Raw genomic sequence first — 53,053 nt, forward strand, 5'->3', positions numbered from 1 at the left:
ACCTTCTCGGCATAGGCCAGCATCGCGTCGAGCGTGGCGTGCACTTCGCGCAGCCTTGAGTTCTCGCGCATTGCGCGTGCCTTGCACACACGCGCAATCCCCTAGAGGTTTTTGCGCCGCGCGGTCTTGCATCACCCCTATGATTTGACCGAATGCGGCGCCTGAGCGTCGGTCGAATCGAAAACCCTTCATGGAGTTGCACGCGATGAAACCCGTCTCCGAACTGCTCAAGCGCCATGATTCCGCGGCATGGCGAACTTCCCCCGACACCAGCGTGTTCGACGCGCTCTCCATCCTGGCGCGCTTCGAGGTGGGCGCGCTGATGGTGATGGACGGCGACAGGCTGGTGGGTTTTCTCTCCGAGCGCGACTACACCCGCAAGGTCGCGCTGCAGGGCAAGAACTCCAAGGAAATGAAGGTGCGCGAGATCATGACGCCCGACGTGATGACCGTCACCCCGCAGACCCGCACCCGCGCCTGCATGGCGCTCATGAGCCAGCGCAAGTTCCGCCACCTGCCGGTGGTCGACGGCGACAAGGTGGTCGGCATGATCTCCATCCAGGACCTGATGGACGACATCATCTCGGACCAGGAAGCCACCATCGAGCAGCTGACCACCTACATCCAGAGCTGACCGCGTCCGCGCCATCGGCGACCCTGCCCGTCGCGCGGGTAGGAACCAGACCTACGGCCCGCCCGGCACCGCACGGTGCACAGTGGGCTTTCGTTCATCCATCCAGCGGGGATATTGCATGCAGATACAGGTCAACACGAGCAACGGCATCAGCAACAAGGACGCGCTGGAGCGCTGGGCCGACGCGGAGATCAAGCAGAACCTGAGCCGTTTCGTCGACGACGTGACGCGCGTCGAGATACACCTGAGCGACGAGAACCACGACAAGGCCGGCGGCGGCGACAAGTGCTGCGTGATGGAGGCGCGCCTGGCGCACCACCAGCCGCTGGCGGTGACGCAGCACGCGGCCAGCCTCGACGAGGCATTCCGGGGCGCGTCCGACAAGCTCAAGCGCCTGATCGAGAACACGCTGGGGCGGCTTCACAACCACCGGGACAGGGGTTCGATCCGCACCGACCCGAATTTCATCGCCGAGTAGCGCCTCTCTTGCGCTTCCCGGGCGAGGCCGAAGCCTCCGCGGCGATGAGCGGCGGGCGATGCCCGCTGGCCATCCACTCGTCGTAGAAGTCGATCTTGCGCTCGACCAGCGACAGCGCCCTCTTCCATTCGGAGATCGTCTCGTTCACGCGCTCGCGGTGCGCGGCGAGCATGTCGCGCCGCTCGCGCAGCGTGGTCTTGCCCTGCAGCGCCAGCGCGGTGTATTCGCGCATCTCGGCAATCGACATGCCGGTGCGGCGCAGCCGCTCCATCAGGTCGAGCCAGCCGACGTGCAACTCGACGTAAAGGCGCCGGCCGCCCTCGTCGCGCACCACACCGGGCACGAGGCCCTGCGTCTCGTACCAGCGGATGGCGTGCACCGTGCGGCCGGTGCGCGCGGCCAGCTCGCCGATGTGGAAGGGTGTTCCTCTTTCAGCCGGCATGGACGACGGCCGGAGGCTGCAGCGCCTCCTGCACCAGCGCGGTGTCGAAGTATTCGGTCAGCTCTTTCACCTTGCCTCCTTCGAGTCGGTAGACGTAGCAATAGCGGTTGTTGTAGCGCTTGCCGGCCTTGGTGGGCACGTCGCCGCTGAAGAGCACCACCACCCGGTCGCCCTCGGCGATGACTCGCTCGGTCTTGCTCCTGTAGGGCGCGGCGAACTGGGCGAAGAGCGGGTCCAGCAGCTCCTCTCGGATCGCCTTCTTGCCCTGGTAGGTGCGCGACCACGCGGTGCTGCCTTCGAGCTTCCAGCTCGCGTCGTCGGCGAGGCTCTCGACGAAGGGCTGGCCGTTGCCCTTGTCGAGCTCGTCGTGGATGTGCTGGACGATGGCCTTGTTCTCGATCGTGTTCATGGCTTGGTTTCCTTTGGTTGAATGCACCGGATGCCCGGTGGATTCATTGGAAATGCTCGAGTGCGCTCCAGGTCAAGCGCGCCATGAACACGTCGGCGGTGATCAGCCCCGCCTGGCGTTCGCCATGCCCTTGGCGACTTCGTTGGCGCCCTGGGCCGCACCGCTTTGCGGCACCGCCTCGCCTTCGCGGTCGGTCACTTCCGACAGGCGCGCCGCCAGCTGCTCGGGCGTGTCGGCCTCGATGCCCAGCCAGGCGCCCTGCGTCAGCGTGATGTGCGCGGCTTCGAAAGTGCCGGCGCCCGCGCAGAGGATGGTGCGGTTGGGCGCATCCTGCGCGGCCAGCACCAGCATCGCGGGCACCACGGCCTCGGGGCGGAAGGCCTCGAGCATTTCCTTGGGAAACAGGTCCTCGGTCATGCGGGTGGCGGCCGTGGGCGCCAGGCAGTTCACGCGAATGTCGTTCTTCGCGCCCTCGATGCTCAGCGTCTGCATCAGGCCCACCAGCGCGAGCTTGGCCGCGCCGTAGTTGCTCTGGCCGAAGTTGCCGTACAGGCCCGACGAAGAAGTGGTCATCACGATGCGGCCGTACTTCTGCTCGTTCATGAGCGCCCAGACGGCCTTGGTGCAGTTCACCGCGCCCATCAGGTGCACGTCGACCACCAGCCTGAAGTCGGCCAGGTCCATCTTGGCGAAGCTCTTGTCGCGCAGGATGCCGGCGTTGTTCACGAGGATGTCGACGCGGCCCCAGGCATCGACCGCCTGCTTGACCATGGCCTGCACTGCCTCGAAGTCGGTGACCGAGGCGCCGTTGGCAATCGCCTCGCCGCCGGCCGCCTTGATCTCGTCGACCACCGCCTGCGCGGCGCTCACCGAGCCGCCGGAGCCGTCGCGCGCGCCGCCCAGGTCGTTGACCACCACCTTCGCACCGCGCGCGGCCAGCGCCAGCGCATGCTGGCGGCCCAGGCCGCCGCCCGCGCCGGTCACGATGGCCACGCGGCCCTTGAAGTCGAGGTTGCTGCTGTTGCTGCTGCCGTTGCTCATGTCTCTGTGTCGCCTTCCATGGGAGTTGCCGTTGTTCGGTGCCGCGCCGGGCTTGCCTTGCCTTGCCCGGGCGGCAGCGTGGCGTTTTACCCCAGAAAGCGGCCGCGGGGCAGCTTCGGCGCGGCGAGCCCAGTCGCCAGCGTGTCAGCGGCGTTCAGGCGGCGACTGCCGTACGGCTGCGCGGCACGCCCAGGCGCGCGGGCGAGACGTACTGCTCGCGGTAGATCTCGAAGGGCATGGTGTCGGCCGCCTCGATGCGCTTCTGTTCCTGGATGGACTCGGCCGTCATCTGCTCGAACTCGGCCTGCTGCGCCGCCGAGAACGGCAGGCCCAGCAGCGTGGCGCGGGTCTGCTCGGAGCGGGCGCGCACGAAGCCGACGAAGGAGTTGGCATGCTCCTGCTCGATGGCCGCCAGCACGCGGGCCGAGGGCAGGCTGTCGGGGTTGCGCAGCGCAGCGCCGGCGGCACGCACCGCGTCGGCATGCGCTGTGCCGCTGCCCTGCGCCGCGTCGAGCGCGGCGGCGATGGGCAGGCACTGCTCGACCAGCTCCAGGCCCCAGTCGGCGAGCGTGACTTCGGCGCCGTTGCGCCGCAGCTTCAGGCCCGGTTCGCGGCCACGCGCGGCGGTGAGGTGCTGGTTCTGAGCAAGGTCGGCGATTTCCTGCGGTGTGTCGTCGGGGCTGTCGCTCAGCAGGCAGTGCAGCAGGAACACGTCGATGAAGCGCATGGTCTGCGCGTTGATGCCGATGGTCTCGAAGGGATCGAGGTCCATCAGGCGCACTTCGACGTATTCCACGCCGCGCTCGCGCAGCGCATGCAGCGGGCGCTCGCCGGGGTTGATGACGCGCTTGGGGCGGATGGTGCCGTAGAACTCGTTCTCGATCTGCAGCAGGCTGGTGCCGAGCTGGTTGTAGTCGCCGCCGAGATTGCGGATGCCGATGGCCTCGTAGGCCGGCCACGGGCGGGTGAGCGCGTCCTGCAGCGAGGCGCCGTAGCCTTCGAGGCTGTTGTAACTCACGGCCAGCGAGGCCTGCGCGTCGCTCTGGTAGCCCAGCCGGCCCATGCGCAGCGAGGTGCCGTGCGGCATGAACATGCTGCCGTCGCCCAGCGGCTGCAGCTCGTGCGGGCGGCCCGCCACGAAGCTCGAACACAGCGCCGGCGAGGCGCCGAACAGGTACAGCAGCAGGAAAGCCTGGCGACGGAAGTTGCGGATGAGCGCGAAATACTGTTCGCTCGAAACGTCGGGCAGCGACCAGTTGTAGTGGATGCCCGAGATGGTCTGCATGCGCCGGCCGTAGCGGTGGCTCAGGCCCATGCGGTAGACGCTCTTGGCGCGGCCCACGTTCGACGAGCCATAGCGGCCGATCGGAATGGTCTCGTCGGTCGGCAGGCCGCAGGGCATGCTCGACACCCACAGGCGCTCGTCGCCCAGTCCGTCGAGCACGCGGTAGGTGAACTGGTGCACCCGCGTGAGTTCTTCGATGGCCGAATCGACGTCCGCGTGCACGCCCGTGATGAGTTCGAGCTGCGATTCGCTGAAGTCGGTCGTGATGTGCGGATGCGTGAGCGCGGAGCCCAGTGCGAGCGGATGCGGCGTCAGCGCAAGCTTGCCGTCCGGCAGCGCACGCAGGCTTTCCTTCTCGATACCGCGTCGCATGCCCTTCAGTCGTGCGGCTGAAAGTGCACCCAACCTCTCCTGCAATCTGTTGCTCATATTGTTATGACCCATCAATCTTCTGAGGGGCTGGAAGGTAGCACGGGCAAGCGGGCACTGCTTGTGCAGGGAATCCCGGGGCTGGCTACCCTGTTGTGCGCTATGTTTTTGATAGCTGCCAGCGTTCCGGGCGCGATTCAGGCCTTGGAACGGCCCGCCGACAGGTCAATCTCTTCCGACCGGTAGACATGGATCTCCGGCGTGCCCTCCGCCATGGCCGAGAGCGCCTTGGCGAAGGCGCGCGATGCGTCCACGCGGAAGTGGGCCTGCAGCGCGTCCATGTCGCTCCAGCGCTCCACGAAGGTCAGGCGCAGCGGCTCCTGCACGTCGGTCGTGACTTCATGCGAGATGCAGCCGGGCTCGGCGCGCGAGCGCAGCACGTGCTCGGTGCTGATGGCGAGCATGGCCTGCAGGGTGTCGGGCTTGGCCAATGCGTGGCCGATGACGAGGATCATTTTTCGGCTCCTTCGTGCGAGCGTTGATCAGATTCAGCCGAGCACCCGCAGCAGGAAGCGGTTCAGGTCGGCGACTTCTTCCATGCACACCGAGTGCGCCATGGCGTATTCGTGCCATTCGACGGCGTAGCCCAGCGCGGAGAGCGCCTCGCGCGTGCGCACGGCTGCCGCGTAGGGCACCACCGGGTCCTGCCGGCCGTGGGCGAGGAACACCGGCGTCTCGTGGTTGGCCGCGTGGCGCTCGGCCGCGGTGGTGGCCGCGATCGGCAGGTAGCCCGAGAGGCCGACGATGCCGGCGAGCCGCTCGGTGTGGCGCAGTCCGGTCATCAGCGCCATCGCGCAGCCTTGGGAGAAGCCGGCCACCACGATGCGATCCGCAGCGATGCCACGGGCCTTCTCGCTGGCGATGATGGCCTCGATGGTCGCCTGCGAGCGGCGCAGGCCCGCTTCGTCCTCTCCCGAGGTCAGATCGGGCTGGGCGATGTCGTACCAGGCCGGCATCTGGTAGCCGCCGTTGATGGTCACCGGCATGACGGGCGCGTTGGGGAACACGAAGCGCACCGGCCCCACGGCCGAGAGGTCGAGTTCGCCGGCAATGGGCACGAAGTCGTTGCCGTCGGCACCGAGGCCGTGCATCAGGACCACCGTGGCGGTGGGGTTGGGGGCGGTTTCGATCTCGATGGGGGGACGGGACATGGTCGGGCGAAGGTATTCAGGAACGCGGATGCCCGGACCTTAGCGCATCCCGGCGCCGCCCGAGCCGCGGAAACGGCCGGTAGACCGACTTGCACAAGGTTTCGATGTAAAGCCCCGCCGTTACTTCCTTCGGCGGAACCTGGACAGGTCCGGCTATTCGGCCCTGATGCCCACGGCCTTCACGATCTGCGCATAGCGCTCCCGTCGACCGCCAGGATGCCGGCCGCGCCCACCGGTTGCGCAACACAGCCGGGCAGGTCATTTCCGCCGCCCTACCCTCGCCGCCCCGGGATGCAACACAATGGCGTTTCGCAAGAAGACCGCATGAAGACCCCGACCTCGCACCCGAAGCCCCCGCGCGCCGCCCCGTTCGACAGCGAAACGCTGCTGCGCGACAGCGGCCTGCGCGTGACGCGCGCCGCCCAGACCGTGCTCGAACTCCTGGAGCACAGCTCGCAGCCCCTGACGCACGAGGAAGTGGCTGCTGCCTACACCGCCGCCACCGGCGAGGCGCCCGACCGGGTCACGGTCTACCGCGTGCTCGACCGGCTGGTCGAGGCCGGCCTGTGCGACCGCCGCGTGGGCGCCGACCGGGTCAACCGCTTCTCGCGCCATGTGGAAGCCGAGTCGGGCAACACCTTCGAATGCGACCAGTGCCACAAGGTGCTGGCCCTGCCCTCCGACCCGGAGCTGCCGAAAGTGATGGGCCGGCTGGGGCGGGCGCTGCGCAAGCAGGGCATCGATACGCGCCACACGGCATTGACCCTCCACGGCACCTGCGGCGATTGCGCAAGATAAAGGCAAACCCCCAGGCTGCGCGCACTTCGTGTCGCTTCGCCAACCCCCTTGCAGGGGGCAATGCCTGCGGCCCGGCAAAGCCGGTTCCGCGGCATTTCCCGCGCAGACATCAGTTCACTGGTTCCAAGAGGGAAATGGGTCCGGGAAGTTCTGCCACCACGAGGCGCCGAAGCGCATCTCGTCCTCCGTGAGCAGGCAGGCGTCGAGCCGGGCGCGCAGCGCGTCTTCGTCCATGCCGATGCCGATCAGCACCAGCTCCTGGCGGGCATCGCCAGTGGCCGGGTCCCAGTTCCTGTGGATGAGTTCCAGCGCATCAGGGTCGGTCGGCCAGTGCTCGCGCGGCACCGCCGCCCACCAGAAACCCGCCGCGCCGTAGCGGCACGCGCCGCCGGCCTGCGACCACGAGCCCGCGCGCGTGGCGCGGCTGGCGAGCCAGAAGAAGCCCTTGGAGCGCACCACGCCCTCCCATTCGCTCTGCACCAGCTTCCAGAAACGCATCGGGTGGAACGGCAGCCGCGAGCGGTAGACGAAGCTGCGGATGCCGTACTCCTCGCTCTCCGGCACATGCTCGCCGCGCAGCTCGGCCAGCCAGCCGGGCGCCTGCTCGGCCTGCTCGAAGTCGAAGAGGCCGGTGTCGAGCACGCGGTCGAGCGCGACGCGGCCGAACTCCGACACCTCGATGCGCGCACGCGGGTTCAGGCTGCGCAATATCGCCATCAGCCGCTCGCGCTCCTCGGGCGTGACGAGGTCGGTCTTGTTGACCACCAGCACGTCGCAGAACTCGATCTGCTCGATCAGCAGGTCGACCACCGTGCGCGTGTCCTCGTCGCCCAGCGACTGCCCGCGCTGGCCCAGGCTGTCGGGCGAGCCGTAGTCGCGCAGGAAGTTGAAGGCGTCGACCACCGTCACCATGGTGTCGAGCCGCGCCACGTCCGAGAGGCTCTTGCCGTCCTCGCCCGCGAAGGTGAAGGTCTCGGCCACCGGCAGGGGCTCGGAGATGCCGGTGGACTCGATCACCAGCTGGTCGAAGCGCTTTTCCTTCGCCAGGCGCCGCACCTCCACCAGCAGGTCCTCGCGCAGGGTGCAGCAGATGCAGCCGTTGCTCATCTCCACCAGCTTCTCGTCGGTGCGCGAGAGCTCAGCGCCGCCGTCGCGCACCAGGGCCGCGTCGATGTTGACTTCGCTCATGTCGTTGACGATGACGGCGACGCGCCGGCCTTCGCGGTTGTGGAGGATGTGGTTCAGCAGCGTGGTCTTGCCGGCGCCGAGGAAGCCGGAGAGCACGGTGACAGGAAGGCGGTCGGCCATGGGAGTTGGCTCCATATATGCAACAGGATTGCATTATATGAATCCAATGCAACTGCGTTGCGTTTTATGCCGTGCCGGAGCCTTCGCCTACCATCGGCGCCATGACCGAAGTTTCCGCCCTGCCCCTGCAACTCGTCTGGCCCTCTCGGGAACATCTCCCCAGCTACATCGCGGCACTGGAGCGCGGCTGGTCGCCCAACAACCTCCGCCCCGAAGCCGGGCAGGAAGAACTGGCGCAGATCCGCATCGACCCCGCGCGCTTTCTCGCCAGCCTCGTCGACCCGCAAGCCAAGGGCCCGCCCGTCGCGCCGCCCGACGGCGGCACCGTGCCGCGCCTGCCGGGCTACCGGCGCTGGATGTGGGACGGCGAGTTCTGCGGCAGCATCCAGCTGCGCTGGCAGCCCGGCACCAACGACCTGCCCGTCTACTGCCTCGGCCACATCGGCTATGGCGTGGTGCCTTGGAAAGGTGGCCGGGGCTACGCCAAGGCCGCACTGCGCGCCCTGCTGCCCGAGGCGCGCGCCAGAGGCCTCGACCACGTGGAGATCACTACCGACCCGGGCAACATCGCCTCGCAACAGGTGATCCGCGCCAACGGCGGCGTGCTGGTGGAGGAGTTCGTCAAGCTGCCCGGGCTCGGCGGCACGCCGGAGCTGCGCTTCCGCATCGACGTGCGGGGTCTCGACGCCCGGTAACGGCTACATCTCGAAGGCCGCGACCTGACGGCCGTCGATGTCGGTGAAGCCGTATTCGCGCGCGAGGTCGGCCACCCGCAGCACCTCGCCGCTCTTGTCCATCACGCGCGCATCGGCAGCGAGCGCCGCTATCGCCCGCCCGAGGTAGCGCGGCGACTCGGTACGCGCAAGCTCGGGACGTTCCCGCCAGTGCGCCTCGTCGGTCTTGTGGCCGGCCAGTACGAACTCGGTGCGCATCCAGCCGGGCGACACCGCCACCGAGGCGACGCCGTGCGGCTTCAGCTCCTGCGCCATGCCGAAGGCCAGCCGCGTCATCGATGCCTTGGCGAGGTCGTAGAAGAGATTGCCGCGCAGATAGTGGCCTCGGTCCCAGAAGGTGGTGGTGGCGACCAGCCCCTTCTTCTGCCGCACCATCAGCGGCGCGGCGCAGCGGCTGGCCAGCAGGTGGTTGCGCACGCCGCGGTCGAACATCGAGTCCCAGTTCGACAGCGGATGCTCCCAGAACGGCGCCTCGAACACGCCGGTGAAGGTCTCGTGGCCGCCCCAGGCGTTGTTCACCAGCAGGTCGATGCGGCCGGCGTCGCGCTCCACGCGGGCGAAGAGCGCGGCCACGTCTTGCTCGCTGGTGTGGTCGCAGCGCACCGCGATGCCGCGCCCGCCCAGGCGCGTGACCTCGTCGGCGGTATCGTCGATGCTGCCCGGCAACGCGGCCAGGTCCGACAGGGCCATCAGCTGGCCGTAGGTGGCGGCAGGCTGCGCGCGCGTGCTGCGGCCGGTGACGTACACGGTGGCGCCGGCCGCGCCCAGCTCCACCGCAATGCCGCGCCCCGCGCCACGGCTCGCGCCGGTCACGACCGCCACGCAACCCTTCAGCGGATGGGCGGTCCTGTTTTCCTCGTTGTTCATCCTGATGGCTCCTTCGATCCGTTCTTTGCCTGAGAGAGCCGGCAAGATAGCCAGCGTTCAGCCCGGCGTCTTGGAAGAAACCGAAACCGCCCGGTCGAGGAATTCGGCGGGCGTGACGCCGCACAGCGCGCGGAACTCGTTGACCAGATGCGACTGGTCGTAGAAGCCCCCCTCCAGCGCCACCTCGGCCCAGGCCGGCGAGGGTTGCTGCCGCAGCGCGCGCAGGCAGCCGTGCATGCGCGCGAGCCGGCTCCAGGCGCGCGGTGAAAGCCCGACATGGACATGGAAGAGCTGCTGCAGCCGCCGTTCGCCGACGCCGACGGCGGCCGCCACCTCGCGCAGCGGGCGCCGCCCGTCCGATCCGGCGATGAGCCTCGCGGCATGTATCGCGATAGCGTTGCCGGCGTTGTCGCTGTCGCGAAGCCTGCGCTGCAGCACGGCCTGCAGCATCGCCACCCGCGCCGCGTCGTCCGGCGCTTCGGTCATTCGCTCGAGCAGCTCCATGCCTTCGCCGCGCCACAGCGCATCGAGGTGCACCGCAGTGCCGCCGATCTCGCCGGCCGGCAGACCCAGCAGCGCGGCTGCGGCACCGGGGCGCAAGGTGACGGACAGCCCCTCCACCTTGCGCCGCATGCGCACCACGACCGGCGCGGTCGATGCGCCGATGGCTTCCAGCGCCTGCCCTTGCTCGTCGCCGACGCAGGGCGCATCGCCGAAGTTGAAGACCAGCCGCACGGCGCCATCGGGCAGCACCCGTTCGCGCATCTCGTGGCCGTCGGCGAAGCTCTCGCGGTACAGCATGATGTGGGAGACATGCCCACGCAGCGCGGCATCGACCGCGAATGCGCTCAGCGTGCCGGCGGGCACGCCCGATTCCGGCCCGTGCAGCGGGTCGTCGTCGAGCCGGAGGAAGAGGCGTTCGCCCATGGGTCCCGATTGTCTGGAAAAAACCGGCCGTGGCATGTCCGAAAATCGGCCGCTTCGCCTGTCCGAATCGAATGCCTTCCGCCCTGCCTGTTCTCTACTCGTTCCGCCGCTGCCCTTACGCGATGCGCGCCCGCCTCGCGCTGGTCGCCAGTGGCCAGCAGTGCGAGCTGCGCGAGGTGGCGCTGAAGAACAAGCCGGCCGACATGCTCACGGCCTCGCCCAAGGGCACGGTGCCGGTGCTGGTCGCGGAAGACGGTACGGTGCTGGAACAGAGCATCGACGTGATGCTGTGGGCGCTGCGCCGCAGCGATCCGCAGGGCTGGCTCCAGCCCTCGACGGGCACGCTGCAGGACATGCTCGGGCTGGTCGCTGCCTGCGACGACGGCTTCAAGCCCCTGCTCGACCGCTACAAGTACCCCGACCGTCATTCGGACGGCGGCGAACCCGCGCGCGAGCGTGGCGCTGCCTTCCTGCGCGATCTGGAGGCCCGGCTGTCGGCCTCGCCGCAACTGGCCGGCAACCACGCGACGCTGGCCGACGCCGCCCTCATGCCCTTCGTGCGCCAGTTCGCCATGGTCGACACGGCATGGTTCGACGCACAGCCCTGGCCGCATCTGCAAGCCTGGCTCCGGAACTGGACCGCCTCTGAGCTCTTCGAGCGCGCCATGCACAAGTACGAGCCATGGAAGCCGGGCGAGGCCGGCGTGGACTTCCCTCCTGCACGCTAGGCAGCCACTGCCGCCGCCGAGGCCCGCTGGATGCATTCGACGAAGTGCTGCGCGGCCGGCGTCAGCAACTGCCCTCGCCGCTTGATGACGCTCACGCTGAGCATCGGCAGCTCTTCCTCGATCTCCACGCGGCGGATGCCGTGGCGCTTGAAGGTCAGCGTGGCCAGCGGCTCGACGAACAGGCCGACCAGGTCCATCTGCCCCACCAGCGCCAGCGCCACGGTGACCGACTGCCCCTGGATCACCCGGGCCGGCGGCGGCAGCCCCAGCGGCAGCAGCGGCGAGACGGCCTCGCGGCCGCTGAAGTGGTCGTCGCCCGGCAGGATCCACTCGGCCTTGTAGAGGTCGCGGATCGAGCGGCTCGCGCGCAGCGGGTGGCGCTCTCGCAGGCCCACCACCAGCTTCACCGGAAAGAGCTCCATCGCCTCGAACTGCGGATCGAGCCGGCCCGGCACCACGTGCGCCACCGCGAAGTCGAGCGAGCCTTCGCGCAGGCGCGCCAGCATCCAGGGCAGCACGGTTTCGCTGAACTGCACGTCGACGGCAGGCAGCCGCGCATGGAAGTCCTTGAAGGCCACCGGCAGCACCGTGAGCGCGAAGGAGGTGCTGACGGCCAGCGAAACCTTGCCGGTGAGCCCGTCGCGGATCTGCGCGATCTCGTCGCGGGCGCGCTGCATGTCGGCCAGCAGCAGCCGGGCGCGCGGCGCGAAGGCCTTGCCGAACTCGGTGAGCTGCACGCCCTTGACGCTGCGCTCCACCAGCGGCGCGCCGACCTCGCGCTCCAGCTCGCGCACGATCTTGGTGACGGCCGGCTGCGAGATGCCCAGCACCCGCGCGGCGGCCCGGATGCTCAACTGCTCGACCACGGCCACGAAGGCATGCAGCTGGTTGGGTTTCATGAAAACCAAAAGTTATCTTCGAAGCCCAATTATTGTCTTTTCATGACAGCGGCGAATCTCTAGCATCCGGCGCGGCCAGGGCGCAGACCTTCGACCGACATTCCTGAAAGCAAAGCCAACACTGGAGACACATGAGCACCCCAAGCACCCGGCCCGCGCCGTCCTCCTCTTCTCCCGGGCGCCGCCGCCAGACCATCGTGGCCACCACCATCGGCAACGGGCTGGAGTTCTTCGACTTCACCGTCTACGGCTTCCTGGCGCTCGTGATCGGCAAGCTGTTCTTCCCGACCTTCAATTCCTACGGCCAGCTGCTGCTGACGGTGGCCAGCTTCGGCGTGGGCTTCATCATGCGGCCGCTGGGCGGCATCGTCATCGGCGCGTATGCCGACCGCGCGGGCCGCAAGAAGGCCATGACGCTCACCATCTTCCTGATGGCGCTGGGCTGCGCCATGATCGCCTTCACGCCCACCTATGCGGCCATCGGCGTGGCGGCCCCCATCGTCATCGTGCTGGCGCGGCTCATCCAGGGCTTCTCGGCCGGCGGCGAGGTCGGCGCATCGACCACGCTGCTGGTGGAGCACGCCACGCCGGCCAACCGCGGCTACATGGCGAGCTGGCAGTTCGCGAGCCAGGGCCTGGGCGTGATGCTCGGCGCCGTCGTGGTGGGCCTGCTGACCTTCACGCTGTCGGCCGAATCGATGCAGAGCTGGGGCTGGCGCATTCCCTTCGTCATCGGCATGCTGATCGCGCCGGTGGGCATGTACATCCGCCGCCATCTGGAGGAGTCGCTGCACATCTCGCCGCAGGAGGCCTCCGCGCCGCGCGAAAGCAGCCTGAAGACCGTCTGCACGCAGCACGGCAAGACGGTGCTGGCGGCCATTCTTTCGCTGGTCGGCGGCACCACGGCCGCATATGTCGTGACCTTCTACATGCCGACGTACGCCGTGCGCGAGCTGGGCTTCACGCCCTCGGTGGCGCTCTTCGGCGCGGCGCTCACCGGCCTGATCTCCTTCGCCTTCGCGCCCTTCGTCGGCAAGCTGTCGGACGTGGTGGGCCGCAAGACGCTGATCGTCTGGAGCCGCGTGGCGCTCGCCCTGCTGATCTACCCCGGCTTTCTGTGGCTCAACGCCTCGCCCACGCCCACGGTGCTGTTCGTGGTGCTCGGCGTGTTCAGCTTCGGCCTGGTCGTCCAGACGGTGCCCGGCATCACGATGCTGCCCGAGATGTTCCCGAAGGCGGTGCGCGCCAGCGGCATGTCGCTGGTGTACAGCGTGGGCGTGGCGCTCTTCGGCGGCTTCGCGCCCTTCATCAGCACCTGGCTGCTCAACGCCACGGGCAGCAAGCTCGCGCCGGCCTGGTACCTGGTGGCGATGACGGTGGTCTCGCTGCTGGGCCTGCTCTGGCTGCGCGACCATACGGGCCGCGACATCGACGCCGCCGGTGCCCACGCGGCATCGGCCTGAGCGACGGCCTTCCTCACCATTCCAAGCACAGGAGTCCCCACCCCATGCAAGCACAACCCACCGCCGCCACGCGCTTCTTCTCCGGGACGTATGTCGAGGCCCGCGCCAAATTCCTGGAGGCCGCCGCGCAGCGCGGTGCCGCCGTCGAATCCTTCGTGATGGAGGCGCACAGGGGCGCGCTCGGCGAAGAGCTGGCCACCGACGTCGCGCTCGTCGGCGCCATCGACGCGAAGAAAGTGCTGCTCGTGAGCTCGGGCACGCACGGCCCCGAAGGCTTCTGCGGCTCGGGCACGCAGATCGCCACGCTCAACGACGCGGACCTGCTCTCGCGGCTGGAGCAGGCCGGCGTCTCGCTGCTGCTGGTGCACGCGGTCAACCCGCACGGCTTTTCGCACCTGCACCGCACGAACGAAGACAACATCGACCTGAACCGCAACCACATCGACTTCAGCGCGCCGCTGCCGGTGAATGCCGAGTACGCCGACGTCGAGCCGCTGGTGCTGCCCGCCACCTGGCCGCCGACGCCCGCCGACGAGGCGGCCGTGGCCGCCTACGTGGCGAAGCACGGCATGCGCGCCTTCCGCGCCGCCGTGACGCGCGGCCAGTACACCTCGCCCGACGGCCTGTTCTACGGCGGCACCGCGCCTTCGTGGAGCAACAAGACCATCCGCAAGATCCTGCGCAAGTACGCCGCCTCGGCCACGCACCTGGGCTGGATCGACGTGCACACCGGCCTGGGCCCCTACGGCCACGGCGAGAAGATCTACCCCGGCCGCAACACGCCCGAAGACCTGGCGCGGGCCCACGAATGGTGGGGCGCCGACGTGTTCGCGCCCTTCGCCGGCGACTCTGCCTCGGCCGACGTGTCGGGCCCGGTGATCTCCACCGCGTACGACGAATGCCCCAACGCGAAGATCGCGCCCATGGGCCTCGAATTCGGCACCCTGCCCGACCTGGAAGTGCTCGACCGCCTGCGCGCCGACACCTGGCTGCGCCGCCACCCCGAAGCGCCGGAAGCGCAGAAGCGCGAGATCCGCACGCGGCTGCGCGACGGCTTCTATTGCGACAACGACGAGTGGAAGGGGATGATCCTCGGGCAGACGCGGGTGGTGCTGCTGCAGACGCTGCAGGGGTTGAAAGCGAGCTGACCCTCAGCCGAAGTTGGGCGCGCGCTTCTCGCGCAGCGACGCGACGCCCTCGCGCACATCGGCTCCCGCGAAGCCCATGAATTCGAGCGCCAAAGAAGCGTCGAAGGTCGGGCCGGCCTGCCGCAGCCAGTTGTTCAGCGCGTACTTGGTGAAGCGGATCGCGCTCTGGCTGCCGGCCGCGAGCCGGTCGGCCACCTCGTAGGCGCGCGGCAGCAGCTCGGCCTCTTCCACCGCGAGCGACACGAGGCCGATGCGTTCGGCCTCCTCGCCGCTCACCGGCTCGCACAGCAGCAGGTGGTACTTGGCCTTGGCCATGCCGCACAGGAGCGGCCAGACGATGGCCGCGTGGTCGCCGGCCGCCACGCCCAGGCGGGTGTGGCCGTCGACGATCTTCGCGTTCTTCGTGGCGATGGAGATGTCGGCCAGCAGTCCGGCCACCAGGCCCGCGCCCACCGCCGGACCGTGCATGGCGCTCACGATGGGCTTGTCGCAGTTGATGATGTTGTAGACGAGGTCGCGCGCCTCGCGCCACACGCGCTGGCGCACCGCGTCGTCGGTGGTCATGTCCTGCACCATGGCCAGGTCGCCTCCGCCCGAGAAGCCCTGCCCTTCGCCTCGCAGCACCGCGCAGCGCACGCTGTCGTCGGCCGATACGTCGCGCCAGATCTCCGCGAGCTCGCGATGCCCGTCATGGCCCGCCGTGGGCAGCTTGCCGTTGGCCGCCAGCATCCGGATGTCGAGCACCGCGCCGTTCGCGCCGCGGCGCTCGATGGCGAGGGTCTTGTAGCGGGCGGCGTAGTCCATCGCGGGTGTCTCCTTCAGCTATTTTTTCGCGGCCAGCTCGCGGCAGCGCTGCACGTTCGCGTCGAAGCGCGAGGCCAGCCCGGGCTCGCACTCGTCGGACGGCGCGAGCCGGCACATGCCGACCACAGCGTAGTCCATCACCGCCGCCGTGCACATCGGGTACGCGGCCAGCTCGGGATTGGCCTTGCTCTTGAAGCCCCAGCGCTCCGCGAACTGAACCGTGCGGACCATCGCGCCGTGGAAAAAACTGCGGTCCTTCGCGGCGATGGCCGCCTCCATGCGAGGCAGCTCCTCGTTCAGGTAGCCGACCGAGTCGAGCGGAAAGCCCGACGGGTCCTGCTGTGCGGTGGCGAAGGAAGCGGCGAGCACGAGGGGCAAGGCCGCCAAGGCGCGCAGAACGGGGGAAGCTGCGCGGCGTCGGGAGGTGCGGTTGAAGGGCATGGGCTCGAATTCTGCAACGTTTTGAAGCATTTCTGAACCCGCCGCGATGCGTGGGCGCTACGCCGTCCGACTTTGCTAGCGGCCCTTCTTCTGCTTGTCGAATTTGCGCCAGTACTGGAACTCGTCCTCGTGCACCTCCAGGTCGATTTCGGAGATGCGCGCCTGCAGCCGCTCCTGCACCTCGGCCACCGCCCGGTTGTAGACCAGCGGCCCGATCTCCTCGAGGAAGAAGCCCAGCAACGCGCCGGCCGCGATGTTGCCGATGGGCTCCTCCATGTTCTCGCGGAAGTAGCGCTCGATGGAGGTGACGGCCTGCTGGCGGGCTTCTTTCGGGATCTCGATGGTCATGGGCTGTTCCGGCGGTTGGATCGACCGGCCGATTGTGCCGGCCGCCCCTTCGCTACCATGCGCGCTCACAACAACACACACCGGAGACACACCATGAAGTTCCGCCTTGCTCCCGTCGCGGCGCTCGCGGCCGCTGCCCTTGCGCTCGTCTCGGGCTGCGCGAACCTCACCCCCACCGTGCCCCAACGCCAGCTGATGCTGGTCGCCAACGACGAAAAACAGTCGTGGAACGATGCCGGCGCGGTGATCCTCGGGCCGATGGGCCGCGACACGGTGCAGGTACTGGACATCGGCACCGATCCGCTGGCGCCCAAGGTGCTCGGCACGCTGCAGCTGGACAACACCATCGCCGGCCCGCCGACCAATCTCGCGATCACGCCCGGCGAAACGCTGGCGCTGGTCGCCAATTCGCTCAACGTGGTCGAGGAGAACGGCGTACGCAAGCAGGTGCCCGACAACCGGCTCTTCGTGATCGACCTGACCACCACGCCGCCCAAGCTGCTCGACACGCTGCAGGTGGGCAAGCAGCCCTCGGGCCTGTCGATCAACCGCACTGGCGACCTCGCGCTGGTGGCCAACCGCGCCGACAACTCGGTGAGCGTGCTGCGCATCTCGGGCAAGAAGGTCACGCTGGTCGACACCGTGGCCATGGGCGACTCGGTGGCGCACGTGCGCTTCACGCCCGACGGCAAGCGCGCGCTGGCGGCCAAGTTCCCGAGCCACAAGATCGCGCTGCTCGAGGTGAACGGCGAGAAAGTCAGCTACAGCAAGGTCGACCTCGCAGCGGGCCTGTGGCCCTACAACGTCGACGTGACGCCCGATGGCAAGCTCGCGCTCACGGCCGACAACGGCAACTCGGGCGCCTCCGACGGCCAGGTCGACACGGTCAGCGTGATCGACATGGAAGCCGCGCCGCCGCGCGTGATCGACAAGGTGGTGGTCGGCGACGGCCCCGAGGGACTGGCCGTGAGCCCGACCGGCAAGCATGCGGTGGCGGTGATCCTGCGTGGCAGCAACGCGGCGAAGAACGCCTACTTCTACAACCGCAACGGCTCGGTGGTGCTGCTGAAGATCGACGGCAAGAAGATCACTCGGGCCAACGAGGTGGTGGTGCGCGGGCTGCCGGAGGGGGCGGTGTGGAGTGCCGATGGGAAGTACCTGTACGTGGGCAACTTCATCGACCGGGACATCACGATCCTGCGGCTCGACGGCGACACGCTGGTGCCAACCGGCAAATCGTTCCAGCTGCAGGGCCATCCGGCCGCGATGCGCGGGAAAATGACGCACTGACAGATCAGCATTTCCCCGAAAGAACGAAGACCCATGGCTCAGCCCAAACGACAACTCCGCACGCTCGAGCGCGGCATCCTCTGCCTCGTGATCGGCGCCGCCGTCCTGCTGGGGCCGCGCTTCCTGCAGGGCACGCGCTGGTTCGAGATGGTGGCGGGGGCCTATCTGGTGGGCTGGTTCGCATTGGTTCTGGGCGTCGTACTGATCGTGGTCGAGCTGGTGAAGCTCGGCAGGAACCGCCAGTAAGTAAGAAACAAAAAACCCGCCTCGCGGCGGGTTTCGTCTGAAGGAGCGGGCCCGGTCAGGCCTTCTTCCCGCGCATCTTGCCGACCAGTTCCACAACGGCCAGCACGATGGCGCCGGCCACGACGCCCACGCCGGCATTCACGCCCATCGAACCCAGCGTGCCGAACACGCCGCCCGTGGCCTTGGCCCAGTCCTCGACCGCATGGCCCAGCGCCGGCACGCCGTGCACCAGGATGCCGCCGCCCACGAGGAACATCGCGGCCGTGCCGGCCACCGACAGTGCCTTCATGAGCCACGGCGCCGCGGCCAGGATGCCCCCGCCCAGGGCCCGTGCGCCAGAGCTTGCGCGCTGGCTCAGGTAGAGACCCGCGTCGTCGAGCTTCACGATGCCGGCCACGAGGCCGTAGACACCGGCGGTCATGATGAGCGCGATGCCCACCAGCACGGTCAATTGCGTGGTGAAGGGCTGGCCCTGCACGGTGCCCAGCGTGATGGCGATGATTTCCGCCGAGAGGATGAAGTCGGTGCGCACCGCGCCCTTGATCTTGTCCTTCTCCATCGCGACCACGTCGACGGAGGCGTCGGCCATGGCCTTCTCGTGGCGTTGCGTGTCGGTGTCGTGTTCGTTCTTGTGCAGGAACTTGTGCGCCAGCTTCTCGGCGCCCTCGAAGCAGAGGAATGCGCCGCCGATCATCAGCAGCGGCGTCACCAGCCAGGGCAGCCAGGTGCCGATGGCCAGCGCCGCCGGCACGAGGATGGCCTTGTTGACGAAGGAGCCCTTGCACACGGCCCACACCACCGGGATCTCGCGGTCGGCCTTCACGCCGGTGACCTGCTGCGCGTTGAGCGCGAGGTCGTCGCCCAGGACGCCGGCCGTCTTCTTGGCGGCTACTTTGGTGAGGACCGAGACGTCGTCGAGAACGGTCGCGATGTCGTCGAGCAGCAGGAGCAGGCTGGAGGCCATGGGCAGGATTCAGGCTGAAAGAAAAAGAAGCGGCGAGCTTATCCGCAGCCGCTATGCGCCCCTGCAATACCCGTACGCAGACGCCCTGAAGAACAAGGAAGGCGTGCTCAGAGCGCGCTCAGCGCAATGGCCAGCACGGCCGCAAGCGAGGCGCCGAACAGCGCCAGGCCCACGCGGCGGCGCCGGTGCGTGAGCATCCACAGCACCACGCCCGAGATCGACAGGAAGATCAGGCTGCCGGCCAGCGTGTCGACCAGCAGGATCCACGGCAGCGGCATGCCGCCGCCCTTGTGCATGCTGGTGAGCGTGGCGACGAAACCGTTGTGCGTGGTGGTCACGCCCACCGAGCGGTTGCCCTGCCAGTACTCGGCCTGCACGATCTCGTCGGGCCCGCCGAAATTGAAGATCCAGTGCGCCGGCTGGGTGAGCGCGGGGGCGCTCTTGTCGCTCTTGTCGGCCCATGCGACGGGCTTGGCGGGCTCGATGCGGCTGGAGTTGGGCGGGCCGCTCATGCGCAGCGACTCCTGCAGCCAGCGGCCCATGGCCTCGGGCGTTTCCGGCACGGGTTCGGGCAGCGCCAGCTGGGCGCGGGTGCGCTCCTGGGCCTGCGGCAGCTTCAGCACGTTGCGGTGGTTGAGCCAGATGCCGCTGAAGCCGAACAGCAGCCCCAGCACCGCGCCCCAGAGGCCGAACCAGCCGTGGGTGCGGCGGATCCACTGCACGGCGGCCGTGCGGCGCTGGTGCGAACGCACGCGCGCGGCGTGGCCGAGGGAAGACGAACTGCCGGTGGCGTCCATGGATGCGCCGTCGGCTCAGGCCACGTTGCGCTTGAGGCGGATCTCCTCGATGCGCACGGTGCCGATGGCGGTGGTCTTGGCGGTCTTCATCTCGCGCTTGAAGCCCGCGAGTTCGTGGAAGCGCATGGCGCGGTCGTTGCGGATCGGCACCCAGATGGTGACCGTGGTGCAGCCCTCTTCCTCGAGACCTTCGCGGGCGGCGTCCCAGAGCGCCACGCCGGCGCCCTTGCCCCAGTGCTCGGGCTTGACGTAGATGGCCCAGATCTCGCCGGTGGTCGGCGGGGTCTTGGGGTCGCGCGAGCGGTCGAAGCCCACGAAGCCGACAACCTCGCTGCCTTGCACCACCACGTGGACCTGGGGTTCGCTGTATTCGATGGCCTCGCGCCACTTGGCTTCGCGCGAGGCCGGGGCCAGGGCGCGCAGTTCTTCCTCGGGAAGGATGCCTTCGTAGGCGGCCTTGACGGAGAGTGCGTGGATTTCTGCGACGGCCTTGGCGTCGCGCAGGGTCGCGGGGCGAACTTCGTAATCTGACATGGATGCGGGAAATCGGATGGAACCGCGTATTGTCGCCGCACCGCTAAACTGCTGGCCGCATCCGCCTCAACTACAGGAGAAACCGACATGGCCAAGGGTCAGCAACGCAGCACCAAGGAAGCGAAGAAACCGAAGAAGGACACCTCGCCGCCCAAGCCTGTGGGCACTGGCAGCATCGAGCCGGTCCGCACGATCACGACGGCAGTCATTCCCCGCGGCAAGCTCAAGAACAAGTGACGAACGAAGCGCCAGCGCCCGCCCCCGGGGCCCCGGATGCCCCAAGGGCCCAGCCGCGCAATCCGCTGCACGGGGTCACGCTGGAAGCGATCGTCACGGCGCTGGCGGACTACTACGGATGGGAACACCTCAGCGAACTCGTGCCCATCCGCTGCTTCACACTCGACCCGAGCGTGAAATCGAGCCTCAAGTTCCTGCGCAAGACGCCGTGGGCACGCGAGAAGGTCGAGAGCCTCTACCTCTTCATGCTGCGCGAGCAACGCCGCGAGCAGCAGCAGCAGCAACAGCAACAGCAGCCATGAAGGTCAGGATCGAGCCTTCGGGCCTCGACTTCGAGACCGACGCCGAAACCACCCTGCTGAAAGCCGCCGAGGCCGCCGGCATCGAGCTGCCGAGTTCGTGCCGCAACGGCACCTGCCGCACCTGCATCTGCCTGCGGCTCGCGGGCGAAACCCGCCACATCATCGAATGGCCCGGCCTGAGCGCCGAGGAAAAGGCCGAGGGCTGGATCCTGCCCTGTGTGGCGCAGGCGCTGGGCGACCTCACGCTCGAAGTGCCCGGCGCACGCCCCCTGTTCGCCGATTGACCGTCAGCCGGGCGGCCTGACCGAAGGCGCCGCCACCACCAGCCGGTCGCGCTGCGCCAGCGACGGGAACAGCTTGAACCAGGTCAGCGCGACCAGCATCGTGCCCACGCCGCCCACCACCACCGAGCCGACCGGCCCCAGCAGCGCCGCCGTGGCGCCCGACTCGAACTCGCCGAGCTGGTTGCTCGCGCCGATGAAGATCGAGTTGACCGCGCTCACCCGCCCGCGCATGGCGTCGGGCGTTTCGAGCTGCACCAGCGTCTGGCGGATCACCACGTTGACCATGTCTGCGCCGCCCGAGACCGCGAGCGCGATCAGCGAGACGACGAAGCTCTTCGATATGCCGAACACCACCATGCACAGCCCGAAAAGCCCGATGGCCAGCAGCAGCGTGCGGCCCACGTGGCGCTCCACCGGCCGCCGCGTGAGCGCGATGGACATCACCAGCGCGCCCACCGCCGGTGCGCTGCGCAGCAGGCCCAGGCCCCAGGGGCCGGTGTGCAGGATGTCCTTGGCATAGATCGGCAGCAGCGCCACCGCGCCGCCCAGCAGCACCGCGAACAGGTCGAGCGAGACGGCGCCGAGCACCGGCTTGCGCTTCCAGATGAAATCGACGCCCGCGAACACCGTGGACAGTGTCACCGGCTCGCGCGCGGCCGGCTTGTAGGCATAGCGAAGCCGCAGCACCAGGGCGCAGGCCAGCGCGAAGAAAGCCACGCTGGCGCCGTAGACCACCGCCATGCCCGCCACGAACAGCAGCCCGCCAAGGGCCGGTCCGCCGATGATCGCGCCCTGCATGCCCGCCGAACTGAAGGCCATCGCGCGCGACAGCATGGTGGGCGGCACCAGCAGCGGCGTCAGCGCCTGCTGCGCCGGCATCTGGAAGGCCCGCACCGCGCCCAGCACCAGGGACAGGCCCAGCAGCAGGCCGCGCGTGTCGTGCTTTTCGACCACCGCCAGCAGCAGTACCAGCGCCACCAGCCCCTGCACCGCGAAGCAGGCCGCCACGATGCGCCCGCGATGGTGGCGGTCGACCACGTGGCCGGCCAGCAGCGCCAGCAGCAGCGCGGGCACGAACTGGTAGAGGCCGACCAGGCCCAGGTCCCAGGCGCTGCCGGTGAGCTCGTACATGTGCCAGCCGATGGCCACCAGCAGCATCTGCGAGGCGGCCGTACCGAAGAGGCGCGCCGTCCACATCTGCATGAAGGGGCGCTCGCGCGTCAGGTCGGAAAAACTGGGAGGAGAAAGCGCCGCGGCCGGCGAAGCAGCCTGGGCGTCGGGGGAAGAGGAAGCGGAGGCTGGGGCGGGGCCGGACATTCGTCCGAGGATAGCCGAGGCCGGATGAGCGGGGCGTGAGGGCCGCCAACGGGCTGCCGAGGCCCTGTCTACACTCGACGGCACCCATGACCGCCCCGCCGCCGCTGCAACCCGTTCACGAAGACCCGTACCTGCTGGTGCTCGACAAGCCCGCCGGACTGCTCTGCGTACCGGGCCGCGGCGAGGACAAGCAGGACTGCCTGAGCGCGCGCGCCATGCGTCAGTGGCCCGACGCGCTGATCGTGCACCGGCTCGACATGGCCACCAGCGGACTGGTGGTGATGGCGCGGGGCATCGAGATGCAGCGCGCGCTGAGCGCGGCCTTTGCCGACCGCGCGGTGCACAAGCGCTACGAAGCCATCGTCGATGGCGCGATGCCGCTGCGGGAGGATTGGTCGCTGATCGACGCGCCCCTGATCGCCGACTGGCCGCGCCGCCCGCTGCAGAAGATCGATCCGCAGGGCAAGCCCAGCCTCACCCGGTGGAAAGCCGTCTCGGTGCTGGCCGGAGAGCCCGCCTCCACGCACGTGCTGCTGGAGCCCCTGACGGGCCGCTCGCATCAGCTGCGGGTGCACCTGATGTCGATCGGCCATCCGATATTGGGCGATGCGCTGTACGGCGATGCCGCGCTGCAGGCACGTGCGCCGCGCCTGATGCTGCATGCCAGCGAGCTGGGGTTCGCGCATCCGGGGACGGGAAAAGAGCTTCGCTTCGAGCGGCCTTCCGGCTTCGCCGCCGCCTGACTTCCCGACCGCCCTTTCGATCGATGCTCGATCGCGCTACGGACGCCGCGATTTGCGTTGTTGCCGCCGCTGCCGCTCAGCCGCCCTTGACGACCAGCACGGGCATGTTCGCGTCCTGCAGCACGCGCTGCGTCACGCTGCCCAGCAGCAGTTTTTCGATGCCGCTGCGGCCGTGCGAACCCATGACGATCAGGTCGGCCGCGATGGCGATGGCCGTGTCGACGATGCCCTCGTGCACCACGTGGCCGTCGATCACGCGCTGGTCGCTGTGCAGGCCTTCCGCAGCGAGCGCCGCCACGCCGCGCGCCAGTGCGGCATTGGCACTGGCGGTGGCCGCCGCGAGGTATTCGTTCTGGCCGAGCGCGTAGTCCGCGCCCACGCCGATGAAGGGATAGTTGTCGATCACGTGAATCAGCGTGATGCGGCTACCGAAGGCCAGCGCGAGGCCGCTGGCCTTGCTGACGGCGAGCATGGAAGTTTCGGAGCCGTCGATCGGAACCAGGATGTGATTGAACATGGCGGGACCTCGCTTTCGTTCGCAGACAGACTCGATCCATATCGGACCGGGGCCCCGAATTTAACCGCTGTTGCGCGCCGCGGGCTGTAGGACTGCCCCGCCGACGCGCCGGTTCAGGCTCCCTGGAAACCCTCGGCCCGGCAGGTGATCACCAGCGTGTCGCGCCAGCCTTCGCCACCCTCTTCGAGCGGCTGGATCGGCGTCGACTCGTGGATCACGCGCGCGTCGTCGAGCAGCAGCAGCGTCCACGGCTCGGTCATCGTGAAGCGCTCGCCGCGCCTGCCGTCGGCCTCGAACACGCGCGTCTCACCGCCCTTGATGCCGTGCCGCCCCACGAGCGCCACCGCCACCAGATCCACACCATCCCGGTGCGCGCCCTCGGGCGTTGGCCGGCCGATTCCGCCGGCGGTGTCGATGCGGAACTGATGCGCCTCCACGTACCAGCGCTGCTGCGCGCCGCGCATCTCGCTGCTGGCCTTGCCGAGCTGCCGCAGCAGCCGATGCCACACCGGCTGCGCAATGGTGGCGTCGAGCATCGGCGCGAACCAGCGCTGCATGCCGCCGTGCAGCGCGTTGTATTCCACCGGCTGCCAGTGCGCGCGATGCGGCACCTGCGCGAGCGTGGCCTGCTCGTCGCCCTCGACCGTGAAACAGGCATGGCGGCGGGTGCGGTAGCGCCCGCCGTCCTTCAGGTAGTCGTCGGGAGGAAGATCGTTCCAGTCGGCATGCAACGCCTCCAGTTGCGAGATCGGAGCGCCCAGCCATTCGCTGACGCCCTGGGGGCTCAGCACCGCATATCCCTGCTCGCGCAGCGCGGCGGGCAGTTCGGCCGGCGAAATGAACGGGGGAGCGAATGCAGCCGTGGTCACTGCGCGCTGACCTTCACGTCCTTCCAGAACGCGACGCGGTCGCGGATCTCTTCGGCTTCGGGCTTCGGATCGGCGTAATACCAGGCGGCGTCGGTGTTGAGTTCGCCGTTGACCAGGAGCGAGTAGTAGCTCGCGGTGCCCTTCCAGGGGCAGGTGGTCTTGTGATTGCTGAAGGTGACGAAGTCTCGGTTGAGCGAACCCATCGGGAAGTAGTGGTTGCCTTCGACGAGGACCGTGTCGTCGCTTTCGGCGATGGTTACGCCGTTCCAGGTTGCTTTCATGGTATTCGGGGCTCCAGGGGCGGCTGGGTGCCGCTTTAGGGGGTTATTGTGCCGCTGCCGCGGGATCGGCTTTTGGGCGCCTGTTATCTACCCTGGTCGAGGGTTTGCTTTTCGAAGCCAGGGTCCTGCCGTGTCCCGCGAGGCAAGAACCCCTCGGCCACTCGCCAGCAAGGCAGAACCGGCGGAATTCTGGAGCACGGCCCGCTGTGCATCCCGCTGGAATCCGCGCAACGTCAACGTGAATCACAGCGTGGGAATGGTCTTGGAGAACCCGCCGGTATCACATGGACATACAGGGCTGCATGCGGCCGGTGATATGGGCCGGCGTTCCTGGACGACCGGGGCCGTCAGGCAGGCACGAGCGCCGTGCGCCGCACGCGGCGCACATTGAACGCACTGGCGATGAGCACGCCCTGCACCAGCGCCAGGCCCACGATCACGCTGGTGTATTGGCCGTGGTCCATCAGCCGGCCGAACACCAGCGGCGCCACGGCCTGTCCGATGTCGAGGCCGGCGTAGACCACGCCGTAGACGCGCCCGGTGGCATTGGGCGGCGTCGACTTCTTCACCAGCAGGTCGCGTGACGGCCCGGCCACGCCGGAGACGAACCCCATCGCCCCGAAGAGCGCCGGCACGACGATCGGCGGAAAGTCGGCAAAGGCCAGCAGCAGGGCCAATGCGGCCGCCAGGCCGAAGCCCACACCCACGATGCGCTCGCAGCGCGACGGATCGGAAGCAAGGAAACCGCCCACCACCATGCCCGCCGCGCTCGCCACCATGTAGACCGTGAGGCACACGGCCACCAGCGCCACCGGCACCGCGTGCAGGTGCCCTGCGGCCACGGGCGCGAAGGTCTGCACCACGCTGATGACGGCGGCATAGAAGAAGAAGAAACCGAAGCACATCCACACGGCCGGAATGCGCAGGAAGTCGAACTCGCCGCCGGAGTGCGAGGCCTCGCCCTGCCCGGTGGCCTTGTGCACGGCCGCCGCGTCGAGCGACAGCGCGCTGCGGTAGATCCACAGCACCAGCAGCACCACGAGGGCCACGACCCCGGCCGACGCCAGCGCCACGCGCCACGAGAAGGCAATGGCGATAGGCACCACGAAGGCCGGTGCCAGCGCCCAGCCCAGGCTGCCGGTGATGCCGTGCACGCTGTAGGCGTGGCCCAGGCGCGTCGGCGCGACCTTGCGGTTGAAGAGCGTGTAGTCCACCGGGTGGAACACGCCGTTGCCGATGCCGCCTACCACCGCGCACAGCAGCAGCATCCAGTAGCTCTGCGCCAGCGCATAGCCGAAAGCCGCCAGCCCCAGCGCCCCGAGTCCCACGAACAGCACCGGCCGGGGGCCGAGCTTGTCGACGATGAAGCCGGAGGCCGCCTGCACGATGCACGAGACCACGAAGAACACCGTGAGCACCGCGCCCAGCTCGACATAGCTCACGTTGAACGCGTCCTTCAGCCACGGAAACAGCGGCGCCAGGATGAGCTGGCTGAAGTGGCTGACCGCGTGGGCCAGGCCGACCAGCCCGATCAGCTTGGCGTCGGTGCGCAGGGTGTTGGAGGAAGGAGGGGAAGCGGAAGAAGTGGCGCTCGTGGGCGAATTGGACGACATGGATTGCTACAAAAAAACGGGGCAGGCACCGATGCTATGCCTCGGGGACGCGGCAGAATGGCGATACAGCGACAACATTTGTCGAAACCATGCCAAGCGCCGCCTCACCCACTTCCAGGAGCGCCGCGTCCGCCGCCAGGCTGCGCGGGCCTACCCCGATCAATAGCGTTGCCTCCCTCACGCCGCACCTCTACGCGCCCGACGCGGTGCGGCCGCTGCGCGCCAAGGAGCACTTCCTGAGCGCCGACACGCTCGTCGAACTGCACGAGCACCCGTGGCCGCAGCTCACTTTCTCCACCCGGGGCGTGATCCGCCTGAGCACGCAGGACGGCAGCTACATCGTGCCGCCCTCGCGCGCGCTCTGGGTGCCGGCCAACATGCCGCACAGCATCACGCTGATCGAAGACGCCGAGCTGCGCACCGTCTACCTGCACGCCTGGATCGCGCCCACATGGGAGAAATGCGAGGTGCTCGAAATCAGCCCCCTGCTGCGCGCGCTGATGCTCGCGCTCGACACCACGCCCGACGGCCTGCCGACGGCCGATGCGCACGCGCCGCAGCGCGAGCGGATGATCGCGCCGCTGCTGGTCGACGAGCTGGAGCGCGCCACGCAGATCCGCATCGACGTGCCGCTGCCCACCGACAAGCGCCTGCGCCAGCTCTGCGAGACGCTGCTGCGCAACCCGGCCGACCGCGCCACGCTGGCCGAGCGCGCCGCAGCCATCGGCGCCAGCGAGCGCACGGTGGCACGCCTTTTCCGCGACCAGCTCGGCATGAGCTGGCAGCAGTGGCGCCAGCAGGCCGTGATGGCGCATGCGCTGCCGCTCTTGGCGCGCGGCATGGCGGTGAGCCAGGTGGCGGCCGCCAGCGGCTACGCCACCGACAGCGCCTTCTGCGCGATGTTCAAGGCCGCCACCGGCCGCTCGCCCACCTCGTTCCAGCACCGCAAGCGGCCCGCGCCCGCCTGATGCGCGAGAGCCGGGTGGGGGGCTTCACGGCGCTCTGGCAAGATCGGCGCCCGACAAGCAACACCATGCACTCACCGATCTCCCTGAACATGGCGCCCGGCGCCCGGCCACCCAGGTGGACCGCCGACATCTGGCTGCGCGTGCGCCGGCACTTCCTGCTGAAGGCGGTCGGCACCACGGTCTTCACATGGCTGTTCTTCATTGGCTACTTCCACCTGCTGCGCAACCCGTCCTTTCCGGTCGAGGTAATGCCGCTGACGCCGCTGGACCGCCTGCTGCCCTTCCAGCCCTACCTGCTGGGGCCGTACCTCTCGCTGTGGGTGTACGTGGGCATCGCGCCGGGGCTGCAGCTCACCTTCCGCGAGCTGGTGGTCTACGGGCTGTGGATCGGCGGGCTGTGCATCACCGGCCTGGGCATCTTCTACTTCTGGCCGACCCAGATCCCCCCCCTGGCCATCGACGTATCCGGCTACCCAGGCTTCGCGATGCTGCAGGGCGTGGACGCGGCGGGCAACGCCTGCCCCTCGATGCATGTGGCGGTGGCGATCTTCACGGCCATCCGCATCGAGGACGTGCTGCGCGAAACGCGCACGCCCGCCGGGTGGCGGGCACTCAACTGGGCCTGGTTCGCCGCCATTGCCTATTCGACACTGGCGGTCAAGCAGCATGTGGCGCTGGACGTGGCAGCCGGGGCGCTGCTGGGCATGGCTTTCGCCCTGCCTTCGATGCGCTGGCGGCCCGGCGCCCGCCAGCGAGAGGATGCCCCTCGGGTGGGAGCGGATATCATCCGTAAACATTGACCACACTCACCATTGGCCGACGAGGAAGGGATCGATTGATTCAAAGGACCGCAGCGGGCGGCGATCGATCGGCGGCACACGAGACGACAGGCATTGCACGATGAGTTCGCTGAAGGAATTGCAGGACCTGATCCACGAGAAGTACGGCATCGAACCGTCGAAGCTCGACCCCCACGCGTCGATGCGTGAAACCGGCGGGCTCGATTCGCTGGCCCTGGCCGAATTTCTGTTCGCCATCGAAGACCACTTCGGCATCGTCATGCCCGACGAGGACGCGAACATCGACACCCTGGCCGAGCTCTCCGTGCTGGTCGACAAGGTCAGGGCCGAGAAGGCCGCGTCGGCGTCGTGAACCACGAAGTCGCCGTCACCGGGCTGGGCGTCGTGGCGCCGCACGGCGACGAGCCCGGCGCGCTGTTCCAGTCCCTGCTGCAGGGCCGGTCGGCCATACAGCCCGTCTTTCCCGAATTGCCCAAGCCGGCAGCGGCCGCCACCGTAGCCTTCGACGAGACCCGCTGGTTCACCAAGCTGCAGCTCGCCGGTGTCGACCGCGTGAGCCAGCTGGCCGTGGCTGCCGCCGACATGGCGATGCGCAATGCCGGCCTTTCCACATCGGACGCCGATCCCGAGCGCGTCGGCGTCTTCTCGGGCTGCGGCATGGGCGGTGCGGCGGCGCTCGAAGCGGCCTATCGCGGCAACGGCCGCGTTTCCCCACTCACCATTCCCGCCTTCATGCCGAACGCACCGGCCGCTCACGTGGCCATGCGCCAGGGCGTGAAGGGCCCGGTGCTCACCTACTCGGTCGCCTGCGCTTCCTCTTCTGCCGCGATCGCCGAGGCGGCCAAGGCCGTGCAGCGCGGCGAGGTCGACATCGCCATCGCCGGCGGCAGCGAAGCGCTGATCGTGCCCGGCGTGGTGGTGGCCTGGCAGGCCATGGCAACGCTGGCCGGCTTCCAGCCCGGCGAGGCGGCCGGCGCGGTGCGGCCTTTCGCCACCGACCGCAGCGGCTTCGCGCTGGGCGAAGGCGCGGCCTTCCTCGTTCTCGAATCCGCCGAACGCGCCCGTGCACGCAGCGCCCGCAGCTACGCCACGCTGGCCGGCTGGGGGCTGAGCAGCGACGCCACCCACCTCACCAAGCCCGATGCACCGGGGCAGGCCCGCGCGCTGCGCGCCGCACTGCGCGAGGCCGGCCTGCAGCCCCGCGACGTGGGCTACTGCAACGCGCACGGCACGGCCACGCGCATCGGCGACGTGGTCGAGCGCAACGCGCTGGCCGAGGTGTGGGGCGATGACCTCGACACGCTGCGCGTGAGTTCGACCAAGGCGCTGCATGGCCACATGCTGGGCGCGGCCGGCGCCATCGAGGCGCTCATCACCGTGATGGCGCTGCAGCAGCGGCAACTGCCGCCCAACGCCAACTGCCGCGAGATCGATCCGGAATGCCGGATGAACCTCGTCATGCAGGACGACACCGCGGCGCCCGCGCTCGAAGCCGCCATCAGCAACTCCTTCGCCTTCGGCGGCACGAACTCGGTGCTGCTCTTCCGCCGGGCCTAGGCGGCCTTCAGTTCCTGCGGCGCGGCCTGCGCGGCTGCCGCGCGCAGCCACTCCACGAAGGCGCCGACCAGAGCATCGTCTGTGCGGCTGGGCGCCACGAACACGCTGTAGCCCCGGCTCGACGGTGCCCGGTGCGGGCAGGCCAGCACCAGCTCGCCCGAACGCAGCTCGCGCTCGACGAAGTAGTCGGGCACCAGCCCCACGCCCAGATCGGCGCGCACGGCCGCGACCAGCGACGAGAACAGGTCGAAGCGGTGCCCCGCCACCAGGTTCTCCGGCGCGCGCAGATGCGGGGCCTGGCCGAACCACTCTTCCCACGCGCCCATCCGCGTGCGCAATTGCAGCAGCGGCGCCGCGCGGAAGTCGCCGCGCGCCATGGCCGGCCGGCCCTTCGCGCCGGGCGAGCAAACGGCAACGCAGGATTCGCCCATCAGCGGCAGCGCGTTCGCGCCGGGCCACACGGCGTCGTCGTACTGCACGCCCACATCGAACGGCTGGTCTTCCATGTAGAGATGCGTAGGAAACACCTGCAGATGCAGGCTGCAGCCCGGGTTCAGCCCGATGAACTCCGGCAGGCGCGGCGTGAGCCAGCCCTCGGCCAGCACCGGCACCGCGCCGACCAGCAGGCGCAGGCCGTCGGTGCGCTGCGCCATGGCTTCCAGCGTGTGGTTCTGCAGGCGCAGCAAGTCGCCTGAAATCTGGCCGTGGTAGCGCTGGCCTGCCTCGGTGAGCCCGGTGCCGCGCGCGGTGCGCTGCACCAGCCGCACGCCGATCTGCGTCTCCAGCTGGCGCAACTGCTGGCTCACCGCGCTGTGCGTGAGGCACAGCTCCTCCGCGGCCTTGCCGACGCCGTGATGGCGGGCCACCGCGTCGAAGATCAGCAGCGCGCGGGTGCTCGGAATATGGCGGCGCATGAGGGCTTCGTTAGAAAAACTGACAACGCGGAAGATTAAACCAGAGCGCGCTCCTAACACAGCCATAAGAATCACTGACGACGGCGTCGCACCGGCGCCGCTCGCCCCGACCTGGTCAGCCTCAACTACAAGGACATCCCGCACCATGCCCCGCCCCGTGTCGCCTCGCCTCGCCCCGATCGCCCTTGCCCTCGCTTTGGCCTTGGCCTCCGCCGCCACAGGCCTCGCGCACGCCCAGAGCGGCAGCGTCGCGGCCACGCCCACGCAGGTGCGCCCGGAAGTGGACAAGGCCTACACCCAGCTGATGGCCTCGCCCGCCATCCAGAAACTGCTGGATTCGGTCAAGGCCGACCACGACCGCTCGGTGGAAGACCTGAAGATGCTCACCGAGATCGAGGCGCCGCCCTTCAAGGAACAGAAGCGCGCCGAAGCCTTTCTCGCCCGCATGAAGGCCCTCGGCCTGACGGACGCGAAGATCGACGCCGAAGGCAACGTGGTCGGCCTGCGCAAGGGCACGGGCAACGGGCCGAAGCTGCTGATCTCTGCCCACCTCGACACGGTGTTTCCGGCCGGCACCGACGTGAAGGTCAAGGAGCGCGACGGCAAGCTCTACGCACCCGGCATCTCAGACGACACGCGCGGCCTGTCGGTGCTGCTGTCGTGGCTCAAGGTGCTCAACGACAACAAGATCCAGACGGTGGGCGACCTGCTCATCGTTGGCAACGTGGGCGAGGAAGAGCTCGGCAACCTGCGCGGCATCAAGGCGATCTTTCGCGACAACCTCGACATCGACGGGATGGTCGGCCTGGAGCCCGCGCCCGATGGCTCGGTGCTGATGCTGGGCACCGGCAGCCACCGCTACGAAGTGACTTTCAAGGGCCCGGGCGGCCACAGCTACGGCGCATTCGGCCAGGTGCCGAGCGCGATCCACGGCATGGGCCGCGCCATCGCGAAGATCGCCGACATCCGCACGCCGAGCTTCCCGAAGACGACGTTCACCGTCGGCACGGTCGGCGGCGGCACTTCTGTCAACACCATCGCGCCGGACGCGCGCATGGCGGTGGACATCCGCTCCGACGAAATGGCGCCGCTGCTCGAGACCGAGAAGAAGATCCTCGCCGCCATCGACGAAGCCGTGGCCGAGGAAAACAAGCGCTGGAACGTCAACACGCTGAGCGTGAGCACCAAGCTCATCGGCGACCGTCCGGGCGGCCGCACGCAGTCGGACACGGTGATCGTCGAGGCCGCCACGCGCTCGAACGCCGCCTTCGGCCACAAGACGCTGCTCACGGGCGCGAGCACCGACGCCAACGTGCCGATGTCGCTGGGCATCCCGGCCATCATCATCGGCGGCGGCGGCAAGACCGGCGGCTTCCACGCGCTCAGCGAGTGGATCGACGTGACCGACGGCTGGAAGGGTGCGCAGAACTCGCTGGTGACGGTGCTCGGCCTCGTCGGCGTGCAGGGCACCAGCGCGCCACTGCTCGAAAAGCGCACTCCCCGTTCGAAGTAAGCACAGGCGCGAGGGCGACTGCAGCGGGGCTTCGCCCCCGGCGTCTCCGTTATGCTGGTGGCCGCTTTCCACCACGCTACCGACAGGAGGACAACATGCACGCCCGCTCCACCCTCATCGCCCTCGCGCTGCTCGCAGCAGGCGCCTCGGCGCAGGCCAACAACCTGCTCGACCAGCTCAAGGAAAAGGCCGGCGAAGCCGCCAGCGCCAACTCGCAAGGCAGCGGCGGCAGCACGGGCGGATCGGCGCTCGGCAACCTGGGCAGCAGCCTCGGCTTCAAGATGCCCGCCATCGGCTCCAGCACCATGGGCAACGCGGCCGGTGTGCTTCAGTACTGCGTGAAGAACAACTACCTGGGCGGCGACGCGGCCTCGGTGAAAGACAAGCTCCTCGCCAAGATCACCGGCCAGAAGAAGCAGGAAACCGGCTTCGCCAGCGGCGCCAAGGGCCTGCTGCAGGGCGGCGACGGCAAGTCGCTGAACTTCAAGGGGCTGTCGTCGAAGGTCAAGGAAAAGGCCTGCGACTACGTGCTCAAGAACGCAGCGTCGCTGATCTGACCCCGCCCCATATTCCGCATCGCTCCCGCGCGGCGCACCGCGCATGTGCCCTGCAGTTTTCCCCGTGCGCCCGCCATCATCCATGACCCCGGCTACCCCCTCCTCCCCCCTGCGCCAGCGGCTTTCGCGCTGGATTCCGTGCCTTGCCTGGCACCGTCCCTCAGCCGCGCTGCTGCGCAACGAGGCGACGGCCGGCATCACCGTGGCGCTGATGGTCATTCCGCAAGGCGTGGCCTATGCGGCGCTGGCGGGCATGCCGCTCGTGACGGGCGTGTACGCGGCACTCTTCCCGGCGCTGATCGCGGTGATGTTCAGCTCGTCGCAGCGGCTGTCGGTCGGTCCGACGGCGCTCACGAGCCTGCTGGTGGGCGCTTCGCTCGCGCCGCTGGCGGTGGCGGGCAGCGACGAGTGGGTGGCGATGGCGGTGTGGCTCACGCTGATGTCGGGCGCCATCCAGATCGTGCTGGGTGCGGGCCGCTTCGGCTGGCTGCTGCGGCTGGTGAATGCGCCGGTGCTCATCGGCTTCACGCAGGGCGCGGCGGTGCTGATCGCCATCTCGCAGCTGCCGGCGCTGCTGGGCTTCACCGGGCGGACCATTCCGCAGGTGCTGCGTGGCGGCGGCCCGCTGCCCGACCTTGTGGCCATCGCCTTCGGCCTGGGCAGCATCGCGGTGCTGTGGCTGGGCAAGCGGCTGCTGCCGCGTTTTCCGACCACGATGGCACTGGTGGCCGGCGCGGCCGCCATCAGCTGGCTGGCCGACTACGCGCTGCGCGGCGGCGCGGTGGTGGGCACTCTGCCCTCGGGCCTGCCTTCGTTCTACTGGCCCGGCCTGCTGCCGCCGGGCACCTTCAGCGCGCTGGTGCTGCCGGCGCTGATGATCACGCTGGTGAGCTTTCTCGAAACCGCTTCGAGCGCCAAGGTCGACAACGCGCGCGCCGGCACGCTCTGGAACGAAAACCAGGACCTGATCGGCCAGGGCCTGGCCAAGCTGGCCTCGGGCTTCACGGGCGCCTTTCCCACGAGTTCTTCCTTTTCGCGCTCGGCTATCACGCTGTATGCGGGCGCGCAGACCGGCTGGGCGACGCTCTTCAGCGTGGTCGTGGTGGCCGGTGCGCTGCTGTGGCTGATGCCGCTGCTGTATCACGTGCCGCAGGCGGTGCTGGCGGCGGTGGTTGTCACGGCCATCCTGGGGCTGGTGAAGCCGGCGAGCTTCACCGCGCTGTGGCGCATCTCGCGCATCGAGGCGGGCATCGCCTTCGGCACCTTCGTGCTGACCATCGCGACCGCGCCGAGCATCTACTGGGGCGTGCTCGGCGGCCTGCTGGCCGCGTTGGCGCACTACATGTACCGGCACCTGCACCCGCGCATCATCGAGGTGGGCCTGCACCCCGACGGCAGCCTGCGCGACCGCAACCTCTGGAAGCTGCCGCCGCTGGCGCCGAACCTCTATGCGCTGCGCATGGACGCCGAGCTCGACTTCGCATCGGCCTCCACGCTCGAACGCGCGCTCACGGTGGCGCTGGCCGAGCGGCCCGACCTCACCGACGTCTGCCTGTTCGCGCAGCCGATCAACCGCATCGACATCACCGGCGCCGAAGTGTTCGGCTCGATCCGCCGGATGATGGAATCCAAGGGCATCCGCCTGCACCTGAGCGGCATGAAGCTGCCCGCGATGCAGGTGCTGGAAAGCGCCGGCCTGCTGGCGCCGGGGCCGATGCTCTTCAGCTACCGCACCGACGGCGAGGCGCTGGCGGCTCTGATGCCGCGCGTCGAAGTGCCGGCGGCCGCAGAGGAAGCCGCCTGAAGAAGACCGAGCCGCGGCCCCCATGAAGACCACCATCGAAGAACTCGTCGCGTTCCGCACGGTGGTGGACACGGGCTCGATCACGGCCGCGTCGGAGCAGCTGTCGCAGACGGTCTCGGGCATCAGCCGCGCCTTGAGCCGGCTCGAGCAGAAGCTCGACACCACCCTGCTTCGCCGCACCACGCGGCGGCTCGAACTCACGGAAGAAGGCGCGGCCTTCCTGCAGCGCACGCGCGCGATCCTCGATGCCATCGACGACGCCGAGGAGCACATGGCCGCGCGCCGCCAGCAGCCCGTGGGCCGCCTGCGCGTGAACGCGGCCTCGCCCTTCATGCTGCACGCCATCGTGCCGCTGGTGCCGGAGTTCCGCAGGCTCTATCCGCAGATCAGCCTGGAGCTGGACACCGACGACCTGCCCATCGACCTGCTGGAGCGCCGCACCGACGTGGCGATCCGCATCGGCCCGCTGCGCGACTCCACACTGCATGCGCGGCCGCTGGGCACGCACCGGCTGCGCGTGCTGGCGAGCCCCGCGTACCTCGAAGTGCACGGCAAGCCGCGCAAGGTGGCCGACCTGGCCGAGCACACGCTGCTGGGCTTCACGCAGCCCGAGTCGCTGAACCGCTGGCCGCTGCGCGGCGTGCATGGCGACGAATGGAACATCGCGCCCACGCTGGTGGCATCGAGCGGCGAGACGCTGCGACAGCTCGCGCTGGCGGGCGTGGGCATCGTCTGCCTGTCGGACTTCATGACGGGCATCGACCGCGCCAACGGCACGCTGGTGCAGGTGCTGGCGAAGGAAACTGCCGACGTGCGCCAGCCGGTGAATGCCGTGTACTACCGCAACACGCAGCTGTCGGCGCGCATAACGTCGTTCCTGGATTTTTTGTCTCAGCGCATGGGCGGCTGAGCGCGGCCCGTCATTGCGGCTGCTTCGGCACGAAGCGCTCGACCGAGGCCGACTTGATCTCGTAGCCGCTCACGCCCATGTCAGCCGACGAATAGCGCGCCGCCTTCAGCGTGCCGCTGACATACACCGTGTCCATCGCGTGCAGGCCTTTCACGACCGAGGACGCGACCACGTGCACGATCTGGTTGGCGGGCGGCGGCGGGGTGTGGATGCAGGCGCCGAAGTACGGCACCAGCAGGAATTCGCGGATGCCCTCCTGCGTGTTGTCCAGCGGAACGACGAAGCCGGCGAGCTTGCCCGGCTTGCCATCGAGCGCCACGTTGACGGGGGCGTTGTCCCACACGGCGCGCATCTCGTCGAGCATCTGGATTGCGCGCGGATCGTTGTCGCGCAGGGCTTCGAGGCTGATGTTGCGGTAGCGCTTCGTCGGGTCCCAGCTCTTGGGGATCAGTTCCTCCCACTTGAGTTCGGGGGCTGCTGCAGCACCTGCGTCCGGTTGCGCTGCGGCTCCCGGGCCGCATCCGCCCAGTAGCGCCGCGGCCGGAGCCAGCAGGAATGCGGACAGCACGGCGCGCGAAAGGGGCCTTCTCATGAGTGCGATTGTCCTGGGGAGATGTTTCAGACCCGTAAAGCAGGGGCTTTGCACTCGATTCGTACCAGATTGCATCGCCCTGCGACAAGGCCCGCGAGCGGCAGGATCGCGGGATCAGTCCCGCACCGGTCCGCGCAAGCTCTTGATCTGCGATCGCTGGCTCTTGCCTTCGAGCCGGCGCTGCTTCGAGCCATAGGTCGGCTTGGTGGCGCGCCGCAAGCGCGGCGCGATGGCCACGCTGTCGACCACCGCCTGCAGCCGCACGAGCGCGTCGGCACGGTTCATCTCCTGCGTGCGGTGCTGCTGCGCCTTCAGCACGAACACGCCTTCCTGCGTGATGCGGCTGTCGCGCAGCGCGAGCAGCCTCTCCTTCACGTCGGCCGGCAGCGAACTGGCGTGGATGTCGTAGCGCAGGTGCACCGCGCTCGACACCTTGTTGACGTTCTGCCCGCCCGCACCCTGCGCCCGGATGGCGCTGAAGTCGACCTCGTCGGGGTCGATCAGGATGGGTCGGCGGAGCATGGCGCTCAGACTCTTTCGAAGACGGCCGCAATGCCTTGCCCGCCGCCGATGCACATCGTCACCAGCGCGTAACGGCCGCCCGTGCGGTGCAGCTCCGCAATCGCCTTCGTCGCGATGATCGCGCCCGTCGCACCCACCGGATGCCCCAGCGAGATGCCAGAACCGTTCGGATTCACCTTGGCCGGATCGAAGCCCAGCTCCTTGATGACCGCGCAGGCCTGTGCCGCAAAGGCTTCGTTCGACTCGATCACGTCGAAGTCGCTCACCTTCAGGCCGGTGCGCTCCAGCACCTTGCGCGTGGCCGGCACCGGGCCGATGCCCATGTACGCGGGCTCCACGCCAGCGTGTGCATAGCCCACCAGCCGCGCCAGAGGCTTCAGGCCCAGTGCTTTCACGCGGCCGCCCTCGGCCAGCACCACGGCGGCGGCGCCGTCGTTGATGCCCGAGGCATTGCCTGCGGTGACGAGGCCGTCCTTCTTGAACGCGGGCTTCATCTTCGACAGCGTCTCGACGGTGGTATCGGCGCGCACGTGCTCGTCGGTGTCGAACAGCACCACGCCCTTGCGCGTCTTCACCTCGACCGGAACGATCTGCTCCTTGAAACGGCCTGCGGCAATGGCGGCCGCCGCGCGCTGCTGGCTCAGCACCGCCAGCTCGTCCTGCTGCTCGCGCGTGATGCCGTAGCGCGCGGCGACGTTCTCGGCGGTGATGCCCATGTGGATCTTCTCCCACGGGTCGTGGAGGATGCCGAGCATGTAGTCGACCAGCACCGCATCGCCCATGCGTGCGCCATAGCGGGCCGATGTGTCGAAGTACGGGCCGCGGCTCATCGACTCCGAACCGCCGCCGATGGCGATGTCGCAGTCGCCCAGCGCGATGGCCTGTGCCGCCGACACGATGGCCTGCAGGCCCGAGCCGCAGAGGCGGTTGACGTTGAAGGCCGGCGTCTCGATGGGGCAGCCCGCGTCGATGGCCGCGACGCGGCTCAGGTAGGCGTCCTTCACGTCGGTGGGAATCACGTTGCCCATGACCACATGGCCGATGGCATCGGCCGCGACGCCGCTGCGTTCGATGGCGGCCTTGACGGCGGTGGTGGCAAGCTGGGTGTTGGGCACGTCCTTCAGCGAGCCGCCGAAGGTGCCGATGGCGGTGCGGGCGGTGCCGACCACGAAGATGTCGCGCGATGTCATGGAATGTCTCTCCTGATGAAAGCGAAAGCCGCAAGAAGCGGCGGCTGCAGGAGGACGATTCTGACGGCGAACCGCGCGACGGGTTGTCGCGCGTGGAATAGCGCAGGCTCAGCCGCGCGAAACCGATTTCGGCGACACGTCGGTCACGTCGCTGGCGCTGCCGCGAATACGCACCGGGCGCTCCACCGATTCGCCGCGTGCCCGCGCATTGGCCACGTCGGCGGCGGTCGGCTCGGCCGGCTGTGCCGCATTACGAAATTTATCGAAGCCCGAGCGCGGGTTGAAACGCATGACCCAAGGCGTCACGGGCTTGCCCGTGAGACGCCCCCAGGCGTAGCGAACACCCCAGACCGCCGCCAGCAGCATGACCGCCACGGCCAGGCTGGCCGCGAAGACCAGCCCCAGGAGCAGAAGAATGACGCGTATTACGAAGTTCATCATCCGACTTTAGGCCGAAGCGGCCGCCGTTGGTTCCCCCGCCTTGCGGAAGGAGAACTGCCCCGGCGACAGGATCGGGTCGGTCGTGACCTCGATCGTGTCCTTCGGCCCGAAGCTTCCGTCGAGCAGCAGCTTCGACAGCGGGTTCTCGATGCGCTGCTGGATCGCGCGCTTCAGCGGACGCGCGCCGAACACCGGGTCGAAGCCGACCTTGGCGATCTCCGCCAGCGCCGCAGGCGACACCTCCAGCCCCAGATCCATCTTCGCGAGCCGCGCCTGCAGCACCTTGAGCTGGATCGCTGCGATCGATTCGATGTTCTTCGCGTCGAGCGCATGGAACACGACCGTCTCGTCGATGCGGTTCAGGAACTCGGGGCGGAAGTAGTTCTTCAGCTCGTCCCAAACCGCTTCCTTGATCTCTTCGGAGGGCTTGCCCACCATGGCCTGGATGATGGGCGAGCCGATGTTGCTCGTCATCACGATCACGGTGTTCTTGAAGTCCACGGTGCGGCCCTGGCCGTCGGTAAGGCGGCCATCGTCCAGCACCTGCAGCAGCACGTTGAACACGTCCGGGTGGGCCTTCTCGACCTCGTCGAGCAGCACCACGCTGTAGGGCTTGCGGCGCACGGCTTCCGTGAGATAGCCGCCCTCTTCATAGCCCACGTAGCCCGGCGGCGCGCCGATCAGGCGGGCGACCGAGTGCTTCTCCATGAACTCGCTCATGTCGATGCGGATCAGGTGGTCTTCGCTGTCGAACAGGAAGCCCGCGAGCGCCTTGCACAGCTCGGTCTTGCCCACGCCCGTGGGGCCGAGGAACAGGAACGAGCCGGTCGGGCGGTTCGGGTCGGAAAGGCCCGAACGCGAGCGGCGGATCGCGTTGGCGACCGCACCGATAGCCTCGTCCTGACCGACCACGCGCTCGTGCAGCTTGTCTTCCATTACCAGCAGCTTGTCGCGCTCGCCCTGCATCAGCTTGGCGACCGGAATGCCGGTGGCACGCGCCACGACCTCTGCGATTTCTTCCGCGCCGACCTGCGTGCGCAGCAGCGTGGGCGCGCTCGACTTGCCCTTGGTGGCCTCATTGGCTTCGGCTTCCTTCAGGCGCTTCTCGAGCGCCGGCAGTTGGCCGTATTGAAGCTCCGCGACCTTGTTGAAGTCGCCCTTGCGCTTCCATTCCTCGATCTGGAACTTGATCTTGTCGACGTCTTCGCGCACCTGCGCGCTGCCCTGGGCCTGGGCCTTCTCGGCCTGCCAGATCTCGTCGTAATCGGCGATTTCCTTCTGCAGCTTCTCGATCTCGCCCTCGATCAGACCCAGGCGCTTCTGCGAGGCCTCGTCCTTCTCGCGGCGCACGGCCTCGCGCTCGATCTGCAGCTGGATCAGGCGGCGGTCGAGCCGGTCCATGACCTCGGGCTTGGAGTCCATCTCGATCTTGATCTTGGCCGCAGCCTCGTCGATCAGGTCGATGGCCTTGTCGGGCAGGAAGCGGTCGGTGATGTAGCGGTCGCTCAATTCGGCCGCGGCCACGATGGCCGGGTCGGTGATCTGCACGCCGTGGTGCACTTCGTATTTTTCCTGCAGGCCGCGCAGGATGGCGATGGTCGCCTCCACGCTGGGCTCGCCCACGATGATCTTCTGGAAGCGGCGCTCCAGGGCTGCATCTTTCTCGATGTATTTGCGGTACTCGTCGAGCGTGGTGGCGCCCACGCAGTGCAGCTCGCCGCGCGCGAGCGCCGGCTTGAGCATGTTGCCGGCGTCCATGGCGCCTTCGGCCTTGCCGGCGCCCACCATGGTGTGCAGCTCGTCGATGAAGACGATGGTCTGGCCCTCGTCCTTCGCGAGCTCGTTGAGCACGGTCTTCAGGCGCTCCTCGAACTCGCCGCGGAACTTGGCGCCGGCCAGCAACGCAGCCATGTCGAGCGACAGCACCCGCTTGCCCTTGAGCGAATCGGGCACCTCACCCGCAACGATGCGCTGTGCGAGGCCTTCGACGATGGCGGTCTTGCCCACGCCGGGTTCGCCGATGAGCACGGGGTTGTTCTTGGTGCGGCGTTGCAGCACCTGGATGGCGCGGCGGATTTCCTCGTCGCGGCCGATGACCGGGTCGAGCTTGCCCAGGCGGGCACGCTCGGTGAGGTCGAGGGTGTATTTCTTGAGGGCTTCGCGCTGGCCTTCGGCGTCGGCGCTGTTCACGCCCTGCCCGCCGCGCACGGCATCGATGGCGGCCTCGAGCGACTTGCGGCTCAGGCCGTTTTCCTTCGCGATCTTGCCGACGTCGGCCTTGCTGTCGGCCAGCGCCAGCAGGAAGAGCTCGCCGGCGATGAACTGGTCATTGCGCTTGAGGGCTTCCTTCTCGGTGGCCTGCAGCAGCTTGCCGAGCTCGGGGCCGACCTGCACGATGTCGTGGCCCTGCACCTGCGGCAGCTTCTTGATGGCGGCCTCGGCCGCCTGCGTCAGGCCAGGGACGTTGACGCCGGCACGCTCCAGCAGGGCGCGCGGGCCGTCGTCCTGGCGCAGCATCGCGAGCAGCAGGTGGGCCGGTTCGATGTAGGCGTTGTCGTTGCCCAGCGCCAGCGACTGTGCGTCGCCCAGCGCTTCCTGAAATTTGGTGGTGAGTTTGTCTTGTCGCATGGTGGTATTCCTGCATCCAAAATAGGGCTGTTCGGGCACGATTCAAGGTTGCCGGTCCTCCCGGCACTTCCCGGTCCCCTGGGCACGGGTATTGCAGAGGATCCCTCATCTTCCGCCCGTAGGCATTTCTCTCTCTCGAATGGAGTCGATCATGGTTTTTTCAATGCGGCGCGTTCAACCGGTGCGCCGGGCGATCAGCGTGGGCCTCTTTCTAGCCGCCATGGGCCTGTCCGGCCTTGCGCAGGCGCAAAGCGGCACCCCCATCCGCCTGCTGGTGGGCTTCCCCGCCGGCGCCGGCAGCGACGCCATTGCACGCACGCTGGGCGAAAAGCTCAAGGACGTGCTGGGCGTGCCGGTGGTGGTCGAGAACCGCGCCGGCGCGGGCGGGCAGATCGCGGCGACGGTGCTGAAGTCTTCGCCGGCCGACGGCCACACGCTGTTCCTGTCGCACGACCACACCATCTCGATCCTGCCGCAGGTGGTGAAGAACCCGGGCTTCAACCCGGCCACCGACTTCGTGCCCGTGGCCGGCTTCGCCACGTTCGCCAACGTGCTGGCGGTGTCGGGCGGCACGCCGGCCAAGAGCATCGACGAGTACGTGAAGTGGGTCCGCACGCAGAAGGGCGGCAAGGAGACCATCGGCATCCCGGCGCCGGCCTCGATCCCCGAGTTCCTCGTGAAAATGATCTCGGACAAGTACAAGATCGACGTGCAGCCCGCCCCCTACCGCGGCAGCGCGCCCATGACGGCCGACATGCTGGGCAACCAGATCACCGCGGGCATCGCTTCGGTGCCGGACTTCATCGAGAACCACAAGGCCGGCAAGCTGCGCATCGTGGCCTCCATCGGCGCCAAGCGCCAGGCCGTGATCCCGAACGTGCCGACCTTCACCGAACTGGGCTTCGCGAACCTGGACGACCTGCCCTACTACGGCATCTTCGCGCCGGTGGGCACGCCGCAGCCCATCATCGACAAGTACGGCGACGCGCTGCAGAAGGTGCTGGCCATGCCCGACGTGAAGCAGAAGCTCACGACGATGGGGCTGACGGTGGGCTACGAGCCGCAGGGCCAATTCGCGGGCCGCGTGCGCACCTATACCCAGACCTGGGAAAAGATCATTCAATCGAGCGGCTTCAAGCCACTCTGAAGTCTTGCTCCCTCTCCCCTCGGGGAGAGGGCTGGGGTGAGGGCCCGCGGCCTTCACAAGAACGTGCGGTCGAACGAGCGCTGCCGCCCTCGCCCCAACCCTCTGCCCGAGGGGAGAGGGAACAAGAGGCAGATCAGGCGTTCGGGGCGCTTATGCCCCAGCGCGCCAGGGCCGCGTCGTCGGCCACGCGCGCATCGACCCAGCGGGCGCCTTCGGGCGTCTGCTCCTTCTTCCAGAAGGGCGCCTGGGTCTTGAGGTAGTCCATCAGGAACTCGCAGGCCTCGAAGCTCTGGCCTCGGTGCGCCGACACCACCGCCACCATCATGATCTGGTCTTCCGGCTGCAGCAGGCCCACGCGGTGGATCACGCGTGCACCGAGGATGTCGAAGCGCCTGTGCGCCTCGTCGATCATGGCCTCGATGGCTTTCTCGGTCATGCCGGGGTAGTGCTCCAGCTCCATCGACGAAACGCTGCTGCCGTCGTTGCGGTCGCGCACCGTGCCTACGAAGCTGCAGACGGCACCCACGCGTTTGTCGCCGACACGCAACGCGGCGACTTCCCGCGAGAGGTCGAAATCGTTCGTCTGGATCGAAACACGGGCAAGGCTCATGTCCGAATTGTGTCATCGCGATAGACTCTGCCGATGCCCTGCCTTGCCACGCCCACGCTCTTCCCGGTGCCTTCGCGCCTCGAAGACCGCCGCGCTGGCCAAAGCAGCAGCAACGACAAAGCCAAAAAACCAAAGCTCGTCTGACCGGAGCCGAGGTTCCGTCGTCGGATGAGCGACGGAACCTGCAGAAGGCTTTTGGCCCCTCACTGGGTTGCGCGCGCATCGGACGATGGTTCTTTCCATAGGTCGATTCCTGAAAGGAAGCCCCGCGTGCCTCAACAACAAGACCCAACCACCCCCGATTTTTCCGGCTTCTGGGTGGCCCTCGTCACCCCGTTGCGCGATGGCGCCGTGGACCACGCCGCGCTTGCCGCGCTGGTCCGCCGGCTCGCGAACGACGGCGTGACAGGCTTCGTGCCCTGCGGCTCCACCGGCGAGGCCGCCGCGCTCGACGAGGCCGAGCAACTGGCCGTGCTGGACACCGTGCTGGAAGCCGCAGGCGGCCTGCCGGTCGTGATGGGCATTTCCGGCTACCACCTCGGCAAGGCCACGGCATGGGCACGCAAGCTCTCCGAACGCCCGCTGGCAGGCCTGCTTGTATCCGCGCCGTACTACGTGCGCCCCTCGCAGGCCGGCCTGCTCGAATGGTTCCGCGCCATCGCCGACGCCAGCTCGGTGCCCGTGCTGGTGTACGACATTCCCTACCGCACCGGCGTCACCATCACCCGCGAGACGCTGCTGGCGCTGGCCGCGCATCCCCGCATACGCGGCATCAAGGACTGCGGCGGCGACATGGCCAAGACGCGCGCGGTGATCGCCGACGGCCGGCTGCAAGTACTGACGGGCGAAGACCACCAGATCTTCGGCACCATGGCCGAAGGCGGCGCGGGCGCCATCGCGGCCAGCGGCAACGTGCAGACGCGCCGCTTCGTGCGCCTGGTACGCCTGCTGTCGGAAAACCGCCTGGCCGAGGCGCGCGCCGAATGGCAGCCGCTGCAACCGTTGGTGGAAATGCTCTTCGCCGAGCCCAACCCCGGCCCGCTGAAGGCGCTGCTGGCCCACAAGGGCGAGATGGCCGACGAACTGCGCTCGCCGATGACCCGGGCCTGCGACAGCCTGCGCGAGCGCCTCGTGGCGCTTGACGCCCGCCTCAACCGCCCGTGACGGGCGGGAAGAAGGCGACCTCGCAGCCTTCCCGCAGGGCCGCGGCTTCGTCGCTCATGGCCTGGTCGAGCGCCATGCGCACCGCCTTGCCGCGCGCGAGCGCGGTGGCGTAGGCGCCGCCCCTGGCGATGAGCTCGTCGCGCAGGGCCGACAGCGTCTCGGCTCGCGTCTCGACGGCTTCGCCGCTGCGGGAAAGCGCCTCGCGCACCGAGGCGAAATAACGGACCTGGACTTTCATGCGGCCCAGCCCAGCAGCGATGCGAAGGGAATGAAGTCGACGAGCTCGCCCGACTTGATCGTCTTGCCCGCCGGGTTGTCGACCACGCCGTCGCCCCAGACCATCGAGGTGAGCACACCCGAGCTCTGGTTGGCGAACAGGTCGAGGCCGCCGGCCGGGCTGCGCCTCACGCGCAGGAACTCGCGTCGCTTGTCGGCGCGCGGCCAGTCGAAATCGGCGCGCATCTTCACCGCCTCGGGCGCCACGCGCGCGGCGCCCTGCAGCGTCAGCAGGAAGGGCCGCACCAGCATCAGGAAGGTGAGGAAGCTCGATACCGGGTTGCCCGGCAGCCCCGTCACATGGCAGGCGCCCTGCCCGCTGCTGCGCGCGATGGAGCCGTAGGCGAAGGGCTTGCCGGGCTTCATGGAAAGCGACCACAGCTGCAGCTCGCCCAGCGACTGCAGCGCCGCGCGGATGTGGTCTTCCTCGCCGACGGAAACGCCGCCGGTCGTGATGATCAGGTCGCTCGCCTCGGCCGCGTCGCGCAGCGCGACGATGGTGGCTTCGCGGTTGTCGGGCACGATGCCCAGGTCGTTCACCTCGCAGCCCAGCCGGTGCAGCAAGGCTCGCATGAAGAAACGGTTGGAGTTGTAGATGGCGCCGGGCTTCATCGCGTCGGGTGCGACCTCGCCGGGCATCACCAGTTCGTCGCCGGTGGAGAGCATCGCCACGCGCGGCTTGCGCGCGACCTGCAGGCGGTCGAAGCCGACGCTGGCGGCAAGGCCCAGCGCGGCGGGCGTCAGGCGTTCGCCCTTGCGGAGCACGACGTCGCCGGAGGCCACGTCCTCGCCCGCGCGGCGGATCCACTGGCCGGCCACCGGCACGATGGCGATGCGCACCGAGCCGAGGCAGCCTTCCTGCGGCATGGCTGCTGTGTCTTCCTGCATCACGACGGCGTCGGCGCCCTCGGGAATCTGGGCGCCCGTAAAGATGCGTGCGGCAGTACCTGGCACGAGCGGCGTGCCGACGGTGCCTGCGGGAATGCGCTGCGCCACCTTCAGTTCGGCGCCCGGCGTGGCGCAGTCGGCCACGCGCACGGCGTAGCCGTCCATCGCGCTGTTGTCGCGCGGCGGCACCGTGAGGCCGGAGACGAGGTCCTGCGCCAGCACGCGGCCGTCGGCGTCGAACGTGGCGACGCTTTCGGTAGGCAGCACCGGCTGTGCCTTCGCGAGCAGCACCGCGATCGCCTCGTCCAGCGGCATCAGCGGCGGTCGCGAGGAAGAGGCGGCGAAGGGAACGGGTGAATCAGCCATGGTGATCGGGGTTGTATTCGAAGCGCTCACCACTGTCGACCAACCACTTCGCAATGGCCTCGGCGTCGTTGAGGTCGAAGAGCGGCCGCTCGGTGGGCTGCGGCAGGACGGCCGGCGCATCGGTGGCCACGGCGACGACGAAGGGATCGTCGGGGTACAGCACGGGCCGCACGGGCTCGTCCGCCGCGGGCTCGCGCCAGATCTCGATCTTGAGCACGTCGCTGTGCCGGAATCCCTCGACCAGCACCCAGTCGGCCACCGGGTGGACCTCGGCCAGCAGCTGGTGCACGCTGAGCTCGACCGGGGTCTCGAATTCGCGCATCACGGCCAGGCGCTTGTCGGAGGCGACAACCACCTCGAAGGCGCCTGCCTCGCGGTGGCGGTACGTGTCCTTGCCAGGATGGTCGATGTCGAACTTGTGGTGCGCGTGCTTGACCACCGACACGCGCTGGCCGAGCCGCTTGAGCGCGGGAATGAGCCGCTCGAGCAGCGTGGTCTTGCCCGCGCCCGAATAGCCGGCGAAACCGACGACCTTCATGCGCAGCCCTCGCCTTGGTCAGTCACAGTTTTCTGCGATGTAGGCCTTGACCGCTTCCGCGTCGGCCGGCAGCTTGACGACGCGCTTGGGCAGCGCCTCGATGCCTTCGAACTTCTTCGGCCGCGCGGGCTCTTCGCCAAGCGCCTCGACCAGCGTGGCGGCGAACTTGATGGGCAGCGCGGTTTCGAGCACCACCATCGGCACGCCCGGGGTGAGCTGCTCGCGCGCGGCCTTGAGGCCGTCGGCGGTGTGCGGATCGACCAGCGTGGCGAAGCGCTTTTCAGTGTCGCGAATGGTGGCCAGGCGGTCGGCGTGCGTGCTGCGGCCGCTGCGGAAGCCGAAGCGTCCGGCAGCCTGCGCGAATGCCGGGTCGGCGCTCAGGTCGAAGCTGCCATTCAGGCCCAGGTCGTCCACGAACAGCTTGCGCAGCCTGGCGGGGTCACGCCCTACCAGATCGAACACGAAGCGCTCGAAGTTGCTGGCCTTGCTGATGTCCATCGACGGGCTGGAGGTCTCGTGCGTGTCGACGGCTGCGCGCACGCGGTACACGCCGGTGCGGAAGAACTCGTCGAGCACGTCGTTCTCGTTGGTGGCGACCACCAGCGTGTGGATCGGCAGGCCCATCATGCGCGCCACGTGGCCCGCGCAGACGTTGCCGAAGTTGCCCGAGGGCACGGTGAAGCTCACCGGCTTGTCGTCGCCCGCGGTGGCCTGGAAGTAGCCCGCGAAGTAGTAGACGACTTGCGCCAGCAGGCGCGCCCAGTTGATCGAGTTGACCGTGCCGATGCGGTACTTGCGCTTGAAGCCCAGGTCGTTCGACACCGCCTTGACGATGTCTTGGCAGTCGTCGAACACGCCGGTGATGGCGATGTTGTGGATGTTCTCGTCCTGCAGGCTGAACATCTGCGCCTGCTGGAACGGACTCATGCGGCCGTCGGGCGAGGTCATGAAGACACGCACGCCCTTCTTGCCGCGCATGGCGTACTCGGCCGCGCTGCCGGTGTCGCCGCTGGTGGCGCCCAGGATGTTGAGCTCCGAACCGCGGCGGGCCAGCTCGTACTCGAACAGGTTGCCCAGCAGCTGCATCGCCATGTCCTTGAAGGCCAGCGTGGGGCCGTTGGACAGGGCTTCGAGGTACACGCCGTCTTCCAGCTCGCGCAGCGGCACGATCTCGTCGGTGCCGAATACTTCGGCCGTATAGGTCTTCGCGCAGATCGCCTTCAGGTCGGCCGGCGGAATGTCGTCGATGTAGAGCGAGAGGATCTCGAAGGCCAGCTCGGCGTACGGCAGCTTGCGCCACTTGGCGAGCGTGGCGGCGTCAACCTGCGGGTATTGCTCGGGCAGGTAGAGGCCGCCATCGGGCGCGAGGCCCTCGAGCAGGATTTCGCAGAAGCGCTTGCGGTCGGGGTGGCCGCGGGTGCTCAGGTAGTTCACGTTATTCCTCTTGCGCCGTCCTCAGGACAGCTCTTCCTTGCGGATGCGCACGATCGGTTCCAGCACGGTCGGCAGCGCCTGCAGTTCGGCCAGCACGTCGTTGACGGTGCCTTCGCGCGCGTCGTGCGTGAGGATGATCAGGTCGGTCTGCGTGGAACCTTCGCCGCCCACTTCGTCGGCTTCGCGCTGCAGCACGGCGTCGATGCTGATGCCGGCGGTGGCCAGCAGGCCCGTCACCTTGGCGAGCACGCCGGCCTGGTCGGCCACGCGCAGGCGCAGGTAGTAGCTGGTGACGACTTCCGACATCGGCAGCACCTGCAGGTCGCTCATCGCGTCGGGGTGGAAGGCCAGGTGCGGCACGCGGTGCGCGGCGTCAGCGGTGTGCAGGCGGGTGATGTCGACCAGGTCGGCGATCACCGCGCTGGCGGTCGGCTCGCTGCCGGCGCCCTTGCCGTAGTAGAGCGTGGTGCCCACGGCGTCGCCGTGCACTACCACCGCGTTCATCGCGCCTTCGACGTTCGCCAGCAGGCGCTTCGACGGCACCAGCGAGGGATGCACGCGCAGCTCGATGCCCTTGGCGGTGCGCTTGGTCACGCCCAGCAGCTTGATTCGGTAGCCCAGCTGTTCGGCGTACTTGATGTCCTGCGCGGCCAGCCTGGTGATGCCCTCGATGTGGGCCTTGTCGAACTGCACCGGAATGCCGAAGGCGATGGCGCTCATCAGCGTGACCTTGTGGCCGGCATCCACGCCCTCGATGTCGAAGGTCGGATCGGCTTCTGCATAGCCCAGGCGCTGCGCTTCCTTGAGCACGGTCGCGAAGTCCAGGCCCTTGTCGCGCATCTCCGAGAGGATGAAGTTGGTGGTGCCGTTGATGATGCCGGCCAGCCACTGGATGCTGTTGGCCGTGAGGCCTTCGCGCAGCGCCTTGATGATCGGGATGCCGCCGGCCACCGCGGCTTCGAAGGCCACCATCACGCCCTTGGCGTGCGCGGCCGCGAAGATCTCGGTGCCATGCACCGCGAGCAGCGCCTTGTTGGCCGTGACCACGTGCTTGCCGGCCGCGATGGCTTCGAGCACCAGTTGCTTCGCAACGCCGTAGCCGCCGATGAGCTCGATGACGATGTCGATCTCGGGGTTGGCGATGACTTCGCGCGCATCGCTGACCACCTTGACGCCCTCGCCGGCCACTTCGCGGGCGCGGGCGGTATCGAGGTCGGCCACCATGGTGATCTCGATGCCGCGGCCGGCGCGGCGCTTGATTTCTTCCTGGTTGCGCTGGAGCACCTTGAAGGTGCCGCTGCCGACCGTGCCTGCCCCGAGCAGGCCTACTTGGATGGGTTTCATTGGGAGAGTCGCACTCATGGCGTTCATGGTTTGGATGGGATGGCGGACGGCTCGGAAAGCTCCACGCGGGTGACATAGCGCGGCAGGCTCCAGGCACCGCCCGCAAAACCGCGGCACATGCCGTCGCCCGCGGCGGCGGTGCGCACGAAGTCCTTGCCGTCGAAGCTCCAGGTCTCGCTCGACCAGCAATCGCCGACGCCGCGGCCCTTCATGGAGGAAGTGACGCTGGCGTCCTTCTCGTCGAAATCGCCATTCGCTTCGATGGCGATGGGCGCGTAGGGCGGCTTGTCGTTGGCGATCCAGAGCAGGCTGGAGTAGTTGTAGGCGCCCATGCCACAGCCGAAGGACAGCAGCACCTTGCGATCGCTCAGGCGCGTGACGCTCAGCGACTTGGCGTTGAAGTCGTCGTGGTTGTTGCACTCGTCCTTGACCTCGTCCTGCTTCAGCGACGGGAAGATGCGCCCGGCCAGCGCGTCGTCGCCTGGCCTGGCCTTCGGCGGCACGACCACCTTCACGACCGGTGCCGGCACGGGGGGCGGCACCGAGGACTCGGGCTTGCCGCCGCGGCGCACCAGCGCGCCCGGCGTGCCGACGCGGCCCTGGACCTCGTCCATCTTCAGCAGCACGGCATTGAGGCCGGAGAGCGAAAGAACCCACTTCTGCCCGCCGCGGTCCGAGAGCGTGGCGTCGTCGTTCCTCAGCAGCTCCGGGAGCACGACGCGGACCTGCTCCTGGTCGAGGCTGGCGGAGCCGTCCTTGAGGCCGGACAAGGCGGCCTTGCCGACCTTGAAGCGCAGCGGCCCCTTGGCGGGGGCCTCGCCGCTGGTCTGGAGCTCGATCTCGATGGATGTGCCCGGGCCAGCCTTGCGCGTGATGAGCATCGACACCGGCTCCGTGATGTCCGCACCTTCGGACTGGTAGCCGGCGGCACGGCAGGTGCGGGTGTTGTCGCAGGCCAGCTCCCAGTCGTTGTGCGAGAACGAGACGCCCTCCCTGCCGGCCGCACCTGCGGCACCAGCGAAGAACGCGGCGAACGACAGCGCCGCGGCGGCAGCGATGCGGACAGAGTTCATTGGCGCGACTTGCGGCGCAGTCGGTACTGCTCCAGGAACCTGGCGATGCGGTTGATGGCTTCGCGCAGGTCGTCCTCGTGGGGCAGGAACACGATGCGGAAGTGGTCGGGCGTGGCCCAGTTGAAGCCGGTACCCTGCACCAGCATCACGCGGGTTTCCTTCAGCAGCTCGAGGAAGAACTGGCGGTCGTCCTCGATCGGATAGACCTCCGGATCGAGCTTGGGGAACATGTAGAGCGCGGCGCTCGGCTTGACGCAGCTCACGCCCGGGATGGCGGTGATCAGTTCGTAGGCCAGGTCGCGCTGGCGGCGCAGGCGCCCGCCCTCGCACACGAGGTCGTTGATGCTCTGGTAGCCGCCCAGCGCTGTCTGGATGGCCCACTGGCCCGGCACGTTGGCGCACAGGCGCATGTTCGAGAGCATGTTCAGGCCCTCGATGTAGTCCTGCGCGCTGCGCTTGTCGCCCGAAACCACCAGCCAGCCGGCGCGGTAGCCGCACGAGCGGTAGCTCTTGGACAGCGAGTTGAAGGTCAGCGTGAGCACGTCGGTCGACAGGCTGGCGATGGCGGTGTGCTTCACGCCGTCGTACAGCACCTTGTCGTAGACCTCGTCGGCGAAGATCACGAGGCCGTGCTCACGCGCGATGGCCACGATGCTCCTGAGCAGGTCGTCGGAATACAGCGCGCCGGTCGGGTTGTTCGGGTTGATGACCACGATGCCCTTGGTGCGCGGCGTGATCTTGGCGCGGATGTCGTCGAGGTTGGGCATCCAGCCGTTGGCCTCGTCGCACAGGTAGTGCACCGGCGTGCCGCCCGACAGGCTCGTGGAAGCGGTCCACAGCGGGTAGTCAGGGGCCGGCAGCAGCAGCTCGTCGCCGTCGTTGAGCAGTGCGTTGGTGGACATGGCGATCAGCTCGCTGGCGCCGTTGCCGAGGTAGATGTCGTCGAGGGTGACGCCGGCAATGCCCTGCTTCTGCGTCTCGTGCATCACCGCCTTGCGTGCCGCGAAGACGCCCTTGCTGTCCGAATAGCCGGCTGAGGTGGGCAGGTTGCGGATCATGTCCTGCTGGATTTCCTCGGGAGCATCGAAACCGAACACGGCCAGGTTGCCGATGTTGAGCTTGATGATCTTCTGGCCGTCCTCTTCCATCTGCTTGGCGGCGTCCATGATGGGACCGCGGATGTCATAGAGGACGTTGGCCAGCTTGGCCGATTTCTTGAGCTGCTTCAAAGGGCCCTCCCGGGCGCGGGTTAGAGTTTGCTTACGCGGAATCAAAGGCCCTTGCGAGCCCCGTGGCACTAGGGAAAACCTATAATTTGACCACAGTTCCCAGTGCCCAGATGAAGCTCCAGCCCGACAAATCAGACGCTCAGTCTCTCACCGCGCACGGTCCCGGCTGGGTGGCGATCAACAACGAAAAAGTCGAGGGCAGCGTAGTGGTCGGCTCGCGCGGCGAGCGCTTCGAATGGAATTGTTCGAGCTTCGACCAGATCGGCCCCGAACATTTCGCGCAATTGGCCTCGCTGGGCGCCGAATTGATCATCTTCGGCAGCGGAAACCGAATCCGCTTCCCCCAACCAGCCTGGCTGAAGCCGCTGATGGCCCAGCGCACCGGCGTCGAGACCATGGACACCGCGGCAGCCTGCCGGACCTACAACATCCTGGCCGGCGAAGGCCGGCACGTGATCGCCGCCCTCCTTGTGGAGAGTCCCGTGGGTGGCTGATGGGGGTGTTTTCGGGGTAAAATGCCGGGTTGCGAACAGGCCGGCTACCCCAAAGTTAGCAACGACCAATCCTCCACTCTTTGAGCAAGCCCGGTGCGAAACGGGGCGAGAGGGCTCAGGAGCGGAATCTAACGGAGAAAACAAGTTTCATGGCGATCGTTGTCAACAAACCCATTCCTGAATTCGACGCCAACGCCACGGGCGGCATCAAGGTCTCGAACACCTCGCATCTCGGCCACGTGCTGGTCATGTATTTTTACCCGAAAGATAACACTCCGGGCTGCACCACCGAAGCGATGCAGTTCCGCGATCGTTACAAGGATTTCGAAAAAGCCGGCGCCACGGTCTTCGGCGTATCCCGCGACAACATGAAGTCGCACGACGAATTCAAGGCTAAGCTCGAGCTGCCCTTCGAACTCATCGCCGACACCGAAGAAAAGATGTGCCACATGTTCGGCGTGGTCAAGAACAAGATCATGTACGGCAAGAAGGTCAAGGGCATCGAGCGCAGCACCTTCCTGATCGGCGCCGACGGCATCCTGAAGGCGGAGTGGCGCGGGCTCAAGGTTCCCGGCCATGTCGACGACGTGCTCAAGGCCGTCAAGGCGCTCAAGAAGGCGGCCTGAAAGCCTCCCTGCGAGCCGCCAAGCGCTTTTTCTGCCTGGCGTGGGAAATGCCCAACGTGGTGCGTAAAGAGCTCCTGGCGCATCCTCCGCGGTGTGCATAATGGCCTCATGCCGTTGAGCTCCACGACCGCATCCTCCGAACAAAGCCGCCTTGGTCTTCAGGCGGCTTTTTCGTTTTCTGGTTCCCACTTCCTGCGAGCGATCTGACACATGCCTCTGCCCCCCGCCCCCACGAAACGCGCCGCACTGCTCTCACCGGACGCACTCGATGCGCCCGCCCGGTCCTCGCACCGGGGCTCGCGCCGTTCCGGCGATTCGCGTGCCGACGAAGCTGCAGCGCGCAGCCCGCAACCGCTTGAATTGTTCGACAGCCTCGGCACCGAAGGCGCTGGCGGTGGTGCCGCCGCGCGTCCGGCACGCCGGACCAAATCCAAAGCCGCGCCTGCCCCCGTGAGCACACCTCAGCCGCAGGCACTCATCCAGGTCGAAACCAGGGTGCCGGCGGCGGAGCCCGCCGCGGCTCAGGTTGCAGCGCCACAGCCGCCCGCGCGCGCCAAGCGCAGCAAGTCCACAGGCCCGGCCAAGCTGTTCGTGCTCGACACGAACGTGCTGCTGCACGACCCGATGTGCCTGTTCCGCTTCGAGGAGCACGACATCTTCCTGCCGATGATCGTGCTGGAGGAGCTCGATGGCCACAAGAAGGGCACGACCGAAGTCGCCCGCAACGGCCGCCAGACCAGCCGCACGCTCGACGCGCTGGCCGCCGCCCAGGATGCCGACATCGACAAGGGCCTGAAGCTCGACACCACCGGCCACCGCGAGGCCGGCGGCCGGCTGTTCTTCCAGACCGCCCCGCTCGACTACTCGCTGCCGATCAGCCTGCCCCAGGGCAAGGCCGACAACCAGATCCTCGGCGTGGTGCACGCGCTGCGCGACGAATACGCCAAGGACCGCCCGGGCCGCCCCAGGCAGGAAGTCGTGCTGGTGTCCAAGGACATCAACATGCGCGTCAAGGCGCGCGCGCTCGGCCTGGCCGCAGACGACTACCAGAACGACAAGACGCTGGAAGACGGCGACCTGCTCTACGCCGGCTCGCTCGCCCTGCCCGCCGACTTCTGGACGCGTCAAAGCAAGACCGTC

61 protein-coding genes (1 of these 61 cut by a window edge) are annotated in these 53,053 nt (G+C 68.2%); 26 read left to right on the forward strand and 35 right to left on the reverse strand.

Annotated elements, in window-relative coordinates:
• Nucleotides 1-205 precede the first annotated feature (205 nt).
• Together QMO14_RS15825 and QMO14_RS15830 are read left to right on the forward strand one after the other, a co-directional pair.
• On the forward strand, nt 206-634 hold the full coding sequence (locus tag QMO14_RS15825) for a CBS domain-containing protein (RefSeq protein ID WP_301508243.1): 429 nt from the start codon (nt 206-208) through the stop codon (nt 632-634).
• A gap of 118 nt (nt 635-752) precedes the next feature.
• A complete protein-coding gene (locus QMO14_RS15830; RefSeq protein ID WP_301508245.1) occupies nt 753-1,112 on the forward strand; it encodes an HPF/RaiA family ribosome-associated protein in 360 nt (119 codons plus the stop codon).
• On the opposite strand, the gene QMO14_RS15835 is transcribed toward QMO14_RS15830, so the two are convergent.
• The 6 genes from QMO14_RS15835 to QMO14_RS15860 all read right to left on the reverse strand — a co-directional run bounded on the left by QMO14_RS15835 (nt 1,099) and on the right by QMO14_RS15860 (nt 5,869).
• Nucleotides 1,099-1,554: a MerR family transcriptional regulator gene (locus QMO14_RS15835; RefSeq protein WP_301508247.1), complete on the reverse strand. Its 456-nt coding sequence runs from the start codon at nt 1,552-1,554 to the stop codon at nt 1,099-1,101. The two genes, QMO14_RS15830 and QMO14_RS15835, sit on opposite strands and share 14 nt — an antisense overlap.
• Nucleotides 1,544-1,963 (reverse strand): nuclear transport factor 2 family protein, encoded by a 420-nt coding sequence (locus tag QMO14_RS15840; RefSeq protein ID WP_301508249.1) that lies wholly within the window; start codon nt 1,961-1,963, stop codon nt 1,544-1,546. The genes QMO14_RS15835 and QMO14_RS15840 overlap by 11 nt, the downstream gene beginning before the upstream one ends.
• 102 nt (nt 1,964-2,065) lie before the next feature.
• The gene (locus tag QMO14_RS15845; protein WP_301508250.1) at nt 2,066-3,004 is read right to left on the reverse strand and encodes an SDR family NAD(P)-dependent oxidoreductase; all 939 of its coding nucleotides are present in this window, start codon (nt 3,002-3,004) and stop codon (nt 2,066-2,068) included.
• 154 nt (nt 3,005-3,158) lie between these two features.
• Nucleotides 3,159-4,718: a glutamate--cysteine ligase gene (gene gshA, locus QMO14_RS15850; protein WP_301508251.1), complete on the reverse strand. Its 1,560-nt coding sequence runs from the start codon at nt 4,716-4,718 to the stop codon at nt 3,159-3,161.
• A gap of 137 nt (nt 4,719-4,855) precedes the next feature.
• Nucleotides 4,856-5,173, reverse strand: a complete 318-nt coding sequence (locus QMO14_RS15855; protein ID WP_301508252.1) for a putative quinol monooxygenase — start codon at nt 5,171-5,173, stop codon at nt 4,856-4,858.
• Nucleotides 5,174-5,206: 33 nt separating this feature from the next.
• Nucleotides 5,207-5,869: an alpha/beta hydrolase gene (locus QMO14_RS15860; RefSeq protein ID WP_301508253.1), complete on the reverse strand. Its 663-nt coding sequence runs from the start codon at nt 5,867-5,869 to the stop codon at nt 5,207-5,209.
• A gap of 324 nt (nt 5,870-6,193) precedes the next feature.
• On the opposite strand from QMO14_RS15860, the gene QMO14_RS15865 reads away from it, so the two are divergent.
• Nucleotides 6,194-6,667 (forward strand): Fur family transcriptional regulator, encoded by a 474-nt coding sequence (locus QMO14_RS15865; protein ID WP_301508254.1) that lies wholly within the window; start codon nt 6,194-6,196, stop codon nt 6,665-6,667.
• A gap of 114 nt (nt 6,668-6,781) precedes the next feature.
• Here QMO14_RS15865 and zigA read toward each other — a convergent pair whose 3' ends face one another.
• On the reverse strand, nt 6,782-7,975 hold the full coding sequence (gene zigA, locus QMO14_RS15870; RefSeq protein WP_301508256.1) for a zinc metallochaperone GTPase ZigA: 1,194 nt from the start codon (nt 7,973-7,975) through the stop codon (nt 6,782-6,784).
• A 101-nt stretch (nt 7,976-8,076) separates the two neighbouring features.
• Here zigA and QMO14_RS15875 point away from each other — a divergent pair, with 101 nt between their 5' ends.
• Nucleotides 8,077-8,670 (forward strand): GNAT family N-acetyltransferase, encoded by a 594-nt coding sequence (locus tag QMO14_RS15875; protein WP_301508258.1) that lies wholly within the window; start codon nt 8,077-8,079, stop codon nt 8,668-8,670.
• Between the two features lie 3 nt (nt 8,671-8,673).
• Here QMO14_RS15875 and QMO14_RS15880 read toward each other — a convergent pair whose 3' ends face one another.
• A complete protein-coding gene (locus QMO14_RS15880) occupies nt 8,674-9,576 on the reverse strand; it encodes an SDR family NAD(P)-dependent oxidoreductase (protein WP_301508259.1) in 903 nt (300 codons plus the stop codon).
• A gap of 57 nt (nt 9,577-9,633) precedes the next feature.
• Nucleotides 9,634-10,503 (reverse strand): AraC family transcriptional regulator, encoded by an 870-nt coding sequence (locus QMO14_RS15885; protein ID WP_301508260.1) that lies wholly within the window; start codon nt 10,501-10,503, stop codon nt 9,634-9,636.
• Nucleotides 10,504-10,574: 71 nt separating this feature from the next.
• Here QMO14_RS15885 and QMO14_RS15890 point away from each other — a divergent pair, with 71 nt between their 5' ends.
• The gene (locus QMO14_RS15890) at nt 10,575-11,231 is read left to right on the forward strand and encodes a glutathione S-transferase (RefSeq protein ID WP_301508261.1); all 657 of its coding nucleotides are present in this window, start codon (nt 10,575-10,577) and stop codon (nt 11,229-11,231) included.
• On the opposite strand, the gene QMO14_RS15895 is transcribed toward QMO14_RS15890, so the two are convergent.
• The gene (locus QMO14_RS15895) at nt 11,228-12,130 is read right to left on the reverse strand and encodes a LysR family transcriptional regulator (protein WP_301508262.1); all 903 of its coding nucleotides are present in this window, start codon (nt 12,128-12,130) and stop codon (nt 11,228-11,230) included. The two genes, QMO14_RS15890 and QMO14_RS15895, sit on opposite strands and share 4 nt — an antisense overlap.
• 131 nt (nt 12,131-12,261) lie before the next feature.
• Between QMO14_RS15895 and QMO14_RS15900 the strand changes: the two genes are divergently transcribed.
• Nucleotides 12,262-13,593, forward strand: a complete 1,332-nt coding sequence (locus QMO14_RS15900) for an MFS transporter (protein WP_301508263.1) — start codon at nt 12,262-12,264, stop codon at nt 13,591-13,593.
• 44 nt (nt 13,594-13,637) lie between these two features.
• Complete coding sequence (locus tag QMO14_RS15905; RefSeq protein WP_301508264.1) at nt 13,638-14,741, forward strand: M14 family metallopeptidase; 1,104 nt, start codon at nt 13,638-13,640, stop codon at nt 14,739-14,741.
• Between the two features lie 3 nt (nt 14,742-14,744).
• Here the strand turns inward: QMO14_RS15905 and QMO14_RS15910 are convergent, their stop codons facing one another.
• From QMO14_RS15910 to QMO14_RS15920, 3 genes are all read right to left on the reverse strand, one after another.
• Nucleotides 14,745-15,545 carry an enoyl-CoA hydratase/isomerase family protein gene (locus tag QMO14_RS15910; RefSeq protein WP_301508265.1) on the reverse strand — a complete coding sequence of 267 codons (801 nt, stop codon included), beginning with the start codon at nt 15,543-15,545 and terminating at the stop codon, nt 14,745-14,747.
• Between the two features lie 18 nt (nt 15,546-15,563).
• The gene (locus QMO14_RS15915; protein ID WP_301508266.1) at nt 15,564-15,986 is read right to left on the reverse strand and encodes a hypothetical protein; all 423 of its coding nucleotides are present in this window, start codon (nt 15,984-15,986) and stop codon (nt 15,564-15,566) included.
• A 75-nt stretch (nt 15,987-16,061) separates the two neighbouring features.
• Nucleotides 16,062-16,334, reverse strand: coding sequence for a DUF2164 domain-containing protein (locus QMO14_RS15920; RefSeq protein WP_301508268.1), 273 nt, complete (start codon nt 16,332-16,334; stop codon nt 16,062-16,064).
• Between the two features lie 93 nt (nt 16,335-16,427).
• Here QMO14_RS15920 and QMO14_RS15925 point away from each other — a divergent pair, with 93 nt between their 5' ends.
• A complete protein-coding gene (locus tag QMO14_RS15925) occupies nt 16,428-17,624 on the forward strand; it encodes a YncE family protein (protein ID WP_301508269.1) in 1,197 nt (398 codons plus the stop codon).
• Between the two features lie 33 nt (nt 17,625-17,657).
• Nucleotides 17,658-17,870, forward strand: coding sequence for a hypothetical protein (locus QMO14_RS15930; RefSeq protein WP_301508270.1), 213 nt, complete (start codon nt 17,658-17,660; stop codon nt 17,868-17,870).
• 55 nt (nt 17,871-17,925) lie between these two features.
• On the opposite strand, the gene QMO14_RS15935 is transcribed toward QMO14_RS15930, so the two are convergent.
• The 3 genes from QMO14_RS15935 to QMO14_RS15945 all read right to left on the reverse strand — a co-directional run bounded on the left by QMO14_RS15935 (nt 17,926) and on the right by QMO14_RS15945 (nt 20,165).
• A complete protein-coding gene (locus QMO14_RS15935; RefSeq protein WP_301508271.1) occupies nt 17,926-18,834 on the reverse strand; it encodes a DUF808 domain-containing protein in 909 nt (302 codons plus the stop codon).
• 107 nt (nt 18,835-18,941) lie between these two features.
• The gene (locus QMO14_RS15940) at nt 18,942-19,631 is read right to left on the reverse strand and encodes a PepSY-associated TM helix domain-containing protein (RefSeq protein WP_301508272.1); all 690 of its coding nucleotides are present in this window, start codon (nt 19,629-19,631) and stop codon (nt 18,942-18,944) included.
• A 15-nt stretch (nt 19,632-19,646) separates the two neighbouring features.
• Nucleotides 19,647-20,165 (reverse strand): GNAT family N-acetyltransferase, encoded by a 519-nt coding sequence (locus QMO14_RS15945; protein ID WP_126024170.1) that lies wholly within the window; start codon nt 20,163-20,165, stop codon nt 19,647-19,649.
• 87 nt (nt 20,166-20,252) lie between these two features.
• Here QMO14_RS15945 and QMO14_RS15950 point away from each other — a divergent pair, with 87 nt between their 5' ends.
• The 3 genes from QMO14_RS15950 to QMO14_RS15960 are packed head-to-tail and all read left to right on the forward strand — an operon-like array spanning nt 20,253 to nt 20,988.
• Nucleotides 20,253-20,402 carry a hypothetical protein gene (locus QMO14_RS15950; protein WP_301508274.1) on the forward strand — a complete coding sequence of 50 codons (150 nt, stop codon included), beginning with the start codon at nt 20,253-20,255 and terminating at the stop codon, nt 20,400-20,402.
• Complete coding sequence (locus QMO14_RS15955) at nt 20,399-20,704, forward strand: VF530 family protein (RefSeq protein WP_301508275.1); 306 nt, start codon at nt 20,399-20,401, stop codon at nt 20,702-20,704. Before QMO14_RS15950 ends, QMO14_RS15955 begins: the two co-directional genes overlap by 4 nt.
• On the forward strand, nt 20,701-20,988 hold the full coding sequence (locus QMO14_RS15960) for a 2Fe-2S iron-sulfur cluster-binding protein (protein ID WP_301508277.1): 288 nt from the start codon (nt 20,701-20,703) through the stop codon (nt 20,986-20,988). The genes QMO14_RS15955 and QMO14_RS15960 overlap by 4 nt, the downstream gene beginning before the upstream one ends.
• A gap of 3 nt (nt 20,989-20,991) precedes the next feature.
• Here QMO14_RS15960 and QMO14_RS15965 read toward each other — a convergent pair whose 3' ends face one another.
• Nucleotides 20,992-22,305 carry an MFS transporter gene (locus QMO14_RS15965; RefSeq protein ID WP_301508278.1) on the reverse strand — a complete coding sequence of 438 codons (1,314 nt, stop codon included), beginning with the start codon at nt 22,303-22,305 and terminating at the stop codon, nt 20,992-20,994.
• Nucleotides 22,306-22,391: 86 nt separating this feature from the next.
• Between QMO14_RS15965 and QMO14_RS15970 the strand changes: the two genes are divergently transcribed.
• Nucleotides 22,392-23,048 (forward strand): RluA family pseudouridine synthase, encoded by a 657-nt coding sequence (locus QMO14_RS15970; RefSeq protein ID WP_301508280.1) that lies wholly within the window; start codon nt 22,392-22,394, stop codon nt 23,046-23,048.
• Nucleotides 23,049-23,124: 76 nt separating this feature from the next.
• On the opposite strand, the gene QMO14_RS15975 is transcribed toward QMO14_RS15970, so the two are convergent.
• From QMO14_RS15975 to QMO14_RS15990, 4 genes are all read right to left on the reverse strand, one after another.
• On the reverse strand, nt 23,125-23,565 hold the full coding sequence (locus tag QMO14_RS15975) for a universal stress protein (RefSeq protein WP_007833935.1): 441 nt from the start codon (nt 23,563-23,565) through the stop codon (nt 23,125-23,127).
• A 113-nt stretch (nt 23,566-23,678) separates the two neighbouring features.
• Nucleotides 23,679-24,434 (reverse strand): 2OG-Fe dioxygenase family protein, encoded by a 756-nt coding sequence (locus QMO14_RS15980; protein WP_301508282.1) that lies wholly within the window; start codon nt 24,432-24,434, stop codon nt 23,679-23,681.
• Nucleotides 24,431-24,715, reverse strand: a complete 285-nt coding sequence (locus QMO14_RS15985; protein WP_301508283.1) for a DUF427 domain-containing protein — start codon at nt 24,713-24,715, stop codon at nt 24,431-24,433. Before QMO14_RS15985 ends, QMO14_RS15980 begins: the two co-directional genes overlap by 4 nt.
• Before the next feature lie 347 nt (nt 24,716-25,062).
• On the reverse strand, nt 25,063-26,328 hold the full coding sequence (locus tag QMO14_RS15990; protein ID WP_301508284.1) for an MFS transporter: 1,266 nt from the start codon (nt 26,326-26,328) through the stop codon (nt 25,063-25,065).
• A gap of 89 nt (nt 26,329-26,417) precedes the next feature.
• On the opposite strand from QMO14_RS15990, the gene QMO14_RS15995 reads away from it, so the two are divergent.
• From QMO14_RS15995 to QMO14_RS16010, 4 genes are all read left to right on the forward strand, one after another.
• Nucleotides 26,418-27,296 (forward strand): helix-turn-helix domain-containing protein, encoded by an 879-nt coding sequence (locus QMO14_RS15995; protein WP_301508285.1) that lies wholly within the window; start codon nt 26,418-26,420, stop codon nt 27,294-27,296.
• 65 nt (nt 27,297-27,361) lie between these two features.
• Nucleotides 27,362-28,096, forward strand: a complete 735-nt coding sequence (locus QMO14_RS16000) for a phosphatase PAP2 family protein (protein ID WP_301508286.1) — start codon at nt 27,362-27,364, stop codon at nt 28,094-28,096.
• A 100-nt stretch (nt 28,097-28,196) separates the two neighbouring features.
• A complete protein-coding gene (locus QMO14_RS16005) occupies nt 28,197-28,448 on the forward strand; it encodes an acyl carrier protein (RefSeq protein ID WP_301508287.1) in 252 nt (83 codons plus the stop codon).
• Nucleotides 28,445-29,653 (forward strand): beta-ketoacyl synthase, encoded by a 1,209-nt coding sequence (locus QMO14_RS16010; RefSeq protein ID WP_301508288.1) that lies wholly within the window; start codon nt 28,445-28,447, stop codon nt 29,651-29,653. The genes QMO14_RS16005 and QMO14_RS16010 overlap by 4 nt, the downstream gene beginning before the upstream one ends.
• Here the strand turns inward: QMO14_RS16010 and QMO14_RS16015 are convergent.
• Nucleotides 29,650-30,567 carry a LysR substrate-binding domain-containing protein gene (locus tag QMO14_RS16015; protein WP_301508289.1) on the reverse strand — a complete coding sequence of 306 codons (918 nt, stop codon included), beginning with the start codon at nt 30,565-30,567 and terminating at the stop codon, nt 29,650-29,652. The genes QMO14_RS16010 and QMO14_RS16015 overlap by 4 nt on opposite strands.
• Nucleotides 30,568-30,712: 145 nt before the next feature.
• On the opposite strand from QMO14_RS16015, the gene QMO14_RS16020 reads away from it, so the two are divergent.
• The 4 genes from QMO14_RS16020 (at nt 30,713) to QMO14_RS16035 (ending at nt 35,351) form a co-directional block, all read left to right on the forward strand.
• Nucleotides 30,713-32,080, forward strand: coding sequence for a M20/M25/M40 family metallo-hydrolase (locus tag QMO14_RS16020; protein ID WP_301508291.1), 1,368 nt, complete (start codon nt 30,713-30,715; stop codon nt 32,078-32,080).
• 95 nt (nt 32,081-32,175) lie between these two features.
• A complete protein-coding gene (locus tag QMO14_RS16025; protein ID WP_301508292.1) occupies nt 32,176-32,637 on the forward strand; it encodes a DUF2501 domain-containing protein in 462 nt (153 codons plus the stop codon).
• Nucleotides 32,638-32,719: 82 nt separating this feature from the next.
• Nucleotides 32,720-34,441 carry a SulP family inorganic anion transporter gene (locus QMO14_RS16030; RefSeq protein ID WP_301508293.1) on the forward strand — a complete coding sequence of 574 codons (1,722 nt, stop codon included), beginning with the start codon at nt 32,720-32,722 and terminating at the stop codon, nt 34,439-34,441.
• Between the two features lie 22 nt (nt 34,442-34,463).
• Nucleotides 34,464-35,351 carry a LysR substrate-binding domain-containing protein gene (locus QMO14_RS16035; protein ID WP_301508294.1) on the forward strand — a complete coding sequence of 296 codons (888 nt, stop codon included), beginning with the start codon at nt 34,464-34,466 and terminating at the stop codon, nt 35,349-35,351.
• A gap of 10 nt (nt 35,352-35,361) precedes the next feature.
• On the opposite strand, the gene QMO14_RS16040 is transcribed toward QMO14_RS16035, so the two are convergent.
• From QMO14_RS16040 to clpB, 5 genes are all read right to left on the reverse strand, one after another.
• On the reverse strand, nt 35,362-35,943 hold the full coding sequence (locus QMO14_RS16040; RefSeq protein WP_301508295.1) for a DUF3299 domain-containing protein: 582 nt from the start codon (nt 35,941-35,943) through the stop codon (nt 35,362-35,364).
• A 114-nt stretch (nt 35,944-36,057) separates the two neighbouring features.
• A complete protein-coding gene (gene arfB, locus QMO14_RS16045) occupies nt 36,058-36,465 on the reverse strand; it encodes an alternative ribosome rescue aminoacyl-tRNA hydrolase ArfB (protein WP_301508296.1) in 408 nt (135 codons plus the stop codon).
• 5 nt (nt 36,466-36,470) lie between these two features.
• Nucleotides 36,471-37,655: an acetyl-CoA C-acyltransferase family protein gene (locus QMO14_RS16050; protein WP_301508297.1), complete on the reverse strand. Its 1,185-nt coding sequence runs from the start codon at nt 37,653-37,655 to the stop codon at nt 36,471-36,473.
• Between the two features lie 108 nt (nt 37,656-37,763).
• Nucleotides 37,764-38,096 (reverse strand): hypothetical protein, encoded by a 333-nt coding sequence (locus QMO14_RS16055; protein WP_367618158.1) that lies wholly within the window; start codon nt 38,094-38,096, stop codon nt 37,764-37,766.
• A 6-nt stretch (nt 38,097-38,102) separates the two neighbouring features.
• Nucleotides 38,103-40,724, reverse strand: a complete 2,622-nt coding sequence (gene clpB / locus QMO14_RS16060; protein WP_301508299.1) for an ATP-dependent chaperone ClpB — start codon at nt 40,722-40,724, stop codon at nt 38,103-38,105.
• Between the two features lie 151 nt (nt 40,725-40,875).
• On the opposite strand from clpB, the gene QMO14_RS16065 reads away from it, so the two are divergent.
• On the forward strand, nt 40,876-41,871 hold the full coding sequence (locus tag QMO14_RS16065; protein ID WP_301508300.1) for a Bug family tripartite tricarboxylate transporter substrate binding protein: 996 nt from the start codon (nt 40,876-40,878) through the stop codon (nt 41,869-41,871).
• A gap of 133 nt (nt 41,872-42,004) precedes the next feature.
• Here QMO14_RS16065 and QMO14_RS16070 read toward each other — a convergent pair whose 3' ends face one another.
• Nucleotides 42,005-42,481, reverse strand: a complete 477-nt coding sequence (locus tag QMO14_RS16070; protein ID WP_301508301.1) for a molybdenum cofactor biosynthesis protein MoaE — start codon at nt 42,479-42,481, stop codon at nt 42,005-42,007.
• 270 nt (nt 42,482-42,751) lie between these two features.
• Here QMO14_RS16070 and dapA point away from each other — a divergent pair, with 270 nt between their 5' ends.
• Nucleotides 42,752-43,645: a 4-hydroxy-tetrahydrodipicolinate synthase gene (gene dapA, locus QMO14_RS16075; protein ID WP_301508302.1), complete on the forward strand. Its 894-nt coding sequence runs from the start codon at nt 42,752-42,754 to the stop codon at nt 43,643-43,645.
• Here the strand turns inward: dapA and moaD are convergent.
• From moaD to QMO14_RS16110, 7 genes are read right to left on the reverse strand one after another with little or no spacing between them, the layout of a single operon-like run.
• Complete coding sequence (gene moaD, locus QMO14_RS16080; protein ID WP_301508303.1) at nt 43,632-43,883, reverse strand: molybdopterin converting factor subunit 1; 252 nt, start codon at nt 43,881-43,883, stop codon at nt 43,632-43,634. The two genes, dapA and moaD, sit on opposite strands and share 14 nt — an antisense overlap.
• On the reverse strand, nt 43,880-45,175 hold the full coding sequence (glp, locus tag QMO14_RS16085) for a gephyrin-like molybdotransferase Glp (RefSeq protein WP_301508304.1): 1,296 nt from the start codon (nt 45,173-45,175) through the stop codon (nt 43,880-43,882). Before glp ends, moaD begins: the two co-directional genes overlap by 4 nt.
• Nucleotides 45,168-45,713, reverse strand: a complete 546-nt coding sequence (gene mobB / locus QMO14_RS16090; RefSeq protein WP_301508305.1) for a molybdopterin-guanine dinucleotide biosynthesis protein B — start codon at nt 45,711-45,713, stop codon at nt 45,168-45,170. Before mobB ends, glp begins: the two co-directional genes overlap by 8 nt.
• 18 nt (nt 45,714-45,731) lie before the next feature.
• On the reverse strand, nt 45,732-47,147 hold the full coding sequence (gene thrC, locus QMO14_RS16095; protein ID WP_301508306.1) for a threonine synthase: 1,416 nt from the start codon (nt 47,145-47,147) through the stop codon (nt 45,732-45,734).
• Between the two features lie 21 nt (nt 47,148-47,168).
• Nucleotides 47,169-48,491: a homoserine dehydrogenase gene (locus QMO14_RS16100; protein ID WP_301508307.1), complete on the reverse strand. Its 1,323-nt coding sequence runs from the start codon at nt 48,489-48,491 to the stop codon at nt 47,169-47,171.
• A 23-nt stretch (nt 48,492-48,514) separates the two neighbouring features.
• Nucleotides 48,515-49,564, reverse strand: coding sequence for a DUF1176 domain-containing protein (locus QMO14_RS16105; protein WP_301508308.1), 1,050 nt, complete (start codon nt 49,562-49,564; stop codon nt 48,515-48,517).
• The gene (locus tag QMO14_RS16110; protein WP_301508309.1) at nt 49,561-50,793 is read right to left on the reverse strand and encodes a pyridoxal phosphate-dependent aminotransferase; all 1,233 of its coding nucleotides are present in this window, start codon (nt 50,791-50,793) and stop codon (nt 49,561-49,563) included. Before QMO14_RS16110 ends, QMO14_RS16105 begins: the two co-directional genes overlap by 4 nt.
• Nucleotides 50,794-50,903: 110 nt before the next feature.
• On the opposite strand from QMO14_RS16110, the gene QMO14_RS16115 reads away from it, so the two are divergent.
• From QMO14_RS16115 to QMO14_RS16125, 3 genes are all read left to right on the forward strand, one after another.
• On the forward strand, nt 50,904-51,287 hold the full coding sequence (locus tag QMO14_RS16115) for an Mth938-like domain-containing protein (RefSeq protein WP_301508310.1): 384 nt from the start codon (nt 50,904-50,906) through the stop codon (nt 51,285-51,287).
• A gap of 149 nt (nt 51,288-51,436) precedes the next feature.
• The gene (locus QMO14_RS16120; RefSeq protein ID WP_019655927.1) at nt 51,437-51,913 is read left to right on the forward strand and encodes a peroxiredoxin; all 477 of its coding nucleotides are present in this window, start codon (nt 51,437-51,439) and stop codon (nt 51,911-51,913) included.
• Between the two features lie 210 nt (nt 51,914-52,123).
• Nucleotides 52,124-53,053 carry the 5' portion of a PhoH family protein gene (locus tag QMO14_RS16125; protein ID WP_301508311.1) on the forward strand. The gene runs 846 nt beyond the window's last position, so 930 of the gene's 1,776 nt are visible here — the first part of the coding sequence; the start codon lies at nt 52,124-52,126; its stop codon lies beyond the right edge, outside the window.

Origin of the sequence: Variovorax sp. CAN15 (assembly GCF_030462475.1) — a bacterium.
Classification (GTDB): Bacteria; Pseudomonadota; Gammaproteobacteria; order Burkholderiales; family Burkholderiaceae_C; genus Variovorax.

Bases quoted from the DNA above. Each gene is read 5' to 3' on its own strand.
- QMO14_RS15825 (WP_301508243.1), top strand. From the start codon at position 206: ATGAAACCCGTCTCCGAACTGCTCAAGCGCCATGATTCCGCGGCATGG.
- QMO14_RS15830 (WP_301508245.1), top strand. From the start codon at position 753: ATGCAGATACAGGTCAACACGAGCAACGGCATCAGCAACAAGGACGCG.
- QMO14_RS15835 (WP_301508247.1), bottom strand. From the start codon at position 1,554: ATGCCGGCTGAAAGAGGAACACCCTTCCACATCGGCGAGCTGGCCGCG.
- QMO14_RS15840 (WP_301508249.1), bottom strand. From the start codon at position 1,963: ATGAACACGATCGAGAACAAGGCCATCGTCCAGCACATCCACGACGAG.
- QMO14_RS15845 (WP_301508250.1), bottom strand. From the start codon at position 3,004: ATGAGCAACGGCAGCAGCAACAGCAGCAACCTCGACTTCAAGGGCCGC.
- gshA (WP_301508251.1), bottom strand. From the start codon at position 4,718: ATGAGCAACAGATTGCAGGAGAGGTTGGGTGCACTTTCAGCCGCACGA.
- QMO14_RS15855 (WP_301508252.1), bottom strand. From the start codon at position 5,173: ATGATCCTCGTCATCGGCCACGCATTGGCCAAGCCCGACACCCTGCAG.
- QMO14_RS15860 (WP_301508253.1), bottom strand. From the start codon at position 5,869: ATGTCCCGTCCCCCCATCGAGATCGAAACCGCCCCCAACCCCACCGCC.
- QMO14_RS15865 (WP_301508254.1), top strand. From the start codon at position 6,194: ATGAAGACCCCGACCTCGCACCCGAAGCCCCCGCGCGCCGCCCCGTTC.
- zigA (WP_301508256.1), bottom strand. From the start codon at position 7,975: ATGGCCGACCGCCTTCCTGTCACCGTGCTCTCCGGCTTCCTCGGCGCC.
- QMO14_RS15875 (WP_301508258.1), top strand. From the start codon at position 8,077: ATGACCGAAGTTTCCGCCCTGCCCCTGCAACTCGTCTGGCCCTCTCGG.
- QMO14_RS15880 (WP_301508259.1), bottom strand. From the start codon at position 9,576: ATGAACAACGAGGAAAACAGGACCGCCCATCCGCTGAAGGGTTGCGTG.
- QMO14_RS15885 (WP_301508260.1), bottom strand. From the start codon at position 10,503: ATGGGCGAACGCCTCTTCCTCCGGCTCGACGACGACCCGCTGCACGGG.
- QMO14_RS15890 (WP_301508261.1), top strand. From the start codon at position 10,575: ATGCCTTCCGCCCTGCCTGTTCTCTACTCGTTCCGCCGCTGCCCTTAC.
- QMO14_RS15895 (WP_301508262.1), bottom strand. From the start codon at position 12,130: ATGAAACCCAACCAGCTGCATGCCTTCGTGGCCGTGGTCGAGCAGTTG.
- QMO14_RS15900 (WP_301508263.1), top strand. From the start codon at position 12,262: ATGAGCACCCCAAGCACCCGGCCCGCGCCGTCCTCCTCTTCTCCCGGG.
- QMO14_RS15905 (WP_301508264.1), top strand. From the start codon at position 13,638: ATGCAAGCACAACCCACCGCCGCCACGCGCTTCTTCTCCGGGACGTAT.
- QMO14_RS15910 (WP_301508265.1), bottom strand. From the start codon at position 15,545: ATGGACTACGCCGCCCGCTACAAGACCCTCGCCATCGAGCGCCGCGGC.
- QMO14_RS15915 (WP_301508266.1), bottom strand. From the start codon at position 15,986: ATGCCCTTCAACCGCACCTCCCGACGCCGCGCAGCTTCCCCCGTTCTG.
- QMO14_RS15920 (WP_301508268.1), bottom strand. From the start codon at position 16,334: ATGACCATCGAGATCCCGAAAGAAGCCCGCCAGCAGGCCGTCACCTCC.
- QMO14_RS15925 (WP_301508269.1), top strand. From the start codon at position 16,428: ATGAAGTTCCGCCTTGCTCCCGTCGCGGCGCTCGCGGCCGCTGCCCTT.
- QMO14_RS15930 (WP_301508270.1), top strand. From the start codon at position 17,658: ATGGCTCAGCCCAAACGACAACTCCGCACGCTCGAGCGCGGCATCCTC.
- QMO14_RS15935 (WP_301508271.1), bottom strand. From the start codon at position 18,834: ATGGCCTCCAGCCTGCTCCTGCTGCTCGACGACATCGCGACCGTTCTC.
- QMO14_RS15940 (WP_301508272.1), bottom strand. From the start codon at position 19,631: ATGGACGCCACCGGCAGTTCGTCTTCCCTCGGCCACGCCGCGCGCGTG.
- QMO14_RS15945 (WP_126024170.1), bottom strand. From the start codon at position 20,165: ATGTCAGATTACGAAGTTCGCCCCGCGACCCTGCGCGACGCCAAGGCC.
- QMO14_RS15950 (WP_301508274.1), top strand. From the start codon at position 20,253: ATGGCCAAGGGTCAGCAACGCAGCACCAAGGAAGCGAAGAAACCGAAG.
- QMO14_RS15960 (WP_301508277.1), top strand. From the start codon at position 20,701: ATGAAGGTCAGGATCGAGCCTTCGGGCCTCGACTTCGAGACCGACGCC.
- QMO14_RS15965 (WP_301508278.1), bottom strand. From the start codon at position 22,305: ATGTCCGGCCCCGCCCCAGCCTCCGCTTCCTCTTCCCCCGACGCCCAG.
- QMO14_RS15970 (WP_301508280.1), top strand. From the start codon at position 22,392: ATGACCGCCCCGCCGCCGCTGCAACCCGTTCACGAAGACCCGTACCTG.
- QMO14_RS15975 (WP_007833935.1), bottom strand. From the start codon at position 23,565: ATGTTCAATCACATCCTGGTTCCGATCGACGGCTCCGAAACTTCCATG.
- QMO14_RS15985 (WP_301508283.1), bottom strand. From the start codon at position 24,715: ATGAAAGCAACCTGGAACGGCGTAACCATCGCCGAAAGCGACGACACG.
- QMO14_RS15990 (WP_301508284.1), bottom strand. From the start codon at position 26,328: ATGTCGTCCAATTCGCCCACGAGCGCCACTTCTTCCGCTTCCCCTCCT.
- QMO14_RS15995 (WP_301508285.1), top strand. From the start codon at position 26,418: ATGCCAAGCGCCGCCTCACCCACTTCCAGGAGCGCCGCGTCCGCCGCC.
- QMO14_RS16000 (WP_301508286.1), top strand. From the start codon at position 27,362: ATGCACTCACCGATCTCCCTGAACATGGCGCCCGGCGCCCGGCCACCC.
- QMO14_RS16005 (WP_301508287.1), top strand. From the start codon at position 28,197: ATGAGTTCGCTGAAGGAATTGCAGGACCTGATCCACGAGAAGTACGGC.
- QMO14_RS16015 (WP_301508289.1), bottom strand. From the start codon at position 30,567: ATGCGCCGCCATATTCCGAGCACCCGCGCGCTGCTGATCTTCGACGCG.
- QMO14_RS16020 (WP_301508291.1), top strand. From the start codon at position 30,713: ATGCCCCGCCCCGTGTCGCCTCGCCTCGCCCCGATCGCCCTTGCCCTC.
- QMO14_RS16025 (WP_301508292.1), top strand. From the start codon at position 32,176: ATGCACGCCCGCTCCACCCTCATCGCCCTCGCGCTGCTCGCAGCAGGC.
- QMO14_RS16030 (WP_301508293.1), top strand. From the start codon at position 32,720: ATGACCCCGGCTACCCCCTCCTCCCCCCTGCGCCAGCGGCTTTCGCGC.
- QMO14_RS16035 (WP_301508294.1), top strand. From the start codon at position 34,464: ATGAAGACCACCATCGAAGAACTCGTCGCGTTCCGCACGGTGGTGGAC.
- QMO14_RS16040 (WP_301508295.1), bottom strand. From the start codon at position 35,943: ATGAGAAGGCCCCTTTCGCGCGCCGTGCTGTCCGCATTCCTGCTGGCT.
- arfB (WP_301508296.1), bottom strand. From the start codon at position 36,465: ATGCTCCGCCGACCCATCCTGATCGACCCCGACGAGGTCGACTTCAGC.
- QMO14_RS16050 (WP_301508297.1), bottom strand. From the start codon at position 37,655: ATGACATCGCGCGACATCTTCGTGGTCGGCACCGCCCGCACCGCCATC.
- QMO14_RS16055 (WP_367618158.1), bottom strand. From the start codon at position 38,096: ATGATGAACTTCGTAATACGCGTCATTCTTCTGCTCCTGGGGCTGGTC.
- clpB (WP_301508299.1), bottom strand. From the start codon at position 40,724: ATGCGACAAGACAAACTCACCACCAAATTTCAGGAAGCGCTGGGCGAC.
- QMO14_RS16065 (WP_301508300.1), top strand. From the start codon at position 40,876: ATGGTTTTTTCAATGCGGCGCGTTCAACCGGTGCGCCGGGCGATCAGC.
- QMO14_RS16070 (WP_301508301.1), bottom strand. From the start codon at position 42,481: ATGAGCCTTGCCCGTGTTTCGATCCAGACGAACGATTTCGACCTCTCG.
- moaD (WP_301508303.1), bottom strand. From the start codon at position 43,883: ATGAAAGTCCAGGTCCGTTATTTCGCCTCGGTGCGCGAGGCGCTTTCC.
- glp (WP_301508304.1), bottom strand. From the start codon at position 45,175: ATGGCTGATTCACCCGTTCCCTTCGCCGCCTCTTCCTCGCGACCGCCG.
- mobB (WP_301508305.1), bottom strand. From the start codon at position 45,713: ATGAAGGTCGTCGGTTTCGCCGGCTATTCGGGCGCGGGCAAGACCACG.
- QMO14_RS16100 (WP_301508307.1), bottom strand. From the start codon at position 48,491: ATGAAACCCATCCAAGTAGGCCTGCTCGGGGCAGGCACGGTCGGCAGC.
- QMO14_RS16105 (WP_301508308.1), bottom strand. From the start codon at position 49,564: ATGAACTCTGTCCGCATCGCTGCCGCCGCGGCGCTGTCGTTCGCCGCG.
- QMO14_RS16115 (WP_301508310.1), top strand. From the start codon at position 50,904: ATGAAGCTCCAGCCCGACAAATCAGACGCTCAGTCTCTCACCGCGCAC.
- QMO14_RS16120 (WP_019655927.1), top strand. From the start codon at position 51,437: ATGGCGATCGTTGTCAACAAACCCATTCCTGAATTCGACGCCAACGCC.